The 51,013-nt window shown below is 68.6% G+C and carries 49 protein-coding genes (1 of these 49 cut by a window edge); 19 read left to right on the forward strand and 30 right to left on the reverse strand.

Annotated elements, in window-relative coordinates; all coding sequences use genetic code 11:
* Together AB0H56_RS15545 and AB0H56_RS15550 are read right to left on the reverse strand one after the other, a co-directional pair.
* A protein-coding gene (locus AB0H56_RS15545) for a hypothetical protein (protein ID WP_357162777.1) crosses the window boundary here: on the reverse strand, positions 1–710 show its 5' portion. It extends 187 nt beyond the left edge of the window; the window shows 710 of its 897 coding nt (coding positions 1–710); its start codon is at positions 708–710; its stop codon lies off the left edge, out of view.
* On the reverse strand, positions 707–1,579 hold the full coding sequence (locus AB0H56_RS15550) for a 3-hydroxyacyl-CoA dehydrogenase family protein (protein WP_357162779.1): 873 nt from the start codon (positions 1,577–1,579) through the stop codon (positions 707–709). The genes AB0H56_RS15545 and AB0H56_RS15550 overlap by 4 nt, the downstream gene beginning before the upstream one ends.
* A 208-nt stretch (positions 1,580–1,787) precedes the next feature.
* Here AB0H56_RS15550 and AB0H56_RS15555 point away from each other — a divergent pair, with 208 nt between their 5' ends.
* The 6 genes from AB0H56_RS15555 to AB0H56_RS15580 all read left to right on the forward strand — a co-directional run bounded on the left by AB0H56_RS15555 (position 1,788) and on the right by AB0H56_RS15580 (position 7,335).
* Entirely contained in the window at positions 1,788–3,143 is a 1,356-nt protein-coding gene (locus tag AB0H56_RS15555; RefSeq protein ID WP_357162782.1) for a hypothetical protein, read from the forward strand.
* A 104-nt stretch (positions 3,144–3,247) separates the two neighbouring features.
* Positions 3,248–4,039 (forward strand): TIGR03084 family metal-binding protein, encoded by a 792-nt coding sequence (locus tag AB0H56_RS15560; RefSeq protein WP_280218491.1) that lies wholly within the window; start codon positions 3,248–3,250, stop codon positions 4,037–4,039.
* A 333-nt stretch (positions 4,040–4,372) separates the two neighbouring features.
* Positions 4,373–5,059, forward strand: a complete 687-nt coding sequence (locus AB0H56_RS15565) for a hypothetical protein (RefSeq protein WP_357162785.1) — start codon at positions 4,373–4,375, stop codon at positions 5,057–5,059.
* Positions 5,056–6,261 carry an L-2-hydroxyglutarate oxidase gene (gene lhgO, locus AB0H56_RS15570; protein WP_357162788.1) on the forward strand — a complete coding sequence of 402 codons (1,206 nt, stop codon included), beginning with the start codon at positions 5,056–5,058 and terminating at the stop codon, positions 6,259–6,261. Before AB0H56_RS15565 ends, lhgO begins: the two co-directional genes overlap by 4 nt.
* A 68-nt stretch (positions 6,262–6,329) precedes the next feature.
* Entirely contained in the window at positions 6,330–6,803 is a 474-nt protein-coding gene (locus AB0H56_RS15575) for an SRPBCC family protein (protein WP_357162791.1), read from the forward strand.
* Between the two features lie 10 nt (positions 6,804–6,813).
* Positions 6,814–7,335 (forward strand): ribonuclease H, encoded by a 522-nt coding sequence (locus AB0H56_RS15580; RefSeq protein WP_357162794.1) that lies wholly within the window; start codon positions 6,814–6,816, stop codon positions 7,333–7,335.
* A gap of 84 nt (positions 7,336–7,419) precedes the next feature.
* Here AB0H56_RS15580 and AB0H56_RS15585 read toward each other — a convergent pair whose 3' ends face one another.
* From AB0H56_RS15585 to AB0H56_RS15625, 9 genes are all read right to left on the reverse strand, one after another.
* On the reverse strand, positions 7,420–8,187 hold the full coding sequence (locus AB0H56_RS15585; protein WP_357162796.1) for a hypothetical protein: 768 nt from the start codon (positions 8,185–8,187) through the stop codon (positions 7,420–7,422).
* A 132-nt stretch (positions 8,188–8,319) separates the two neighbouring features.
* Complete coding sequence (locus tag AB0H56_RS15590; protein ID WP_357162798.1) at positions 8,320–9,498, reverse strand: MlaD family protein; 1,179 nt, start codon at positions 9,496–9,498, stop codon at positions 8,320–8,322.
* On the reverse strand, positions 9,495–10,586 hold the full coding sequence (locus tag AB0H56_RS15595) for an MCE family protein (protein WP_357162801.1): 1,092 nt from the start codon (positions 10,584–10,586) through the stop codon (positions 9,495–9,497). The genes AB0H56_RS15590 and AB0H56_RS15595 overlap by 4 nt, the downstream gene beginning before the upstream one ends.
* Before the next feature lie 8 nt (positions 10,587–10,594).
* The gene (locus AB0H56_RS15600) at positions 10,595–11,707 is read right to left on the reverse strand and encodes an MlaD family protein (RefSeq protein WP_232995892.1); all 1,113 of its coding nucleotides are present in this window, start codon (positions 11,705–11,707) and stop codon (positions 10,595–10,597) included.
* A complete protein-coding gene (locus AB0H56_RS15605) occupies positions 11,704–12,699 on the reverse strand; it encodes an MCE family protein (RefSeq protein ID WP_357162804.1) in 996 nt (331 codons plus the stop codon). Before AB0H56_RS15605 ends, AB0H56_RS15600 begins: the two co-directional genes overlap by 4 nt.
* The gene (locus tag AB0H56_RS15610; RefSeq protein WP_357162806.1) at positions 12,696–13,721 is read right to left on the reverse strand and encodes an MCE family protein; all 1,026 of its coding nucleotides are present in this window, start codon (positions 13,719–13,721) and stop codon (positions 12,696–12,698) included. Before AB0H56_RS15610 ends, AB0H56_RS15605 begins: the two co-directional genes overlap by 4 nt.
* Positions 13,718–15,196: an MCE family protein gene (locus AB0H56_RS15615; RefSeq protein ID WP_357162809.1), complete on the reverse strand. Its 1,479-nt coding sequence runs from the start codon at positions 15,194–15,196 to the stop codon at positions 13,718–13,720. Before AB0H56_RS15615 ends, AB0H56_RS15610 begins: the two co-directional genes overlap by 4 nt.
* Before the next feature lie 40 nt (positions 15,197–15,236).
* A complete protein-coding gene (locus AB0H56_RS15620) occupies positions 15,237–16,100 on the reverse strand; it encodes an ABC transporter permease (RefSeq protein ID WP_280217244.1) in 864 nt (287 codons plus the stop codon).
* 3 nt (positions 16,101–16,103) lie between these two features.
* Entirely contained in the window at positions 16,104–16,958 is an 855-nt protein-coding gene (locus AB0H56_RS15625; RefSeq protein WP_110037904.1) for an ABC transporter permease, read from the reverse strand.
* A 458-nt stretch (positions 16,959–17,416) separates the two neighbouring features.
* Here AB0H56_RS15625 and AB0H56_RS15630 point away from each other — a divergent pair, with 458 nt between their 5' ends.
* Entirely contained in the window at positions 17,417–18,091 is a 675-nt protein-coding gene (locus AB0H56_RS15630; RefSeq protein WP_357162813.1) for a serine protease, read from the forward strand.
* On the opposite strand, the gene AB0H56_RS15635 is transcribed toward AB0H56_RS15630, so the two are convergent.
* Together AB0H56_RS15635 and AB0H56_RS15640 are read right to left on the reverse strand one after the other, a co-directional pair.
* Positions 18,048–19,658, reverse strand: coding sequence for an MFS transporter (locus AB0H56_RS15635; protein WP_357162816.1), 1,611 nt, complete (start codon positions 19,656–19,658; stop codon positions 18,048–18,050). The genes AB0H56_RS15630 and AB0H56_RS15635 overlap by 44 nt on opposite strands.
* A gap of 29 nt (positions 19,659–19,687) precedes the next feature.
* A complete protein-coding gene (locus AB0H56_RS15640; RefSeq protein WP_357162820.1) occupies positions 19,688–20,305 on the reverse strand; it encodes a hypothetical protein in 618 nt (205 codons plus the stop codon).
* Between the two features lie 188 nt (positions 20,306–20,493).
* On the opposite strand from AB0H56_RS15640, the gene AB0H56_RS15645 reads away from it, so the two are divergent.
* Entirely contained in the window at positions 20,494–21,678 is a 1,185-nt protein-coding gene (locus AB0H56_RS15645) for a serine hydrolase domain-containing protein (RefSeq protein WP_357162927.1), read from the forward strand.
* A 66-nt stretch (positions 21,679–21,744) separates the two neighbouring features.
* The gene (locus tag AB0H56_RS15650; protein WP_357162823.1) at positions 21,745–23,124 is read left to right on the forward strand and encodes a cytochrome P450; all 1,380 of its coding nucleotides are present in this window, start codon (positions 21,745–21,747) and stop codon (positions 23,122–23,124) included.
* A gap of 26 nt (positions 23,125–23,150) precedes the next feature.
* Here AB0H56_RS15650 and AB0H56_RS15655 read toward each other — a convergent pair whose 3' ends face one another.
* A complete protein-coding gene (locus tag AB0H56_RS15655) occupies positions 23,151–23,855 on the reverse strand; it encodes a TetR family transcriptional regulator (protein WP_357162826.1) in 705 nt (234 codons plus the stop codon).
* 76 nt (positions 23,856–23,931) lie between these two features.
* Between AB0H56_RS15655 and AB0H56_RS15660 the strand changes: the two genes are divergently transcribed.
* The 6 genes from AB0H56_RS15660 (at position 23,932) to ugpC (ending at position 30,406) form a co-directional block, all read left to right on the forward strand.
* Entirely contained in the window at positions 23,932–24,825 is an 894-nt protein-coding gene (locus AB0H56_RS15660; RefSeq protein ID WP_357162829.1) for an alpha/beta hydrolase, read from the forward strand.
* A 304-nt stretch (positions 24,826–25,129) separates the two neighbouring features.
* Complete coding sequence (locus AB0H56_RS15665) at positions 25,130–26,014, forward strand: L,D-transpeptidase (RefSeq protein WP_357162832.1); 885 nt, start codon at positions 25,130–25,132, stop codon at positions 26,012–26,014.
* 144 nt (positions 26,015–26,158) lie between these two features.
* Entirely contained in the window at positions 26,159–27,088 is a 930-nt protein-coding gene (locus AB0H56_RS15670) for a sugar ABC transporter permease (RefSeq protein ID WP_357162930.1), read from the forward strand.
* Positions 27,085–27,951 carry a carbohydrate ABC transporter permease gene (locus AB0H56_RS15675; protein WP_357162835.1) on the forward strand — a complete coding sequence of 289 codons (867 nt, stop codon included), beginning with the start codon at positions 27,085–27,087 and terminating at the stop codon, positions 27,949–27,951. The genes AB0H56_RS15670 and AB0H56_RS15675 overlap by 4 nt, the downstream gene beginning before the upstream one ends.
* 19 nt (positions 27,952–27,970) lie before the next feature.
* On the forward strand, positions 27,971–29,299 hold the full coding sequence (locus AB0H56_RS15680) for an ABC transporter substrate-binding protein (protein WP_110037914.1): 1,329 nt from the start codon (positions 27,971–27,973) through the stop codon (positions 29,297–29,299).
* A gap of 30 nt (positions 29,300–29,329) precedes the next feature.
* Entirely contained in the window at positions 29,330–30,406 is a 1,077-nt protein-coding gene (ugpC, locus tag AB0H56_RS15685) for a sn-glycerol-3-phosphate ABC transporter ATP-binding protein UgpC (RefSeq protein ID WP_357162838.1), read from the forward strand.
* On the opposite strand, the gene AB0H56_RS15690 is transcribed toward ugpC, so the two are convergent.
* From AB0H56_RS15690 to AB0H56_RS15720, 7 genes are all read right to left on the reverse strand, one after another.
* On the reverse strand, positions 30,407–31,600 hold the full coding sequence (locus AB0H56_RS15690; RefSeq protein ID WP_357162841.1) for a Fic family protein: 1,194 nt from the start codon (positions 31,598–31,600) through the stop codon (positions 30,407–30,409).
* Positions 31,601–31,694: 94 nt separating this feature from the next.
* Positions 31,695–32,447 (reverse strand): MBL fold metallo-hydrolase, encoded by a 753-nt coding sequence (locus AB0H56_RS15695; RefSeq protein WP_357162844.1) that lies wholly within the window; start codon positions 32,445–32,447, stop codon positions 31,695–31,697.
* Between the two features lie 41 nt (positions 32,448–32,488).
* Positions 32,489–33,061 (reverse strand): Uma2 family endonuclease, encoded by a 573-nt coding sequence (locus tag AB0H56_RS15700; protein ID WP_357162847.1) that lies wholly within the window; start codon positions 33,059–33,061, stop codon positions 32,489–32,491.
* A gap of 67 nt (positions 33,062–33,128) precedes the next feature.
* Positions 33,129–35,144 (reverse strand): M13 family metallopeptidase, encoded by a 2,016-nt coding sequence (locus tag AB0H56_RS15705; protein WP_357162850.1) that lies wholly within the window; start codon positions 35,142–35,144, stop codon positions 33,129–33,131.
* A 48-nt stretch (positions 35,145–35,192) separates the two neighbouring features.
* Complete coding sequence (locus AB0H56_RS15710; RefSeq protein ID WP_357162852.1) at positions 35,193–36,335, reverse strand: serine hydrolase domain-containing protein; 1,143 nt, start codon at positions 36,333–36,335, stop codon at positions 35,193–35,195.
* A gap of 145 nt (positions 36,336–36,480) precedes the next feature.
* Positions 36,481–36,846: a DUF397 domain-containing protein gene (locus AB0H56_RS15715; protein ID WP_357162855.1), complete on the reverse strand. Its 366-nt coding sequence runs from the start codon at positions 36,844–36,846 to the stop codon at positions 36,481–36,483.
* A gap of 10 nt (positions 36,847–36,856) precedes the next feature.
* Positions 36,857–37,708, reverse strand: coding sequence for a helix-turn-helix transcriptional regulator (locus AB0H56_RS15720; protein WP_357162858.1), 852 nt, complete (start codon positions 37,706–37,708; stop codon positions 36,857–36,859).
* A 127-nt stretch (positions 37,709–37,835) separates the two neighbouring features.
* Here AB0H56_RS15720 and AB0H56_RS15725 point away from each other — a divergent pair, with 127 nt between their 5' ends.
* Positions 37,836–38,363 (forward strand): hypothetical protein, encoded by a 528-nt coding sequence (locus AB0H56_RS15725; RefSeq protein WP_232995912.1) that lies wholly within the window; start codon positions 37,836–37,838, stop codon positions 38,361–38,363.
* Here the strand turns inward: AB0H56_RS15725 and AB0H56_RS15730 are convergent, their stop codons facing one another.
* Positions 38,364–39,122 carry a pirin family protein gene (locus AB0H56_RS15730; protein WP_357162861.1) on the reverse strand — a complete coding sequence of 253 codons (759 nt, stop codon included), beginning with the start codon at positions 39,120–39,122 and terminating at the stop codon, positions 38,364–38,366.
* Positions 39,123–39,288: 166 nt separating this feature from the next.
* On the opposite strand from AB0H56_RS15730, the gene AB0H56_RS15735 reads away from it, so the two are divergent.
* Positions 39,289–40,542, forward strand: a complete 1,254-nt coding sequence (locus tag AB0H56_RS15735) for an MFS transporter (RefSeq protein WP_357162933.1) — start codon at positions 39,289–39,291, stop codon at positions 40,540–40,542.
* Positions 40,543–40,591: 49 nt separating this feature from the next.
* Positions 40,592–42,115: a DUF4185 domain-containing protein gene (locus tag AB0H56_RS15740; RefSeq protein ID WP_357162864.1), complete on the forward strand. Its 1,524-nt coding sequence runs from the start codon at positions 40,592–40,594 to the stop codon at positions 42,113–42,115.
* Between the two features lies 1 nt (position 42,116).
* Here the strand turns inward: AB0H56_RS15740 and AB0H56_RS15745 are convergent, their stop codons facing one another.
* The 7 genes from AB0H56_RS15745 to AB0H56_RS15775 form a co-directional block, all read right to left on the reverse strand.
* Positions 42,117–42,974: a biotin-dependent carboxyltransferase family protein gene (locus tag AB0H56_RS15745; protein WP_357162867.1), complete on the reverse strand. Its 858-nt coding sequence runs from the start codon at positions 42,972–42,974 to the stop codon at positions 42,117–42,119.
* A gap of 54 nt (positions 42,975–43,028) precedes the next feature.
* Entirely contained in the window at positions 43,029–43,715 is a 687-nt protein-coding gene (locus tag AB0H56_RS15750) for an allophanate hydrolase subunit 1 (protein WP_357162870.1), read from the reverse strand.
* A 14-nt stretch (positions 43,716–43,729) separates the two neighbouring features.
* Positions 43,730–44,485, reverse strand: a complete 756-nt coding sequence (locus AB0H56_RS15755) for a 5-oxoprolinase subunit PxpA (protein ID WP_357162872.1) — start codon at positions 44,483–44,485, stop codon at positions 43,730–43,732.
* Positions 44,486–44,574: 89 nt separating this feature from the next.
* Positions 44,575–45,774, reverse strand: a complete 1,200-nt coding sequence (locus AB0H56_RS15760) for an ATP-binding cassette domain-containing protein (protein ID WP_357162875.1) — start codon at positions 45,772–45,774, stop codon at positions 44,575–44,577.
* Positions 45,775–46,078: 304 nt separating this feature from the next.
* Positions 46,079–46,912, reverse strand: coding sequence for an ABC transporter permease (locus AB0H56_RS15765; protein ID WP_357162877.1), 834 nt, complete (start codon positions 46,910–46,912; stop codon positions 46,079–46,081).
* A 295-nt stretch (positions 46,913–47,207) separates the two neighbouring features.
* Positions 47,208–47,951 (reverse strand): molybdate ABC transporter substrate-binding protein, encoded by a 744-nt coding sequence (gene modA / locus AB0H56_RS15770; protein WP_357162880.1) that lies wholly within the window; start codon positions 47,949–47,951, stop codon positions 47,208–47,210.
* Entirely contained in the window at positions 47,948–48,346 is a 399-nt protein-coding gene (locus AB0H56_RS15775) for a TOBE domain-containing protein (RefSeq protein ID WP_357162883.1), read from the reverse strand. The genes modA and AB0H56_RS15775 overlap by 4 nt, the downstream gene beginning before the upstream one ends.
* Before the next feature lie 98 nt (positions 48,347–48,444).
* On the opposite strand from AB0H56_RS15775, the gene AB0H56_RS15780 reads away from it, so the two are divergent.
* Positions 48,445–49,299, forward strand: a complete 855-nt coding sequence (locus AB0H56_RS15780; RefSeq protein ID WP_357162886.1) for a hypothetical protein — start codon at positions 48,445–48,447, stop codon at positions 49,297–49,299.
* Here AB0H56_RS15780 and AB0H56_RS15785 read toward each other — a convergent pair whose 3' ends face one another.
* Entirely contained in the window at positions 49,300–50,763 is a 1,464-nt protein-coding gene (locus AB0H56_RS15785) for a CCA tRNA nucleotidyltransferase (protein WP_357162889.1), read from the reverse strand.
* Positions 50,764–51,013 lie beyond the last annotated feature (250 nt).

Here is a 51,013-nt window from a genome sequence, read left to right on the forward strand (position 1 = left end):
TCTGGCCGCACGGTGGCCGCGTAGAGCGCGTTGCCGTGCGGGCTGGCGCCGCGGTCGGTCCAGACCAGGTGACTCGCGCCGTGCAGTTCGAGGTCGATCGGCTCCGGGAGGTCCTGCCAGAGCAGCTCGAGATCGGTCCGGTCCGCGGGGCCCGCGCCGGTGGGCGGGTCGATCGGGGCGCGGAAGATCCGGCCCTCGCCCGCCTTGGCCGCGCCCTTCTGCGTCCAGTAGACCAGGCGGCGATCCATGTCCAGGCAGATCCCGACGCACCAGTTCCGCGGCACCCGCGCGTCCGCCTCGCCCTGGCCGGTGACCACGATCGGGCGCAGATCACCGCCGTCGAGATCGCAGCTGAGCACCGCCATGCCCTCGCGGTCGCACCAGTACAGCCTGCCCGCTTCGAAGTCGGCGGTGAGCTGCTTGCCGGTGGTGAATGCGCCGACCGGCACGATCCTGGTGCGATTGCCGCCGTCGAGATCGACCCGCTCGATCGAACCGTTGCGGGTGAAGAACTCCGGTTCCGTGCCCGGCGCGGCGCCGGGATCGGGCCTGCCCATATTGGTCCAGTAGATGTGGCCGCGCAGCTGGTCGACGACCACGCCGTCGGGGAACTCGTCCAGACCTTCGACGATGGTGCGCAGCGCACCCGTGCCCAGCGATACCGCGTGCATCGCACGGGCTTTCAGGTCCAATGCCAGCAGTTCGGTCATCGGCTCGGCTTCGGGTAGTCGTCGTAGAAGCCGACGCCCGTCTTCACGCCGAGCTTGCCCGCGTCCACATAGCGGTGCAGGAGTTCGCGCGGACCCGCGGGCAGATGCGGGTTCTCCTTCGCGTAGTGGTCCTCGATGTCGAGAACCACGTCGAGGCCGACCTGGTCCATCATCCGGAACGGCCCGGCCTTGGTGCCGAAATTGCGCGCGAACATCTCGTCGACGTCCTCCGGCACCGAGACGCCTTCATAGACGACCTCGAGCGCCTCCCGTTTGATCGCCGCCCAGATGCGATTGAAGATGAAGCCGGTGCTCTCCTTGCGCACCAGGAACGGATGCAATCCGTAGTCCGGGAAGGTCTTCAGGACGAAATCCAGAATCTCGGGCGAGGTCACGCCGTCGGACATCACATCGAGCACGGTCGAACCGGGCGGCATGTAGAAATGCGTATTGAGCATCCGGTCGGCCGTGGCCAGTCCCTCGGTGAACAACCGGCTCGCGTACGACGACGAATTCGAGGCCAGGATCGCGTCGGCGTCGGCATCGCCCTCGAGCTGGGCGAAGATCTTCTTCTTCAGCTCCAGCACCTCCGGCACGGCCTCGACCACCAGCCAGGCGCCCGCCACCGCCGTGGCCTGATCCGGCACGTACTCGACGGTGCCCGGCGAACCACCCGGCACCTTCGCGGCCACCTCGGGCAACTGGTCCTCGACGAAGGCGACCGCGGCGGCGCCCTGTTCGGCCCCCGGATCGGTGATGCGAACGAGCCCGCCCCTGGTGGCGAACATCAGGGCGATCCGTCTGCCGAGGGTGCCCGCCCCGACGACGGCGACCGGACGATCGAGATGATTGCGCGGAACACTGCTCACGACGACTCCCTCTGCGTGCGACGGCGGCAAGAACGGGTGACGCGGATTTTCGGTTCGATCAGCACTCCCACCCTATCGCCGCGGCGGGCGCGCGACCGCCCGCGACAGACGCTCGATCCGTTGACACCCCGTCGCGACCGGTCAGAATGTGATTGCCTTATCCTCACGTTCTTCACGTTTTCGCGCGTCAGCACTAGGGGGCTCCTCGATGACCACACTGGCCTCCGGACTCTTCATCGACTGGGAAGAGCTGACGGGACAGTCGAAATTCGTCGTCGAGCTGATCAGTTTCCCGATCTTCGCCGCGCTGGCCGGCTGGCTCACCAACTGGACCGGCGTGCTCATGCTGTTCTGGCCGATCCAGTTCAAGGGCTTCCGCGTGCCGGGGCTGCACGTGCTCTACCCCTACCTGCCGCGCCGGGTGCAGGTGTTGCCCACCTTCTCCGGTGACGGACGTCAGCTCGGCTTCCAGGGCTTCATTCCGGCCCGCTCCGAGAAGATGGCCAGCATCTGCGTGGACAAGGCGCTGATGCGCATCGGCAGCCCCCGCGACTTCATCCACGAACTCGACCTGGACGGGATCGGCGACTATCTCGCCGAACGGGCGCGCGATCAGGTGCAGCCCATCGTCGACGAGATCATGTACCGGGAGAATCCCGACCTGTGGCGTTCGCTGCCCCGGCCGGTGAAGCAGGCCGTGTACCAGCGCGTCGACCGGCAGTTGCCCGCGCTGTGCAGGCGCGCGTTCACCAGTCTCGGCGACAACATCGACCAGCTGCTCGATGTGAAGAACTTCGTCATCCGGTACCTGGAGAAGAATCCGTCGATCCTCAAGGACCTGACCACCACCATCGCGGCGCCGGAGCTGAAGTTCATGGTCCGGATCGGCCTGCTCGGCGCGCCGTTCGGCCTCGCGCTGGCGCTGTACCTGCACGTGCACCCGCAGATCCCGTACTGGGGCCTGGTGCCCGCGTGGGTGATCGTGTTGCTCGCCTCGGCGGCGATCGGCGTGGCCGTGAACGTGATCGCGATCAAGATGGTGTTCGAGCCGGGCGATCCGCAGCCGCGCTACAAGTACCTGTGGCGCCAGGCGCTGCTGGCCAAGCGGCAGCCGCAGGCGGCGACCGACCTCGCCCACATCCTGGCCTACCAGGTGCTGACCGTGGAGAACCTGTCGAACGAGCTGCTCGCGGGCCCGAACGGGGACAAGACCAAGCAGCTCATCGAGCGGGTGGTGGCCGAGGAGATCCGCGAGCAGCTCGGGCCGACGGCCTTCATGGTCCGCGCCGCGATCGGGCGCAAGGGCTACGACAACCTGGCCCTCGCGGGCGCGGGCGCCGGGCTGAGCCTGGCGCCGGGCATGGTCGACGACGAGAAGTTCGTGCTCGAGCAGGCGAAGAAGATCGATGCCTTCGCCGGCCGCAAGCTGCAGAAACTGACGCCGGGCGAGTTCATGGAGATGTTCTACGCCTCGGTGGAACAGGACGCGTGGCTGCTCTACCTGCACGGCGGCGTGCTCGGCCTCGGCGTCGGCGCGATCCACCTGATCACCTTCGGCTGGTAGCCCACGAATAACAAGCACGCGTGCTTGCATTTTTCTCGGCCCGCTGAGATTCTTGGTGGCGAGGCGCGCCGGACCTGGTCGCGCCATGATCGGCAAGGGAACAGATGGCTGACCTCGCACCGCTGCTCGACGACTTCGCCGCCGAATGCGCGGACCTGGAACACCTCGTCGCACCGCTGACCGCCGAGCAGTGGCGCACGGCCACCCCGGCGCCCGGCTGGGACATCACCACCCAGATCGCCCACCTGACCTGGACCGACGAGGTGTCGGTGATCGCCGCCACCGACGGCGAGACCTTCACGAAACTGCTCACCGAGGCCGCGCCGAAGATGTTCACCTTCGTCGACGAGGCCGCCGAGGAAGTCGCCAAGACCCCGCCCGCCGAGCTGCTCGAGCGCTGGCGGACCGGCCGTGCCGCACTGATCGCCGCGCTGGCCGCCGTGCCCGCGGGCACCAAGCTGCCCTGGTTCGGCCCGCCGATGAGCCCGGCCTCGATGATCTCGGCGCGCATCATGGAGACCTGGGCGCACGGCCAAGACGTGGCCGACGCGCTCGGCGTGGACCGCACGCCCACCGCGCGGCTGCGCACCGTCGCCCACATCAGCGTCCGCACCAGGAACTTCGCCTACACCGTGCACGGGGAATCCGGGCCGAGCGAGGAATTCCGGGTGGAACTGACCGCACCCGACGGCAGTCTGTGGACCTGGGGCCCGGAGGACGCGAAGCAGCGCGTCACCGGTCCGGCTCTCGACTTCTGCCTGGTCGCCACCCAGCGCCGCCACCGCGACGACACCGCCCTGCGCACCGAGGGACCCGATGCCGAGCACTGGCTGAGCATCGCCCAGGCCTTCGCGGGTCCGCCCGGCTCCGGCCGCGAAGCGGGCCAGTTCGCCTGACGACGGAGGTACAGGCGAGCGCCAGTCTCTGAGCGCCATTCGTGCCGACTGCCCCGGACTTCGTTGGCCGGGGGGTGGACCTCCGTGGCAGTCGCGAATGACGCTCGCCTGCCTCCATGGGTTACCCATCGGGTGATGTGAGAAACAACCGCGGCCGCGGGGAAGCCTGCTGACCAGGCTCTATAGGTCGCCTGTCCAGGTGTGTGCCTGATCACATCGACGGAGAGTGCTAACTCTAGCTAGCACCCCGTACCGTGGAAATCAACGCGTGGCTTTCAACGATGCGGGCCCCGTCCCACGGGTACACCCACAGGCACAGGAAGGACCCGCATCATGACCGCACATCGACCTGCGCAGATCGCGCGTCTGTCCGCCACCGTCGCCGCAGGCGCGGCCAGTCTCTGCCTGACCGTCGCCGCGGGCGCCTACATCGTCAACAACATGCCCGACCTCCCCGCCGCACCCACTCGCGAACACGCCGAACCCGGCTCGGCGCCGGCGCCGGGACGGCATCAGCCCGCGCTCGCCGAGGGCGGATCACCGCGGTTCAGCAGCGAATTCGTCCAGCTGGCGGTGTTCACCGAGCGGGCCGCCGCCGCGCCGGTCCAGACCCCGGTGGCGACCCAGCGCTCCACCACCGCCGCGGCGCCGAATGATTCGACCCTGGCCGGGCGGTTGCGCATCGGCACCACCTACGTCGGCGCACAGGTCGCGCCCGCGCGCACCGATACGATCTCGTTCACCGTGGACACCAACGTGGTGACCATCGCGTCGAAATACCTTGGCGTGACCGCCGATCCGGCGGGGGTCACCGCGCTGCGCACCGAACTCGACACGCGCCGCGGCGAATTGATGTTCGTCCTGTCCGACCCGGCGCTCGGCAGCCACACGCTGCGGGTCGAACGGGTCCAGAAGCCGGGCACCGTGCCCGCCGACCAGCCGACGACCGCCGTGGCGGAACCGGCGGACGAGCAGGCCGGGGCACTGGCCGACGAGGCGCCGACTACCGTCGGCGTGTGAGTTCTGGCGGCACCGGCGACGGTGTGTACGACTTCTGCGTGCTCGGCGGCGGCATCGTCGGCGTGGCGACCGCGCATCGGCTGCTGACGAAGTTCCCCGGCGCGAGCCTGGCGCTGGTCGAGAAGGAAGCGGCCCTCGGCGCGCATCAGACCGGGCACAACAGCGGCGTCATCCACTCCGGAATCTATTACCCGCCCGATAGTCTCAAGGCCCGCCTGTGCCGGGCCGGCGCGGCCTGGACCAAGGAGTTCGCCGCCGCCAACGACATTCCGTTCCGCGAATGCGGAAAACTGCTGGTGGCCACCGACTCCGCCGAGCTGGCGCGGATGCGCGAGCTGTACGAGCGCTCGATCACCAACGGTGTCGATGTGGCAGCGATCGATGCCGCCGAGCTGGTGCGGCGTGAACCCGCGATCACCGGCGTCGGCGCGCTGTTCGTACCCGCCACCGGCATCATCGACTACACGAAAGTCGCGGCGGCGCTGGCCGAGCAGGTCGTCGCCATGGGCGGACGGGTACTGCTCGACACCCCGATCGAGGCGATCGGCGAAACCGACGCGGCCGTCACGATTTCCGGCCCGACGACCTCGATCACCGCGCGCACGCTCGTGGTCTGCGCCGGCCTGCAGGCCGACCGGATGGCGCGCGCGGCCGGAATTCGCACCGACTTCCGCATCGTCCCGTTCCGCGGCGAGTACTACCGGCTGCCCGCCGCACGGGCCGACCTGGTGCGCACCCTCATCTACCCGGTGCCCGATCCGGCGCTACCGTTCCTCGGTGTGCATCTGAGCCCGACCATCGACGGTGAGCTGACCGTCGGGCCGAACGCGGTGCTCGGCCTCGCGCGCGAGGGCTACGCCAAGGGCAGCGTCACCGCGCGCGACGCCGTCGACGTGCTGAGTTTCCGCGGCTTCCACCGGGTGGCGCGCGCCCATGTCCGCACCGGGGCGCGCGAGCTGCGCAATTCGCTGTTCAAGCGTGGCTACCTGGCCGAATGCCGCAAGTACTGCCCGGAACTCACCGTCGCCGATCTGCTGCCGCATCGGGCCGGGATCCGCGCCCAGGCGGTCCTGCGCGACGGCACCCTGGTGCACGATTTCCTGATCGAGCGCACACCGCGGTCGATCCACGTGCTCAACGCGCCGTCACCGGCCGCCACCTCGGCCATGCCCATCGCGGAATACCTCGTCGACCAGCTCTGACCCGGAAACCGGCAAATAAAGAGGATAGTTGTAGTACTTTTGTGCCCATCCGTGATCAGGGAGGGCCGATGGTCCACATCAGGTATGCGTGCGACGTCGGCGCACCCGTCGACGTCGCCTTCGCCTACGCCGAGAACTTCCGGTTCGTTCCGCACTGGATGTCCGGGGTCAGCGCCATCGAACCCGTCGGTGATCCCGATCGCGGCCTCGGCGCCGCGTTCGCGATGAAAGTCCGCCTCCTCGGGGCGATTCCGGTCCGATCCACCTGTGAGATCACCGAATACCGGCGTAACGCGGTGATCGGGTATACCCTGCGTGGGCGGGTATACGGAACCGTGACCCTGCGGTTCGACCCGCTCGGCTACGAACGGTCGGTGCTGACCTCCGAAGCCGACTATCCACCACCACGCGGTGTGTTCGGCCGCCTGTGCCACGGCCTCGTCGACGCGGTCGCGAGATCGGCACTGCGCCGGACGGAGTCGCGGTTGCGAAGGGAGATAGAGGCATTCCACGGTACCGATCTTGTCGGCCGCATCGCCTAGGGTGGCGGTCATGATCATCGTGAGCACCGACGGGTCCTGCCTGCGTAATCCCGGTGGTGCCATCGGCTGGGCCTGGGTGAACCACCAGGGACCGGCCGCCAGCGGGGGAGCGGTCACCGGAACCAACCAGATCGCCGAGCTACGCGCGGTACTGGAAGCCATCCTCGCCCATCCCGGCGCCGAGCCGATGCTCATCGAGAGCGACTCCCTCTACGCCATCAAGTGCGCGTCCGAGTGGATCACCAGCTGGCGGCGCAACGGCTGGCGCACCTCCACCGGCGGCGCCGTGAAGAACGTGGAGATCATCAAGCAGATCGACCGCGCCATCACCACCCGCGAGGGCCCGGTGCGCTTCCGCTGGGTGCGCGGGCACGTGGGCAACTACTTCAACGAACAGGCCGACACCCTGGCCGGCGCGGCCGCGCGCGAAGCCGCCGCCCGCCCGCCCACGGCGCCGGAACCCCCCAGACCGCGGACCTCAGGGAAGCCGGTCGAACCGGCCGCACCGTCGGCAACACTCACCCTGTTCTGACGGGCAGGCACGACCGGGACGGTCCGCACGAAAAACGCCTCCGGCGGGCAGCGCGCAGCTACCGCCGGAGGCGTTTCGGATCGATCAGTTACCGGGCGCCGGAGCGGGGGCCGGAGCCTCCTGCGTCGGGGCCTGCTGGCCGGGCACCGGGGCGCCGCCGCCCGCCTGGCCCTGGCTGCCGTTCTTGAGCAGCGGCGAATCCAGCTTGCTGACCAGCCACTTGTCGCCGGACTTCTCGAGAGTCATCTCGATCGCGAACATCATCCGGTCGGGCTCGGTCTGGGTGAAGTTGGTCCGGTACTGGGTCATGGTGACCATCGACTTCACGTCCTCGGTGCTGCCCGAGACGTAGGCGCACTGCACGTCCTCACCACGGGACTTCACCTGCGCCTGCACCATCGCGCCCTTGAGCGCGTCGCTGGCGTCGCTGAACTCCTTGAGGTAGTCGCCGGTTGCGCCCGCCTTCATCTGCTCGATGTAGCCGTCGAGGTTCTGCGAGTAGTCGTAGTTGGCGAGGATGTTGCCGTAGTCGCAGGCCGCCTTGGTCGACTCCGCGATGGCGTCGAGCTTGTCGGCCTTGTCGTTGCTCTGCAGGAAGAACACCACGGCCGCGGTGGCCGCGCCGAGCGCGACCACACCGGCGACACCAGCGGCGATCCAGCCCGTCGAGCTCGATTTTCCGGTCGGCTCGGCCGCAGGAGCCGCCGCCTCGGACACGGTGGCCGCCTTCACGGTCGCCGCGTCGTCCTCCGGAGTCGCCGCCGCGCCCTTGACGGTCGGGGCGGACTTGGCAAGGTCGGGCTTGTCCGCCGTGGCATCGTCCTTCTTGCTCTCGGCGTCGTCGCTGGTCATCGAATCAATCCTGCTCTTTCCCGGCACACGTATCGCACCGATTTCCTTCGTGGGCCCGTGAGCCGGGCCACACGCTCTTCTCGTGCGAGTATGCCCGGTCCGGTGCGCGAGCGACCGGACCGGGGCAACAACTCACTTCACCGGCAGCGGCGTCCGCTCGTTCGGATCGACACCCGGCGGCATCTGCGCGCCGTTGTTCGGCACATTCGGCCGCGGCGCGTTCGCCGAACCACGGATCTGCTGGTCGGCTGGCGGGTTCACGCAGTAGTTCCACTTCGGAATGGTGCCGTCCTGGACCTCTTCGTTGCGGCGGTACTCCGTCGCGTAGTAGCAGGTCGGGCGGGGCCAGATATCGATGATGGTGTGGAACTCGCCGTCGTGGGCCGGGGCGCTGATCGACCCGAGGCCCAGCGCCAGCGACGGGAACAGCAGCCGCAGCGCGGGCGTGCGCAGCTGCGCCGCCTTGGTGATGGCGACGAAGTTCGCCGCCAGGCTGCTGATCGGATCGGCCGTCTTGTCCAGGACCGCCCCCAGCGCCTCGAACTGCGCCGGCGCGTTGTCCAGGACGCCCTGCAACTCGGCGTTGGCGTTGTTGAACTGGGTGAACAGCGTGCCCGAATTGCTGGTCAGGGTCTGCAGATCCGGCTGCGCGTGCGAGGTGGTCTCGGCGATCACCCGCAGGTTCGCGATGAGGTTCACCGTCTGCGGGAGCAGGTTGTCCAGTCCGGCCACGACCAGGCTGACGCCGTTTATGAGACCGCGCAGCTGATCGGGACCGCTACCGAGCGCGGTGTCGAGCTCGGTCAGGATGGTCTTGAACTGCTGCGGATTCACCTGCGAGATCAGCGCGCTCGTGTCGTCGAGCACCGCCCACACCGGGACCGGCGTCTTGATCTGGTCCGGGTTGTACTCGATCACCGCGCCGTCACCGAGGAACGGGCCGACATCGGACTTCGGGCGGAAGTCGATGTACTGCTCGCCCGCGGCCGAGAGCGCCGCCACCTGGATCATGGTGTCGACCGGGATCTTGTAGCTCTTGTCGATCTGGGCCTTGGCCGCGATCGCCTGACCCTGGTTGATCAGCTCGACCGAGGTGACCTTGCCGATCCGGTGTCCGCGCAGGGTCACGTCGTTGCCCGGCTGCAGTCCGCCGGAGCGGTCCAGGTTCACCGTCACGGCGTACTCGGAGCGCAACGGGTTCACCCGCATCACGTTCACCAGCAGGTAGGTGGCGCCGACGATCAGCACCAGCACCAGCGCGGTGTTCGCCAGCACGATCTTACTGCTGAAGAACTTCTTCGCCTTGCTCATCGGTGGCCTCCCACCCGGCCCTGAACGATCTGCAGCACCTGGATGAAGGTGCCGACGAAATCGTTCACATCCTTGAGGTCCGGGAACTTGCTGTTCTCCGGGGATGTCAGCAGCCCGATGTCGAGGTTGGTCAGCGTCGCGTACGGCGCGAGCGACTTGCCCTTGAAGGTCTGGTTGGCGCCGGGGCGGATCGCGTGCAGCTGATCCATGACGTAACCGAAGTCGTCGCCGGTCGCGGCGAGCGCGTTCATCAGGTTGTCGAGATTGGTGAGCAGCTCGGAGAGCTGATCGCCGGTGGTGTTGGAGTAGTCGCCGAGCGCGGCACTGGCGGTGGACACCTTGGTGAGCAGATCGCCGATGGCCCTGTTGTTCTCGGCGATCGCGCCGATGGCCTGCGGCAGGGTGTCGGCGACCTGGCCGAGCTGGGTCTTGTTGTTCTCGACCGTGTTGGCCAGGGTGTTGAACTCGCTGAGCACCGTGTCGATGCGATCGCTGTTGTTGTTCAGCTCCCCGATGACGCCGGTCATTTCCATGATCAGGTGCGACAGGTTGCCGCCCTGGCCGTTGAGGATCGAGCCGAGCTCGGTGCCGAGGCGGCTCAGACTCGCCACGCCGCCACCGTTGAACAGCATCGAGACCGAGATCAGCAGCTCTTCCACCGTCGCGCCGGCGGAGGTGAACTCACGGGTGAGGGTGTCGCCGTCCTGCAGCGAGGCGCCGCCGCTCGTATCGTTCTTCGGCTTCGACAGCGCGATGAACACGTCACCGAGCGGCGTCGCCTGCCGCAGCTCGGCCGTGCTGCCCTTGGGCAGCACGATGTCCTTGCTGATCTGCATGACGATATTGGCCTGGAAGTTCTTGGTCGAGATGCCGGAGACCACCCCGACATCGGAACCACCGATCTTCACCTTCGCCTGATCGGGCAGGTTCAGCGCGTTGTCGAACTCCGCGTTGAGCGTGTAGGTGTCGCCCTCGGCGCCCGGCTTGGGCAGCGGCAGGTCCTCCACGGTGAATCCACAGCCGGAGGTGATCGCCACCGTGGCCACCGCGGCCGCGGCAACGACCGCGCGGCGGGCTTTCATCGTCATTCGTCGCGTCATTTCGTCAGTCCAAGGAGTGCGGCGGTCAGACCGTAATCGGGGCCGAAGTCCTGCATGTTCCCGGAGCGGCAGCCATCGGACTTCATCTGCACGCGTTCACAGAACACGCTCACGATCTCGCCGGAGAGCGCGGTGCCGATGAGGCCGTGCAGCCGGACGAACCTGCCCTCCTTGTCGATCGCGCCGTCGATGTTCTGCATCAGCAGCGGCACGATGTCGACGATCTCGACCATCGCGCCGGAGTTGGCCCGCAGCTGGTTGCTGACGTTGGTCAGCCCCGTGAGCGAGGCGGACAGCTCGTCGGCGTGCTCACCGAAGGTGGTCGAGGTGTTGGCCAGGAACTGGTTGAGCTGGTCCAGCGTGGCCTGCAGGCCGGGCGCCTGCTCGGCGAGCAGTCCCGACATGGCGGTCACCCGGTTGCTGAAGTCGCGCACCGACTGGTCGTTGTCTGCCAGCATCGTCGTCAGCTCGTTGAGCTTGATGATGATGTTGGAGATCGCGTCCTTGTTGTCGACGCCGACCTTGAGTGCCGCCGACAGCGCGTCGAGGGTCTCGCGGATCTTCTGGCCGTTGCCGTTGAGCACCGGGTACAGCACCCGGCCCGAGAGCGGGCCGAGGCCCTCCTGACCCTCTTCGGGCTTGAGCGAGGCGGAGAACTGGTCGATGGTCTTGATCATCGTGTCCAGCTCGACCGGGGTCCTGGTGCTGGCCTTGGTCAGGTGCTGGCCCGACTCCATCTCCTCGCCGCCGGTGTAGGGCGGGGTGATCTCGATGTGCCGGTCGGTGACGATCGAGGGCGAGACGATCGCGGCGATCGCCTCCTTGGGGATCTTCACGCCCGCGTCGATGGTCATGTGGACCTCGACGAAGGTGCCCTTGGGGACGATCTTGTCGACCTTGCCCACCGCCAGGCCGAGGACCATGACCTCGTTGCCCTCGTACATGCCCGCGATGTTCTCGAAGTCCGCGGTGATCTTGGTCGTGCGGCCGAGCGCGTCGTTCACCGAGCCGGGCATCAGCGAGCAGCTGCCCAGCGCCAGCGCCGTGGCGCCGATCATCAGGTACCGGCCCAGCGCCTTGCCACTGCGGAATGTCGAAGTCAGTTTCATCCTGCGCACCCCTGAATCACCTGAACGAAGCACAGCCAGTTGTCGGGGAAGATCCATGGCAGTGAGACGTCACCGTAATTGCCGTTGCCGAGCGCGTTGTTGAAGTAGCGCGCGGTGGGCTGACCGATCTGCAGCAGCCGGTCGAGGTTCTCCTTGTTCTTCTGCAGACCCTCGGCCATCGTGTTGAGCTGGCCGATGGTGCCGCCGAACTGGCCGCCGTTCTCGGCGCCGATCTCCTCCAGCTGACGGGTCAGCGTGGCGATGTTGTCGAGCAGCTGCCGCAGCAGGTTCTGCCGCTCCATCACCCGGTTGGCGATGGCCTCGCCCTGGGTGATCACCAGCAGGATCGAGTTGCGGTTGTCGGCCAGCAGCTGGGTGACCCGGTTCAGGTCCTTGAGCAGGCTGTCGACCTCGCCCTTGCGCCGGTCGACGACCTTGGCCAGCGCGCCGACGCTGTCGAGCGCCTGGGCGACCAGCTGCGGGGAATCGCCGAGCTCACCGTTGATGGTGTTGAGCGAGGCGGCCAGCTTCTTGGTGTCGAGTTCCTCGAACTTCGGCGTACCGACCTGCACGACATCGGCGATGTCGTAGGGCACGTCGGTGTTCGTGCGCGGGATCGTGTCGTCCTTCAGGCCCGAGCCGTCGCCCGGCTTCAGGTCGACGTACCGAGCGCCGAGCAGGGTGGCCATCTTGATCGAGGCGTGCGCGTCGGGCCCGAACTTCAGCGAGTTGTCGACATCGAGGGTGACCACCACGTGATCGCCCTCGATCTTCGCGCCGGTGACGGTGCCGACCTGCACGCCCGAGACCGCGACCTTGTCGCCGGTCTTGATGCCTGCGGCCTGCACGAACTCGGCCTCGATGGACTGCCTGCCGATCCCGATGAACTGGTAGATCGTCGAGCCGACCAGCAGCACGATGATCACCAGCGAGCCGATGACACCGAGCCAGAAGTTCCGGTTGCCGAGGAAGCTCCTCTTCAGCTTGCTCATCGGCACACCGCCGAGTGCGAGTTGCCACCGATCTGGCTGAACAGGCCGCGCGGGAACAGCACGCCGTAGAGTGAGACGTCGAGGCCGCACAGGTAGGCGTTGGCGTGCGTGCCCTCGGAGGTCATCCGGCCGAGGTCGGCGAGCATCGATGGCATGTCGATCGCGGCCTGGTCGAGCTTGGCGCCGTTGGCCAGCAGCAGGTTCAGCGCCGCGGTGGACGAGTTCTGCGCGGCGGCCAGCTGGGGCTGGATCTTGCCGACCATGCCGACCAGCGAGGTGGTGGCGTCGGCCAGGATGACCGTCGAGTTCTGCAGCGACTGTCCCTGTTCGTAGAGCCCGCCGATCAGCGCCCGGGTCTGGGTAACCAGGGTCTCCAATTCATCCCCTCGCTTGGCCAACCCGGCCATCACGCCGGACAGGTTGGTGATCACGTCGGACAGAATCGCGTCCCGACGCTGGAAATCGGTGGCGAGCTGGGCCGCCTGCACGATGAAGGACGACAGCGAGACGCCGTCACCCTGCAGCGCCTGGATCAGCGTCTCCGACATCGCGTTGACCTGTGCGGGCTCCAGCGCCTGGAACAGCGGCTGGAATCCGTTGAGCAGCGCCGAGATGTCGAACGACGGTTCGGTGCGCTCGAGCGGGATCGTCGATCCGCTCTCGAGTGCCTGCGGGCTGGCCGCCTCACCCGGGGTCAGCGCGACGTAGCGCTGGCCGATCAGGTTCTGGTAGCGGACCAGCGCCTTGGTGTCGTCGAAGACCGTCTGGTCGCTCTGCACGATGAACGAGACCTTGGCGTCGTTCTTGCCGTCGAGCTCGATCTTCTCGACCTTGCCGACACGAACGCCCGCCATGCGGACATCGTCGCCGGGCCGCAGGCCGAGGACGTCGGTGAAGATCGCGGTGTACTTGCGGGTGTCTCCGTCGACCGTGCGGGCGAGCGTGTTCCACACGACCACGATGACCAGCATCGAGACGAGCGCGAAGATACTGAACCCGATCAGTGGCTTACGGATGCTCATGCGCCACCCCCGTTTTCGGACACTTGCAGGGTTCCGCCCTTCAAAATCGGACCGAGCAGCAGGAATTCGGATGCCGTCGGCTTACGCCCCAGCAGTTGCGTCATGGCCGCTTCGCCCTGGTAGGAGATCGGCTTGCCGGACGGGGCCGAGGCGGGCTCCACCGGTGCGGGCGCCGGAGCCGGGGCCGCCGCGGGGGCCGGCGCTCCGCCGAGAATGCCGGGCAGGCCCGGGATCTGGATGGGCGGAACGAGACCCTCGAGCGGGGTACCGGCGAACGGCTTGACCTCGGTGCCGTTGGCCGTCTGCATCGGCGCGATGCCCGGCGTGGTGAGGCCGGGGATCGCGGGCATGCCCGGGATCGCCACCAGCGGCGGCAGTCCGGCGGCCGAGTCCAGCGCGCGCGGACGCACGCTCTCCGGCATCGGCGGGATGCTCACCTCGGCGGGCGCGGTGAAGCAGCTCGGGCCGAGCAGGTCACCGTAGCGCGGGCATTCGGCGACGGTGTTCGGCTTGTACGGCGTGAACGTCAGACCCGCGTTCCACACCATCTGCTTGCCGCTCGGGCCGCCGTGGAAGGTCGTGTTCAGCTGGGCCAGCGAGGGACCGAACACGTCGAAGGTCTTCGTGATCGAGGCCGGATCGTCGGCGACGGCGCCGAGGGTGGCGTTCATGCCGGTGGTGACTTCCTTGCCGACATCCGGGTTCGACGCGAACAGGTCGTTGACCCGGTCGGTGGTGGCGCTGGCACCGGCGAGCAGCGCGATCAGCTGATCACGCTTGGTCGCGATGGTGTTCGCGGTCTGCACCGAGCTGCCGAGCACGTTGAGCAGTTCCGGCGCCGACTGGTTGAGCGCGTGCGCCGAGGCCGAGAAGTTGTCGAGCATGCCGCCCAGGTTCGGGCCGGCATCGGCGACCGTGGTCAGCCAGTGGTCCAGGCGCTGGATGGTCGAGCCGGGGACGCGGCCGCTGCCGTCGAGCGCCTGGGTGAGGGTGCCGAGAACCCGGCCCAGCTGCACCGGGTCGACCTCGTTGAGGATGTCGCGCACCGTGGTGAGCGTGTCCTGCAGCGCGATCGTGCCCTGGCTGCGGTCCTCGGGAATCTGCGAACCCTCGTGCAGGTACTGGTCGGAGGCACCGTTGAAGACCAGTTCGACCGAGGTGACGGCGAACAGGTTGCTCGGCACCACGCGGGCGGTGACGTTGCTCGGGATGTCGCCGGCGAACTCGGGCTTGAGCTCGATGTTCACCTTCTGGGTGGCGCCCTTGTCGACGATCTCGACGTCCTTGACCGCGCCGACGAGCACACCGCGGAACTTCACGTCGGCGTCGGACGGGAGGCCGTCACCGGTGGTCGAGAGGTTGGCGGCCACGTTCACCTTGGGCACGAAATAGCCCTGGTACCTGGCCATCAGGAAGCCGAGGATCACCGCGAAGACGATGAGACCGCAGACTCCGGCCACGTACAGCTGTTTCATCGTGGGTCCGCGCCCACTGGGATCGATGATCATCGCGCGCCTACCCCGAGATCCTGATTCCGGGGTTGACGCCCCAGATCGCCAATGTCATGAACAGGTCGGCGAACACGACCAGGATGATGCACATCTTGATCGCGCGGCCCGCCGCGACGCCGACGCCCTCGGGACCACCCGAGGCGAAGAAGCCGTAGTAGCACTGGATGAACGTCGTGATCATGACGAACACGACCGCCTTGAGCAGCGAGTACAGCACGTCGGTCGGTACCAGGAATTGGTAGAAGTAGTGCGAATAGGTACCCGCCGCCGTGCCGCCGATCAACTGGACGGTGATCGAACAGGACACGTACGCCATCACCAGGCCGATGCAGTACAGCGGCACGATGGCCATGACCGCGGCCATCATCCGGGTGCTGACCAGGTAGGGCAGCGGGCGGATGGCGATGGAGTCGAGCGCGTCGATCTCCTCGGAGATGCGCATGGCGCCCAGCTGTGCGGTGAATCGACAGCCCGCCTGTGCCGCGAACGCCAGTGCCGCGAGCAGCGGGCCGAGTTCGCGGGTGGTGGCGAAGGCCGAGATGGCGCCGGTGATCGGGCTCAGGCCGAGCAGGTTCAGCGAGGTGTGGCCCTGGATGGCCACCGTCATGCCGCCGAAGGCGCTGATGATCAGGATGACGCCGATGGTGCCGCCACCGACGACGATGTTGCCGTTGCCCCAGGTGACGTCGGAGAGCAGACGCCAGATCTCCTTCGGATACTGCTTGAACGCCAACGGAATCGAGCCGACGGACCGCAGGAAGAAGAAGACCTGGTGGCCGAGGCGGGCCAGCATGTCGATGGGCGCCTTGCTGGCGGCCTGGAGTTGCCGTAGCGGGCGCAGCAGGGGAGGTACATATGTTGATGACATGGCTCAGACCACCTGTGGGGGGAAGACGGCGGCGTAGATCTGCGTGATCGCCACGTTGACACCGAGCAGCATGACCATCGAGCTGACGACCGCCGAGTTCACCGCGTTGGCGACACCACCGGGGCCGCCGCGCGCGTTCAGGCCGGAGTCGCACGCGATGATCGAGGCGATGAGACCGAAGATCACCGACTTGAGCAGCGCCACCGCGAGATCGCGGGTGACCGCGAACGAGGCGAAGGTGCTCATGTAGGAGCCGGGCGTGCCCGCCTGGGCGAAGATGTTGAACATGTAGCCGGTGATGAAGCCGACGAAGACCACGAAGCCGCACAGCAGGAAGCTGACGAGCATCGCCGCGCCGAGCCGGGGGGCAACCAGCCTGCGCAACGGGTCGACGCCCATCACCTTCATCGCGTCGATCTCTTCGCGGATGGTGCGGGAGCCGAGGTCGGCGCAGACGGCCGAGCCGACCGCGCCCGCGATCATGATCGAGGTGACCAGCGGCGCGCCCTGCTGGATGATGCCGAGGCCGTTGGCCGCGCCGATGAACGAGGTCGCGCCGACCTGGCCTGCCACCGCGCCGACCTGAATCGAGACGATGACGGCGATCGGAATGGCGACGAGGAGGGTCGGGGCCGCGGCCACGCTGGCCATGAACGCGCACTGGCGGACGAACTCGTCGAAGGGAAAGCGCCTGCGGAAGATCGCGACGATCAACTCCGTGACCGCTTCGATACCCATCGTGATCTGTCGACCGAAGGTCTCGAGTGACTTCTTCGGATGGTCGTCCCAAAGGCCCTTGGTCCAGTCGACAGCTTCGCTGACGCGTGAACGGGCGGGCGGACTCTTGGTCGACTGCACTGCTTTTACCCCTCTCGACGCCAGGTCATCAACACCCCGACGACTTGTTTGCTTGACGCACCTTACTACGGAGTAGCGCAGAACACACCACCGACATGTGAGCGCTGTCATAGAGAGAGGTCACTGTCCGGAAACAGCAATGCGTCCTGCCACGTCGGACCATACAGCCCACAATTGTGGTGGTACGGCAGTTACGTCAGATGTCGTTTTCCGGGGCCTTTGCAGCATTGGCGGCGGCGCCGAATAAATATTGCGGAAAACTGTCATTCATAACGAGACCCCCGGGTGAATACCCCGACATGTCACAGGTTCGCATAAAACTGGACAATTGATCACTTGAATTCATAGAAGACCGCTATCGCCGAACGCCCCTGGTGGCGGGGCGCGCCCGGGACGGAATACAGGCACGATAGGCAGACCGAATTGATATCGTGCGGACTTCCGACGTCTGGAGGGACATGTTCACCACACTCGCCAAGGTGGCCAACGCTGCCTTCGCCGTCGCCCTCGGTGCCGCGCTCCTCGGCACCGGCGCGGGCACTTCGCAGGCACAGCCCGGCCCGCCGGTGATCGGCGGCGGCTCCGGGATCGTCATCGACAACACCTTCGAATGCACCGTCACCACCGTCGGCCACGACGGTGCCGGACGCCTCGTCGGCCTGACCGCCGGCCACTGCGGCGACGCGGGCGCGTCCGTCTCCGCCGAGGTCGACCGTGGTTTCGGCGAGATCGGCCGGTTCGTCTACAGCAACCACGAACTCGACTACGCGGTCATCGAGTTCACGCCGGGGCGGATCATCCCGGTCAACCGGATCGGCAATGTCAGCATCACCGGCGTCGGCGGGCCCGCCCAGTTCCCGACGATCGTCTGCAAGGAGGGCCGCACCACCGGCAACACCTGCGGCATCACCTGGGGCGATGTGTTCCAGACCAACACCGAGACCTGGTCGCAGATGTGCGTGGTCGAAGGTGATTCCGGCGCACCGGTCGTCGTCGGCTCGACCCTGGTCGGCATGGTGAACGCCTACCTGGCCGTGGCCTGTTTCGGACCCGAGGTCGGCACCAACATGAACTCGATCATGGACGACATCAACGCCCGCGGCGGCGTGGGAGCCGGCTACCGGCCTGTGTAGATGGCGGCTGGCGCCGTGGGTTCCGGCCCCCGAATGTCTCGCGTCCGAGGGGCGATACTGCGGCTTCGCCGTTACGTATCGCCCCTCGGACGCGAGACGGGCCGCGAACGTAGTGTCGGCCGGAGGTGGTCGGCGCCAGCGCGGGGCCATCCGAACCCGCGCAGTGCGGGACACAGTCGACCCGCTCCGGCGCGGGCGTCTGACGCGGGACCCGAAGCAGCACACCGGCGATGACGGCGCCGACGAGCAGCAGCACCGCACACCAGCGCATCGCGGTATCGAAGCCGGCGGCGAATTCCACCGGGTCGCCGAAATCGCCGGACAACCCCGCCAGGCCGGGAAGCGCCGCGACAGCGAGCAATTGGGCCGTCCTGGCCACCGCGTTGTTCACCCCCGACGCGATCCCCGCGTCGGCGACGGGCACCGCCGCCAGCACCGCGCCGGTCAGCGGGGCGACCATGACCGCCAAGCCGAGGCCGAAGATCAGCACGCCGGGCAGCACATCGGTGAGGTAGTTCGCCTCGGCGCCGACCAGCTGCAACGCGAACACACCGACCGCGGCCAGCAGCGGGCCCGCGGTCATCGGCAGGCGCGGGCCGTGCCGCTGCGCCCAGCGTCCGGCGGGCGCCGAGAGCACCAGCATCAGCAGCGTCACCGGCAGGCTGGCCGCGCCCGACGCCATCGGTGAATACCCCGCGACCAGCTGCAACTGCAGCACCAGCAGGAAGAAGACGCCGCCGAGCGCGGCGTAGACGAACAGGGTCACCAGGTTCGCGGCGCTGAACACCCGCGAGCCGAACAGCGACGGCGGCACCAGCGGATTCGGGCTGCGCAGTTCGACGAGCACGAACCCGGCCAGGCCGAGGACACCGACGCCGATCAGCACCGGATAACCGTCGATGAGGCCGAGGGTGAGCGCGCCGAGCGCGCAGGCGACGATCACCGCGCCCGGCACGTCGATCCGCGCCGGCGCCGCCGGATCACGGCTCTCCGGCACCCACCGCACCGCGATCACCGCGACGACCAGCGCCAACGGCACGTTCAGCAGGAAGATCGCGCGCCAGCCGACCAGGTCGATCAGCCCGCCGCCGAGCAGCGGACCCAGTGCGCCTGCCACCCCGCCGAGCCCCGACCACAGCCCGATCGCACTGCCCTGATCGCGCTCGTCGAGCGAGGCCGAGATCAGCGCCAGACTGCCGGGGGTGAGCAGTGCGCCTGCGACGCCCTGCAGCAATCGCGCGACCACCAGCATCTCGATGTTCACCGACACCGCGCACAGCAACGAGGTGAGCGCGAATCCCACGATCCCCCAGACGAACACGCGCCGCCGCCCGAGCCGGTCGCCGAGCGAGCCGCCGAGCAGGATGAACGAGGCGAGGGTGAGGGTGTAGCCGTTGACGGTCCACTGCAGGCCGGCGACATCGGTGTGCAGCGATTCGCCGATGCGCGGCAGCGCGACCGAGACGACGGTGGCGTCCAGCGACGCCATCGACGAGCCGAGGATGGTTGCGAGCAGAATCCACCGCCCGGTGGCTGACTTCAGCCGGACCGTCCTGTTCGGGGGCACCCGTCCAAACTAGCCCTTCGGCAGGGCTGTCACAGACTCTCCACGCAGACCACGACGCGGCGCTCTTCGTACTTGAAGCCCGAATCCGCGGCGTCGGGGCAGGAGTCGACACTGTCGGTGTCGGTCTTGATGGTGATGACCTTGACCGGCTCCGAGCCCGGCTCACTGCACTCGATGCGCTTGGGCTCGTCGCCGCCGACGTCCATGCAGCCGCCAACCACCCAGTCGATGTCCAGGCACAGGGCGCCGGTCTCGATGCCGTTGAGGGTCTCGGCGTAGTAGTTGTCGCGATCGCTCACGCAGCCGGTGCTGGTCTTGGCCTTGCCGATGACCTTGTAGTTCGACGAGCGGCTGCCGCAGGACGCCTTCTCGATCGTCGCGTCGGTGACGGTGCCGCCGAGCGAGACGCAATCGCCGATGTTGGCCTGGAAGTCGGTGTCGCCACCCTTGCTCGAGGTCGGCGCGGGTTTGCTCGTCGTCGGCTTGCCCGGTTTCGTGGTCGGGCTGCCGGTGCTGGTCGCGGGGACCACGTCGATCGCGGGTTGTGCGTGGCCGTCGATGGTGCCACCGCACCCGGTCGCGACGAACGCGGTCACCGTGATGGCGACAGCGCCGACGATCCGGCCGATGGGCAGGTCTGCAAACACCTACTGTGAATACACCACCGGAGCCACCCGCGTCGACTCGATCCCGCCGGGCGGGCGCCGGATACCCTTGGTCTTCGGCCTCCCGGCCGAACCTGCATCAGGAGGTGAACCCGATGGTGGCAGCAACGGCGGGAGATTTCGGGCCCCGGACCCGGCGCGGTGACGAGCCGCTCGCGGCCCCGCGGCAGATGCTCGTCGATCCGCGGTTCATCCGGCTGGCCGACCATTTCTTCGGCCTCTTCCCGCAACCACACCGCGGTGGCGGCGCGCTGGCGATCTACCTGGACGGCAAGCCGGTGGTCGACGTCTGGGCAGGCTGGGCGGCCAAGGATCAGCGCTGGAACGGCGAGCACGTCGCGCTCACCTTCTCCACCGGCAAAGGCGTCGCGGCCACGGTCGTGCACCGGCTGGCCGAGCGTGGGCTCATCGACTACGAGGCGCCGGTCGCGCGGTACTGGCCCGAGTTCGCCGCGCACGGCAAGCACGACATCACCGTGCGCGATGTGCTCTCGCACCGGGCCGGGTTGCACCGGGTGCGCGGGCTGGTACCCGGCCGCGAGGGCATCCTCGACTACGACGCGGTGATCACCGCGCTGGCCGAGAGCCCGGCCGATCCACGCCGGATCAGGTCCTCCGGCTATCACGCGATCACCTTCGGCTGGCTGGTCGCCGAGATCGTGCAGCGCGTCACGGGCGAGCCGTTCACCGAGGTCCTGCGCCGAGAAGTGGCCGAGCCCTTGGGAACCGAGGAATTCTGGTTCCAGGTCCCGTCGGCGCAGCGGTACCGGATCGCCAAGATCTTCCCGCATCTCGCGCCGCCGGGGATCCGCTGGAACACCGCGTCCTCGGTGCTGTCCTGGGTGCGGCCGGTGCGCGGGCTGGCCGAGGCCGGGATGCCGGAGAGTTTCGACGAACTGGTGCGAGACCCGCGGGTGCACGACGCGGTGATGCCCGGCTGGAACGGGGTGTTCTCGGCGCGGGCGCTGGCGCGGATGTACGGCGCTCTCGCCAACGACGGCGTGGTGTACACCGGCGACGACGAGCCGGTGCGGTTCCTGCGCCCGGAGACGATCGCGACCGTCAACCGGACCCAGCAGACCGACAGCCGCGACTACGTCCTCGGCCTGCCGCTGCGCTTCACCCTCGGCTATCACCGCCCCGTCCTGATGACCAAGCAGCAGCCACGACACGCGTTCGGGCACTACGGGATCGGTGGCTCGGGCGCCTACGCCGATCCGGATCTGCGGATGTCGATCGCGTTCGTCACCAATCGGCTCGGCAACGCGGTCACCGCGCTGGGCGACGCGCGGCTGGCGAAACTGTCGGCGATCGCGCAGGGCACCGTCCGCAGGCTGCGCGCGAACGAGCGGTAGCCCACATCGAACCGGTGGGCCCGGCGGACCGTAGTGCTTGGCATGAGCGGACGGAGGAGGCGGAGGGTGACCACGCAGCGGACGGGCACCACGCGTCCACCGCGCTGGTCGCTGCCGCACGGCCTGGCCGCGGCCTGGGATCTGGACGGCTACCTGCGGCGGCGTGCCCGCCACGGCGATCCGTTCGCGGTGGGCTTCCCCGGATTTCCCCCGGTGCTGTTCACCGGTACGGCCGAGGGCGCGCGCGAACTGTTCCGTATTCCTGTGTCGCTGGTGCGGCCACCGGACCCGAATCCGATCGAGCCGATGGTGGGCGCGGCGTCGCTGATCCTCAGCACGGGGGCACGGCACCGGACCGACCGCACCTTGCTGGCGCCCGCGCTGCACGGAGCGCGCACGAAGGAGCTGGCGGGGGTGATCCGCGAGGCGACCCTGGCCGAGATCGAAAGCGGTTCCGGCGCAACGGGTCCGTGGCGGGTCGGTGCCACGATCGACGCCTTGACCGCGGCGCGGTCGATCACCCAGCGCGTCATCCTGGCCACCGCCTTCGGCCCTACCGCGCGTGACACACCGGACGCGACCCGCGTACGGAGCGAGCGCGCGGCCGAATACGCCGCGGCCATCGGCGATTTCCTCACCTCGTTCACCACGCCGCTGCTCGCGGCGCCGGTATTGCGCCGCGGCCCAGCGGGATTCGGGCCGTGGGGCAGATTCGTCGCCGCCCGCGCCCGGCTCGATCGGTTGATCCAGCGCGACATCGATCGACGGCGCGGCGACGGCCCCGGCGACGGCGGCCTGCTCGACCTGCTCCTGACCACCCGCTACGACGACGGCGGCACCCTCACCGACACCGAGCTGCGCGAACAGCTGCGCACCCTGCTCGTCGCAGGCCACGAGACCACGGCAACGACCCTGACCTGGGCGCTCTACCACCTCCACCGCGAGCCTGGGCTGCTCGACAGGCTCACCGCCGAACTCGCGGACGCCCCCGACGATCCCGCGGAACAGGCCGCCTCGCCCCTGCTCGCCGCCCTCTGCCAGGAGACCCTGCGCCTGCACCCACCGGTGCCCATGGTGCTGCGCACCCTCACCGAACCGTGGCGCTGGCGCGGGGTCGACCTCGCCGCCGGGCAGACCATCGGGCTCGCGGTCGGCGTCCTGCACAGTCAGCCGTCGACGTGGCCCGCGCCGCGCCTGTTCCATCCCGACCGGTTCCTCGATCGCAAGACCACACCGTCCGACTACGCGCCGTTCGGCGGCGGCCACCGTCGCTGCGTCGGCGCCACCCTCGCCGAGCACGAGCTCCGCATCGTCCTGGCCACCCTGCTGACCACGACCCGGCTCAGGCTCGACCCCGCACTCGCGCTCGGCAGACGACCGCGAGCCGTACCCCGCAATCTCGCGACGGCACCCGGTCGCCCCATCCGCTTCGTCCGGACCGCCTAGCGTCTCATAATCAAATTCTCATCAATTCAGGTTTTGAGACAGCGATAGACCGTCGCGCGGGACACCCCGAACCTCGCGGCGATCTCCGCGGCGTCGACGCCATCGGCGTGGAGCGCCCTCACTTCGTCGACGCGGTCGGCGCCGAGTTTCGTGGGCCGCCCGCCCGCTCGTCCGCGCGCCCGGCCCGGTGCCGCCGCGACGACCGGCGCGCCGAGCAGCACCCTGGCCCCGTCGAGGATCAGCTCGCGCAGTGTCGCGGCGGGCACGTCGCGGAACAGGACCACCGGATCCGCCAGTCCCGCCACCACCTGAGACGCCCTGACCCGCGCCTCGAGGCCCGCCCCCGGGCCTGCGACCAGCTCGTTGGCGAGCGCGATCGCGGCGCGGAACCGGTCCGCGATCGGCGCCTGGACCAGCAGCGTCATGTCTTTCACCAGCATGGTGAGGGTGTGCCGGTGGCGCAGGTGCACATCGACGTACCCCTCGATGGCCCGCCACCGCACCCCCTCGGGATCGCCGCCCGTCTCGGCCGCGGCGAGTACCGCCTCCAGCTCGTCGAGCAGCGGCACCGTGAGCCGCTGGAGGATCGCCTCCTTCGACTCGAAGTGGTAGTAGAGCGCCGCCTTCGTGATGCCGACCTCGTCGGCGATGGCCTGCATGGCCGTGGCGCGATAGCCGCGCGCCGAGAAGAGCGCGCCTGCGGCGGACAGGATCCGCTCCGATGTCGTCACAATGTACTTACCTCGGGTCAGTCGATGGGGTAGTCTGCCGACCAAGGGTCAGTCTATTGCCTCGGAGATGGTCGCCATGGGAAGCACGGTCGAGTTCGATGTCGCGGGCACCCGGTGCGCCGGTCGCCTCTGGTTGCCCGCCGGCGCTGATGCGGTGCCGTGCGTGATGTTCTGCCACGGGTTCAGCGGAACCATGGACCGGCTGTTCGACTACGCCGAGCGCTTCGCGGCGGCGGGGTTCGCGGCACTCGCCTTCGACTACCGCGGTTTCGGCGCGAGTGCCGGCGAGCCACGACAGGTTCCCACGATCGGTGGCCAGCTCGACGACCTGCGCGCCGCCGTCGCGTTCGCCCGCGCACACGCCCGCGTAGACGCGGAACGCGTTGTGCTGTGGGGCAATTCGCTCGGCGGCGCGCACGTGGTGACGGTCGCCGCCGATGATCCGCGGATCGCGGCCGTGGTGGCGCAGATCCCGTTCAACGGTTTCCCGAAGAAGGTGGCCGGCCGCTCCACCGCCGACACCCTGCGACTGCTGGCGGCGATCGTGGACGATGCCGCGCGCGGCGCGCTCGGGCTGCGGCCGCGCTACATCCCGATGGTCGGCGCACCCGGCACCACGGCCGTCACCACCACCGACGAGGCCGAAAAACACATCAGCACCCTGACCGGCGACGGGCAGACCAGCTGGCGCAACACCGTCGCCCCGCGCGCGCTGCTCACGATGATGACCCGCTACCGCCCGGCCGAGTCCGCGGCCCGCGTGCGCTGCCCGCTCCTGGTCTGCGCCGCCGCCGACGACCGCGAGACGCCGCCGGAGACCAGCCGTGCACTGGCCGAGCGCGCGCCCGACGGCGAGTTGCGGGTCTACCCGGGCACGCACTTCAGCTTCTACACCGACCCGTCGCTGCGCGAGCGCGTCGTCGCCGACCAGATCGCGTTCGCCCGCGCCGCGACGGCGTCACGTCCGTAGCGAGCCACTTCACAAAGACCGAGTGATTTCGATCACTTGACGTTTGAAGCTCACACGGATGTGCTTCCACCGGCCCCGAGATCACTCCCGTCGACTCGCCGCCGTGAGCGTGGCGTTTGACGAAAGCCCGTGGATCACAGCGCGTTATGTGATCCAGGGCACAGAGTTGCGAAGCCGTTATCGCCACGCAACGCCGCTGGCACGTTGTCACCCCGGCCAGGTAGGAATGGACGGTCAGGGTCGGGGAGTAGTAACGCGTCAATCACGAAGATCTCGTGGCGCCTCGTGCGGCACGGGAGATGGAATGGACGAGAAACCTATGCACTACGAGGCACATACGCAGCGATCGCGTCGGCTTCGCCGGGGCCTGCTGCTGTCGGCGGCCATCGCGACGACCGGCGCCCTGCTGGTGATTCCCGCGCAGGCCGAGCCGACCCTCCCGGGCTCCGGTTCCAGCCAGCCCGCGGTGGACGCGCCCGCCACCCAGGCGCCGTTCGCGCCGCCGAACATCAACATCGCCGACGGCGAGACCGTCGGCGTCGCGCAGCCGATCATCATCACCTTCAAGGAGCCGGTCGCCGACCGCGCGGCCGCGGAGAAGGCCATCAAGGTCACCTCCACCAACCCCGCGCCCGGCCACTTCTACTGGACCGGTGAGAAGCAGGTGCGCTGGAAGCCGAACGAGTTCTGGCCCGCCAACACCGACGTCACCGTCGCGGCGGGCGGCACCACCAGCTCGTTCCACATCGGTGACGCGTTCGTCGCCTACGTGGACGACAACACCAAGACCATCACCGTGACGGTCAACGGCGAGACGGTGCGCGAGATGCCCACCTCGCTCGGCAAGCCGGGCTACGAGACCCCCAACGGCACCTACATCGTGGGCGAGCGCCTCGAGAAGATGACCATGGACTCCTCCACCTACGGCGTCCCGGTCACCGATCCCGAGGGCTACAAGCTCGAGGTCGAGTACGCCACCCGCCTGTCCAACAGCGGCATCTTCGTGCACGCCGCGCCGTGGTCGGTCGGCCAGCAGGGCTACTCCAACGCCAGCCACGGCTGCCTGAACGTGAGCACCGAGAACGCCAAGTGGTTCCTCGAGAACGCCAAGCGCGGCGACGCGGTGATCGTCTCCAACACCCAGGGCCCTACCCTGAGTTCCGGTGACGGACTGGGCGACTGGAACTGATCCGCTGAACAAAAGCCGAACAATACGATCAATCGCGATCGTGTTGTTCGGCTTTTTGCTGTACTCGGTCCTGTGCGCCCGATGTTCAGAAGATCGGCGGGCAGGGTTAACCAACGGTTCGCCATGCGCCGTAAAACTGCCGCGGTGCGAAGCAGTCCAGAGCGGGTACTCCCCGCACCACGAGGCCGCGGGCTGAAAAGCCGCCCGTGGCAGGACTATGCGCTGTTCCTGGTCCTGGTCGTGCCGAACCTGGTGCTGCTGACGCTGTTCGTTTACCGGCCGCTGGCCGACAACATCCGGCTGTCGTTCACCGACTGGAACATCGCCGATCCCGTCGCCACCGGAGTGGGTTTCGACAACTACGTCGAGTGGTGGCAGCGCGACGACTCCTGGAAGGTCGTCTCCAACACGGTGATCTTCACCGTCGCAGCGGTCGCGGTGAGCATGGCGCTCGGTCTCGCGCTGGCCCTGCTGCTCGACCGAAAACTCTTCGGGCGCAATGTTGTTCGCTCCGCCATTTTCGCGCCGTTCGTGATCTCCGGCGCGGCCATCGGCGTGGCCTTTCAATTCATCTTCGACCCGAGTTTCGGACTGGTACAGGACGTCCTGCACCGGCTCGGCGTGGAACGGGTGCCGGACTTCTACCAGGACCCGCACTGGGCCCTGTTCATGGTGACGATCACTTACATCTGGAAGAACCTCGGCTATACCTTCGTCATCTATCTGGCCGCGCTGCAGGGTGTGCGCGCGGAGTTGATGGAGGCCGCCGAAATGGACGGCGCGAGCCGCTGGACGACTTTCACGAAAGTGCTTCTCCCACAATTACGTCCGACTACCTTCTTTCTGTCGATCACCGTGTTGCTGAATTCGCTGCAGGTCTTCGACATCATCAATGTGATGACCCGCGGCGGACCGCTGGGCAACGGCACCACCACCATGGTGTTCCAGGTCTACGAGGAGTCGTTCCGCAATTTCCGGGCCGGCTACGGCGCCACCGTCGCGACCATCATGTTCCTGGTGCTGCTGGTGGTCACGCTGATCCAGGTGCGCGTGATGGATCGGAACGAGCGATGAAACATATAGGCCCACAGACACTCTCGTACCGCAGGCGGGAACGCGCGATCACCGCGCTCGGCTACGCCGCGATGGTGTGCGTGCTGATCCTGATCGGGGTGCCGCTGTTCTGGATCCTGATCACCTCGGTCAAGGACCGGCCCGACATCTACACCCAGCCCGCGGTGTACTGGCCGCGCACCTGGCATCCGGAGAACTACGGCGAGGCCACCACCACGGTGCCGTTCTGGACCTTCCTGCGCAATTCGCTGATCGTCACCGGCGTCGTGTCGGCGGTGAAGTTCGTGCTCGGCGTGTTCAGCGCGTACGGGCTGGTGTTCCTGCGATTTCCCGGCAAGAACATCGTGTTCCTGGTGATCATCGCGGCGCTGATGGTGCCCAACCAGATCACCGTCATCTCCAACTACGCGCTGATCGCGCAGCTGGTCTGGCGCAACACCTTCCAGGGCATCATCATTCCGCTGTGCGGGGTCGCCTTCGGCACCTTCCTGATGCGCAACCACTTCCTGTCGCTGCCCGCTGAGGTCATCGAGGCGGCGCGGATGGACGGCGCGAACTGGTGGCGGCTGCTGACCAGGGTGGTCCTGCCGATGTCGGGACCGACGATGGTCGCGTTCGCGGTCGTCACGCTCGTCAACGAGTGGAACGAATACCTGTGGCCGTTCCTGATGGCCGACTCGGCCGAGGTCGCCACCCTGCCGGTGGGCCTCACGCTGCTGCAGAACACCGAGAACCCCTCGGTCACCAACTGGGGTCCGGTGATGGCGGGCACCGTGCTCACGATGCTGCCGATCCTCATCGTGTTCCTGGCCCTGCAACGTCACATGATCAAAGGCCTCACCTCCGGTGCGGTCAAGGGTTGATTCTCGAACGGAGATCCACGTGTCCACAACACGATTCCCGGCGCTGAGCCGTCGCGGCTTCCTCGGTCTCACCGGCGCCGCCGCCGCGGGTCTGGCACTGACCGCCTGCGCGGGCACCGGCGGCGGGTCCGGGTCCGGCGGCGACGCCAAGACCATCACCTTCTGGTCGAACCACCCCGGCACGTCCAAGGAACTCGAGCTGGAGCTGATCAACCGCTTCACCGCGAAGTACCCCGACCTGACGGTCAACCTGGTCGACGCCGGCAAGAACTACGAGGAGGTGGCGCAGAAATTCAACGCCGCGCTCACCGGCGGCGACCTGCCCGATGTCGTCGTGCTCTCCGACGTCTGGTGGTTCAACTACGCGCTGACCAAGGCGATCGAACCGCTCGATGGGCTCTTCGGCGCGGCGGGCGTGCAGCTCGACGACTACGTCGACTCGCTCGCGGCCGACTACCTCTTCGACGGCAAGCACTACGCCCTGCCCTACGCCCGCTCGACCCCGCTGTTCTACTACAACAAGGACGTGTGGGCGAAAGCCGGTCTGCCCGACCGTGGTCCGAATTCCTGGCAGGAATTCGACGAGTGGGGTCCGAAGCTGCAGTCGGTGGTCGGCGCCGACAAGTTCGCGCACGCCTGGGGCGATGCCAAGAACTACCTGGGCTGGACCTTCCAGGGCCCGAACTGGACCTTCGGTGGCGCCTACTCCGACAAGTGGCAGCTGAAGTTCACCGATCCCGGTTCGATCGCCGCGGCCACCTACCTGCGCGACTCGATCAATGTGAAGAAGTACGCGGCGATCCGCCCGCAGATCGCGGTCGACTTCGGCACCGGCGTCGCGGCCTCGACCATCGCCTCCACCGGTGACCTCAAGGGCATCAAGAAGAACGCCGACGGCAAGTTCGAGCTGGGCACCGCGTTCCTGCCGCATCCGAACGGCCCCGGTGTCACCACCGGCGGCGCTGGCCTTGCCATCCCGTCGCGGATCTCGGATGAGCGCAAGGCCAACGCGCTCAAGTTCATCGAGTTCGTCACCAACGCGGCCAACACCGCGTACTTCTCGCAGAACACCGGGTACATGCCGGTGCGCAAGTCGGCGGTCAACGATCCGTCCGAGGTGGACTTCCTGGCGAAGAACCCGAACTCGAAGGTCGCCATCGACCAGCTGGCGGTGACCAAGTCGCAGGACTACGCGCGGGTGTTCGTGCCCGGCGCCGATCAGATCATCGGCACCGGCTACGAACAGATCGGCCTCCAGAACGCCGATCCCGCGACCGTTCTGGCGAAGGTCGCCGCCGACGTGCAGGCGATCATCGACCGGCAGATCACGCCCAAGCTGCCGAAGTAGTTCTGCCCCACCCCTCCAGGAGAATTCGCCATGGCGACAGTGCAGTTCGACGGTGTGACGCACCGTTATCCCGGCGCCGACAGCCCCGCTGTCGACGCGCTCGACCTGGATATCGCCGACGGCGAGTTCCTGGTGCTGGTCGGGCCGTCGGGCTGTGGCAAGTCGACCAGTCTGCGCATGCTGGCGGGGCTGGAATCGGTGGAGGCCGGGACGATCCGGATCGGTGACCGCGACGTCACCGGCCTCCCACCGCGCGCCCGCGACGTGGCGATGGTGTTCCAGAGCTACGCGCTCTACCCGAACATGACCGTCGCCGAGAACATGGGCTTCGCCCTGCGCAACGCGGGAATGAACAAGTCCGACACCCTCGTCCGGGTGCGCGAGGCCGCGGCGATGCTCGAGCTCGAGCCGCTGCTCGACCGCAAGCCCGCCAAGCTCTCCGGTGGTCAGCGTCAGCGCGTCGCGATGGGCAGGGCGATCGTGCGCCGCCCGCAGGTGTTCTGCATGGACGAGCCGCTGTCGAACCTGGACGCCAAACTCCGGGTGAGCACCCGCTCCCAGATCGCCGCGCTGCAGCAGCGGCTCGGCACCACCACGGTCTACGTCACCCACGACCAGGTCGAGGCGATGACGATGGGGCACCGCGTGGCCGTCCTGCGCGACGGCACGCTCCAGCAGATCGCCTCGCCCCGCGAGCTCTACGACAACCCGGTCAACACCTTCGTCGCCGGTTTCATCGGCTCACCCGGCATGAACCTGCTCGAGGCGCCCGTCGCCGACGGCGCGGCCGTGCTGGACGGCCTGCGAATCCCGCTGCCGCGCACCGTCACCGGCAAGCGCGTCGTCCTCGGCATCCGCCCCGAATCCTGGGAGGTCACCACCGATCCCCATGGCATCACCGTCGTCGCCGAACTCCTCGAGGAACTCGGCGCCGAATCCTTCGTCTACACCCACGGCGCAGGCACCGACTGGTCCACCCGCTCCGGCAAGATCGTCATCCGCGTCGACCGCCGCTTCCACACCACCCTCGGCGAAACCCTCCACCTACGCCCCAAGCCCGAAGAGATCTTCTACTTCGACGCCGATTCCGACGAACGCCTCCGCTGATCAGCCCATCGCCTCGGCACTGCGTCGGCCGATCGCGGCGCTGAGCGCGTCGAGTTCGGCCAGGATGTCGGTGGCCGCCCAGACACGGTTGCGCTTGGACTCCGACAGCACATCGAGGACACCGGCCTCGGTCAGGCGGTCCAGTGCCCGGTACGTGCTCGCCTCGGTGGTGCCGGTCAGCCGGTGCGCGATGTCGATGTTGAGGATCGGGTTGTCGAGGAGGTTCGCCAGCAGGGTCTCGTCCGACGACCCCGACCTCGGACGTGCGATCTCCCGCCAGCGCTGCGGCAGTTCGGCCAGCACGCGGGCCGAATCCATCGCCGCGACACTCGAATGCACGGCGGCGTGCGCCACGTACTCGACGAATTCGTCGGCCGCGCCGGCGCGGTAGCCGGTCAGCTGGTCGAAGTATCGAGCGGTGTTCGCCAGCATCACCGACGCCATCGGGACGGTGACACGACTGGTCAGCCCGCGGTACCGCAGGATGGCGCTGATCAGGGCGCGCCCGATTCGGCCGTTGCCGTCGACGAAGGGGTGGATCGACTCGAACTGCGCGTGCGCGATCGCGGCCTGAGCGAGGACCGGGAGGTTGCGACGGCTCGCGAAGGTCAGCAAGTCGTCCATCAGACCTGCCACGAACTCGGGTGGCGGTGGGACGTACATCGAGTCGATCGGGGTGTAGTCGCTGCCGCCGATCCAGTTCTGGACATCACGAAACCGGCCGGAGTCCCTGGCTGCGTAATAGGCGGGCTTCATCAGTAACCGGTGTGCGGTCAGCAGATCGTCCACCGTCGTGGCACCACCGCCGGCCGCCGTGACCAACGCGGTCAAAGCCTGCACCGCCGCGAGCTGCGAGCGCGCCTCGTCGCTGGCCTTGGCGCCGCCGATGGCCTTGCCGAATGCCCGCCAGCCGGCATCTATGTGCTCGATCTTCGAGGAGGCGACGGATTCACTGCGCAGCAGGAAATCACCGAGGGGTGCAAGGTACTGGCCGTGGCCGGCTTCGAGCCTGGCCACCGCGATCACCGCGTCCTCGTGGGCGCGCGCGACCTTCCCGGTGGGGTCGTAGTCCAGGTCGGCTATTCGTGGCGGAATCGTCACGGCGATCTGTTCGAGCGTCCGGTCGGCCCGCGACCCCTGCCGGTGGCGGGGCTGCCATGGCAATTTTTCGATTCGGTGCGCGGGCCACGGCATGGTCAGAATCGCCCGAAAAGTACAGTAGGCACACTCTTACTATACTTTAAATAGCAGAAACGCGACTACGAGGCCGCCTACTCATGGATCCAGCTCAGTCGCGCTGGCTGGGGGCGATCTCCCTGGCTCGGGTGACGGCAGCGGCGATGCCGTTGTGCCAGGTGGGGCCGTGGCCGGGGAGGACGATGTCGGCGGGGGTGGATTCGAGGGTGGTGTAGCTCGCGATGGTGGCTGGGGTGTCGTGGTTGAAGAAGTTGGGGAGGGGTTGGGGGCCTTGGATTTTCGAGGTGGGGTGGGCGGTGACCAGGGCGTCGCCGGTGGCGATGGCGCCTGCCTCGGGAAGGTGGAAGGCCGAGTGGCCGGAGGTGTGGCCGGGGCAGGGGATCGGGACGGGGTGGCCGGGGAGGTCGAGGGCGCCGTCGGTGGGGAAGGGCTGGATGTGGGGGACGGTGTTCTTGCGCAGGCCGCCCGCGGCGGTGATGCGGGCGGCCCAGGCGATGGTGTCGCGGTCGGTGAGGCGTTTGATCACGTCGAGGGGCGTCGCGGACTCGTGGCACTCGCCGCGGGCATGGGCCACCTCGATCGCGCTGGTGTAGGCCGGAATTCCGTAATGGCGGTGCAGGTGGTTCAGAGCACCGACATGGTCCAGGTGCGCGTGGGTCAGCAGGATCGCGGTGATGTCCTCGGGGCGATGGCCGATGCCGCGGATCGCCTCCTCGATCTTCGCCGCGTCGCCGTACCAGCCCGCATCGATCAGGGTGAGATCCCGCCCGTCCCGCAAGAGGTACACATTGACGTGGGTGCCACCGATCACGAAGACGTCATCGGCCACTTGCTGACAGGACATCACAACTCCATCGCCTCCGGCCGTTCGAGCAGCTGTACGGATCAAACCCTGCGAGCGCCGGTCAACGCATCCAGATCGATGGTCAACGGGAACGGCGCCGACAGTGCCACCGAGCCCGTTGCCCGTGGCGTGATGCGGTACTCGCCCTGGTCGAGGGTGTAAACGGTGAGACCGACCGAAGTCGGATCAAGGATATCGATCACCCAGTAGTGCGCGATCGAATTCGCCGCGTATTCACCAGCTTTGACCGCGTAGTCACGCACCGCGGATTCGCCGGAAGTGGCGATCTCGATCGCCACCTCGATCTGATCGGCGCGCACCCGCTGCTGATCACCCACCGCGCTGTCGGCGACCACGACATCCGGCACAGGGCGAGGTGAACGGCCGATCAATTCGGCCTCCAGCTCCGCGAAGGCTTCATAACCGACCGGCAGTTGGCTGTCGAGCTGGATGAGCAGACGCTTGATCGCCCGGCTGTGCGGCGCCGCTGGTCGCGCGTTCACGAGCAGGAAACCATCCTCGATCTCGTAACGGTGGGACGTGTCGATCGGCAAAGCGTCGAACTCGTCGGCTGTGATCGGCCGCCCACGCGGTGCCGATGCTGTGTCAGCCATCACCTACCACCTCTGCTTCTCACCGCCCGGCGATGCTCGAGAGTTCATCATTCGCACCCCACGGTGGCTACCAGATCGTCACGCGCTCCTCGGGGGCGAGGTACAGCTTGTCTTCCGGGGCCACGTCGAAGGCTTCGTAGAAGCTGTCGATGTTGCGGACCACGGCGTTGCAGCGGAACTCCGGCGGGGAGTGCGGGTCGACGGCGAGGCGGCGGATGGCCTCCTCGGGGCGGGCCTTGGTGCGCCAGACCTGGGCCCAGCCGTAGAACACGCGCTGCAGGCCGGTGAGACCGTCGATCACCGGCGGTTCGGCGCCGTCGAGCGAGATCTTGTACGCGGCCAGGGCGATCGACAGGCCGCCGAGGTCACCGATGTTCTCGCCGATGGTGAACTCACCGTTGACCTTGTGCTCGTCGGCCAGGTCGGCGGGGGAGAGCACGCTGTACTGATCGATGAGCGCCTTGGTGCGCTTGGCGAACTCGGCGCGGTCGTCGTCGGTCCACCAGTCCTTCATGTTGCCGTCGCCGTCGTACTTGGCGCCCTGGTCGTCGAAACCGTGGCCGATCTCGTGGCCGATCACCGCGCCGATACCGCCGTAGTTGGCGGCGTCGTCGGCGTTCATGTCGAAGAACGGCGGCTGCAGGATCGCGGCGGGGAAGACGATCTCGTTCATGCCCGGGTTGTAGTAGGCGTTCACGGTCTGCGGGGTCATGAACCATTCGCCCCGGTCCACCTCGCCGCCCAGCTTGCCCAGGTCGCGGTCGTGGTCGGCGGCGTAGCCGCGGCGGTAGTTGCCGACCAGGTCGGCCCGGTCGATCTCGACCGCGGAGTAGTCGCGCCAGGTGTCGGGGTAGCCGATCTTGGGGGTGAACTTCGCCAGCTTGGTCAGCGCGGCCGCTCTGGTGTCCTGGCCCATCCACTCGAGCTCGGCGATGTTGCGCCGGTAGGCCTCCTGCAGGTTCGCGACCAGCTCCACCATCCGTGCCTTGGCCTGCGGCGGGAAGTGCTTGGCCACATACAGTTTGCCCACGGCCTCGCCCAGCAGGTCCTGCACCAGCGAGACGCCGCGCTTCCAGCGTTCCCGGTTCTCCTGCGCGCCGGTGAGGGTGCGCCCGTAGAAGTCGAAGTTCTCCTCGACGATCTCGTCGGTGAGGAACGCGGCCCTGGCGTGCAGCACCTGCCAGCGCGCCCAGTCCTGCCAATCCGCCTGCGGCACAGCGGCCCACGCCTGCGCGAAGGCGCGCACGTAGTCGGGCTGACGGACCACCAGCTCGGCGAACAGTTCCGCGCCTGCCCGGTCGAGACCGGTGGAGACGGCGTCGACCCAGGCGGCCCAATCGAATTCGGGGTTGCGCGCGGCGAGTTCGGCGAAGGTGACGAGGTTGTAGCTCTTCTCGGCGTCGCGGCGGCGCACCACGTCCCAGTGGCCAGCGGCGAGGGTGCGCTCCAGCTCGAACACGCGGCGGGCGGCGTCCTCGGGGTCGGCGGGCAGCAGCCCCGCCAGTGCCGGATCGGCGGCGGCGATGGTGAACATCTTCGCGATGTGCGCCTGGTAGGCCGTGCGGATCTCGGCGAACTCGTCGGACCGGTAGTACGACTCGTCCGGCAGACCGATGCCGGACTGGGTGGCGTGCACCAGGTAGCGGGTGGAGTCCTTGTCGTCGGTGTCGACGTAGTAGCCGAGCGCACCGCGCACGCCGGTGCGCTGCAGGCGTCCCAGCAGGGCGGCGAACGCGCGCTGGTCGGCCACCTCGGCGATTTCGCGCAGCTCGCCGGCGATCGGGGTGAACCCGGCCGCGGCCACCGCCTCGGTGTCCATGAAGCTCGAGTACAGGTCGCCGATCTTACGGGCGTCGGCGTCGTCGGAGGTGCCCGCCGCGCTCTCGGTGATGATCGCCTGCACGTCGAGCTCGGCCTGGTCGTAGAGCGTGCGGAAGGCGCCGTCGACCGCGCGGTCGGCCGGGATCTCGTACTCGGCCAGCCACTGACCGTTGACATGCGCGAACAGATCGTCCTGCACCCGCACATCCTGATCACGGAAGGACAGGTCGATACCGGAGGGAGCGCTCAGATCGGAAGTCACGCGCTCCAGTATGCAGAATTCGCGGCGGCCGGTGGGGTCGGTGAGCCGTCACGAGCCTCCCGGGCACAGCGCGTGGTCGATCAGGGCGGCCGCCGCCCGCTCCTGTTCGAGGATGTGTTCCGGGGTGTCGCCGAGCGCCTCGGACATCGACACCACGGCGCTGCGGGCGCCGTCCGCGCTCACCCCGTTGAGGGTGATGTACCCGCCGTCCCCGCCCTCGTGGCCGAAGTAGGTTCCACCGCAGCTCAGGGGCCGTTCGAGCAGGCCGAGCCCGTAGCGGCCGCCCGGCCACATCGGCTCGACCTCGGCGCTCACCGGAACACCCCGCTTCATCTCGGCCAGTTGCGCCGGGGCGAGCAGCCTGCCGTCGAGCAGCGCGCGGAAGAACTCGTTCTGGTCCCGGGTGGTCGTCACCCACGACAGCGCGTGGCCCATCGGGACCTGCTCGGTGACATCGATCTCGGCCCTGGGACCGAAGAACTCATAGGCCCGCGCGTGCGGTGCCGGCAGCGTGGGGGAGGTCCCCGTCCAGCGGGTGTGGTCGAGGCCGAGCGGGCCCACGACGCGCTCGGCGATCGCCTGATGACCCGGGCCGCCGGTGGCGCGTTCGATGACCATGTCGAGCAGGAGGTAGCCGGTGTTCGAATACGCCCAGGCGCCACCGGGTGCCGAGGCGGGTGGGTTCGCCAGTGCGCGCGCCACCAGGTCCGCGGAGCTGTGCAGGTCGTCGCGCTGGTCCAGGTACTCCGCCGGGGTGGTGTAGCCGGGGAGGTCGTCGCGCAGACCGCTGGTGTGCTGGAGCAGGTGGCGGATCGTGATGGCCTTGTCGCGCAGGGTTTCCGGCAGCCAGCGGGCCACCGGGTCATCGAGGGACAGCGTGCCCTCGGCGGCCAGTTGCAGCACGACGACGGCGACCATGGTCTTGACCGTGCTCGCCATCCGGAAGTAGCCGTCGGCGGAGACCGGGGCGCCGGTGGTCAGGTCGGCGGTGCCCGCGGTGGCCACCGCCTGGCTGCCGTCGGGCGCGACGACGCGCGCCTGGACCCCGCTCACCCCGAGGGCATGGACGGCGGCGACGTCGTCGCGCAACCGCTGGTCGACGGAAATCGCCTCCGGCCCAGCGCATCCGGCGACGGTGAGCACAGCGGCCCCGAGCGCGGCCACGCGCCACCGCCACGATGTCGAAGTCATCCCCGAACACTATTTCCGGGCCGGCCCGGCCACATCCGGCACAACCCTGGGATACACCCGGACAATTCACCCGGAAACGGCGCGCTCCCGGGTGAATTGGATCAGACGGCGACCTGCTGGCAACCCCGTTTCGGTGCGGTGGCGACTAGGCGCAGACGAATTCGTCATCGCGAACGCCCGCGACGAAAGCCTCCCACTCGCCGGCGGTGAAGCGGAGCAGGACGTCGTCGTGGCGCAGCGTCGCCGACCCGTCGACGGAGACGTGGGCGACCAGTTCCGGATGGCGGCGGGAGCTCAGCAGGCAGTGTAAGAACGCGGTCCACACCTCGGCGTCGACGGTGATGATCGGCTCCTCGGAACCGATGTTCATCGGATTGCGACGGAATTTGCTGTCACGTATCTGAACGATGTCGCCATCGAATCGAACCTCGACACATTGATTGCCGTTGTTCGAACGCGACGAAGTGAACCAGCCGTGATCGGCCGGGCGGCGACGAGCGGTGGTGGACATACCTTGAATCCTACACGCTCGCATACTCCCTGATCAGAGCAAGAGAATCGGCACGGGACAGCGAGCGGTCCCTGGCGCGGACGTACGCGAAGCCCAGATCGCGGACCTGCTCGGCATCGTCGACCGGACCACCGAACACCGCGCTCTCGGCCCACGCGAAGGTCGGTAGCTGATCGCTTGCGAAGTCGAGCAGATGGAAGCTGGAACCGCCGAGAACCGCCCCCTCTGGCGCGCTGAACGGGATCACCCGGACGTCGACGGTGTCGAGCTCGCTCATCAGGTCCACGAGGTGGCGCAGCTGCCCGCGCAGCACCTCGGCCCCACCGGTCTGCTGACGCAGCGTCGCCTCGCCGAGCACCGCGGTGAGCTCGAGCGGATCGGGCCCGCGCAACCGCTGCTGTCTACGCATCCTGATCGAGACCAGCTGGTCGACCTGCACCGGTCGGATCATCACATCGGCGCTGATCAGGGCACGTGCGTAGGCCTCGGTCTGGAGCAGCCCCGGCACGATCAGGCTGTCGTAACTGCGAATGCTCTGGGCGCCGGCCTCCATGCCGTACAGGCGTTGCAGCTCCGGGCCGATCAGCGTCCCCGCGGTGGACCACCAGCCGCGCTGTTTGCTCGCCTCCAGCAGCGCGAGCAGTTCCGCGCGCTCCTCGGCGTTCACGTCGAGCACGTCGAGCACCGGTTCGATGGTGGTGCGCGTGAGCACGCGCCGCCCCTTCTCCACATGGGACCAGTTGGCGGGCGTGAAGCCGACCCGCCGGGCGAAGCCGGCCGAGTCGAAGCCACGCTGCTCGCGAAGTTCACGCAGTCGTAGCACGAGTTCCCAGCGCGCCGCGGTCGGCGAAAGGGGTGCCATGGGCGAATATGGTACGCCGTCGACACACCCGTTAGTGACTATTGTCAGTGCGGTTGTGTGGCATTAGGCTGTAGATCGAGCGAACACACAGCTACATCGAGTCAGCGTCGACAGAGACGAGGTCGTGATGAGCACGTCGCGCACGGAAGACAAGGGCGGGTATACCGCGGCCGAGGAATACTCGGCCACCCAGGATGCGCTCTCGCGCTGTCGTCACTACCGCAAGCACAACGGCCTCTACGGCATCGTCGACGCCTCGATGGGGCGGATCATGCTCGAGATCGGCGCGGTCGGCGCCGTGGTCATGCCGTCGACCCTCGGCGAACGGGTGCGCGGCCTGCTCACCGGACGCGGGCTGCGCTGCGGCCCGATCATCGCCCACCCCCGCTCCGGCCGCTGGACCTTCCTCACCGGCCCCACCGACAACTCCTACCTCGACACCGTGCTGTTCGCCGACCTGTTCCGGGTGTGCGCCTCGGTGGCCCTGCCCGGCAGCGAGATCGTGCTGCCCTCCCCGGCCGACGAACGCACCGGCTACCGCACCTGGATGCAGGAACCCGACGGCGACTACCGGCCGGATTTCGCCCAGATCGTCGCCGCCACCCGCACCAACGCGCGCACGGCGCTGCTCCAGCGCGAACCGGGCTCGGCCTGACTACTGCCCGCCGAGCCGGGCGTGCATCTCCCAGATCAGGACCTCGGCATCGCCGTGCGGGCGCAGTCGCTGGCCGCCCGAGCGGGTCAGGCGCACGGCGTCGCCCTGCGACAGCGTGCCGAGACCTTCCATGTCGATCTCGCCCCGCGCCACGAAGACGTGCAGGTAGGGGGCATCGGGCAGGGTGACGCCCTGGCCGTCGGCCCGCATCCGGGCGACGTGCATGGCCGCATGCGAGGAATTGATGGCGATGGCGGTGCGATCGCGATAGCGGGGTAGGCCGGAGGCGACCGTCACCAGGTCACCGCGGGCGAGCTCGTCATCGATCTCGAGCTGCTGATAGCCGGGGTCGACACCGGGCTCGTCGGGCACCACCCACATCTGGACGAAATGCACCGGCTCGTCGTGCTCGGGCAGTGCGCCGTCCAGGCGCCAGGAATCGTTCTTCTCCGAATGCAGGATCCCGGTGCCCGCGCTCATCCGCTGCGCCAGTCCCGGATAGATGACGCCGCTGTGGCCGAGCGAATCCTGGTGCACCAGGCTGCCGCCGAGCACCCAGGTGACGATCTCCATGTCGCGGTGCGGATGGGTGTCGAAGCCCTCGCCGGGCAGCACCACGTCCTCGTTGTTCACCAGCAGCAGGCCGTGGTGGGTGTTGTCGGGGTCGTAGTGCTCCCCGAAGGAGAACGAATGTTTGGAATCGAGCCACGAGATCCGGGTCTTCATCCGGTCACCGCCGCGATGGAGTTCGATGGTCATGACGTTCCTCCTGCTCGCACCCGTACCGCCGCCCCAATTCTGGCACCACTATTCTCGCGTGGTGTCGACTCATCGCCCAGACGGCTCCACACCGGCGGATGAGTCACCGGTCTCGCTGCGTCATCTGATCCGCGAGAGCCGCGGCGTGGTGCGCCGCAATCCGCAGATGCCGCGACTGGCGCTGCTTCGGCTGGCGGCCCAGTTCGGTGACGGGATGTTCCAGGCCGCGCTGTCGGGCGCCATCCTGTTCAACCCCGAGCGCGAGACCGATCCACTGGCCATCGCCGCCGGGTTCGCGGTACTGCTGCTGCCGTATTCGATTCTCGGGCCGTACGCGGGCGCGCTGCTCGACCGCTGGGATCGGCGCAATGTCCTGCTGACCGCCAGCGTGGCGCGCGCCGTGCTGATCGCGCTGGCCGCGATCGGGCTGTTCTCCGGTATCAGCGAGACACCGCTGCTGATACTGGCGCTGGCCACCGTCGGCATCAGCCGGTTCGTGCTCGCGGGCGTGTCGGCGGCGCTGCCGCGGGTGCTCGAACAGCGGTGGCTGGTGCCGATGAACTCGGTCCTCGCGACGGTGGCCTCGGTCTGTGCCGGGGTCGGCGCCACCGCGTCGGTCGCGGTGATCGCGCTGCTCGGCGCGGGAGACTCGGCCTCGGCCGTCGCCGTGGCGCTCAGCGGCATCGGATCGATCGTCGGCGCTGTGCTCGCCCTCGGATTCCGGCCCGGGGTGCTCGGGCCCGAAAGTGGTTCGGCGACTTCGGAGAGCACCGTGCACGCCATCGCGACCGGTCTACGCACCGGAGCCGTCGCGGTGTGGCGGTCGGCGCAGGTGACCACGGCGATGATCGGCATCGGCGCGCACCGCGTCGTGTTCGGGATGAACACGCTGATCATGGTGCTGGTGCTGCGCCAGCCCAGCGTCGACATGAGCGGTGGCCTGGTCGGCTTCGGTGTCGCGATCGGGTTCGCCGCGGCGGGCATGCTGCTCGCCGCGATTCTCGCGCCGGTGCTGATCCCGCGCCTCGGCAGGCCGCGCACCGTCCTTCTCGGGCTCGTCACCGCGGTCGTCGTCCAGCTGACGCTGGTGACCCCGATCGCGCTGGCCACCGGCGCGGCCGTGGACAACGCGCACCGGCTGCTGCTCGCGGGCGCGTTCGGGCTCGGCCTCGCCGGTCAGACGATCAAGCTCACCGGTGACGCCAGCATGCAGATCGACATCGACGACGATCAGCGCGGCCAGGTGTTCGCCCTGCAGGACACCGTGTTCAACATGACCTTCGTGCTGGCGATCGCGGCCGCCGCGCTGGTGGTTCCCGCCGACGGGCGCTCCCTCGGCGTGGTGCTCGCGGGTGCGGGCGTGTACGCGCTCGGCATCGTCGCCATCGCGCTCAACGCCCGCCGGATCAGCACCGCCTGACTGGTCGAATGCACTGTGACGGCGCCCGATTCCGGTAAGTTCTCACAGCATGCGCCCCACGCTGGTACCGCACTCGACCGCACTCGGTGCGTTCCTCGCGGTGCTGCTCGCGGTGCCCGCACAGGCCACGCCGTACCCCTGGGCGCCTCCGCCCGTGAACATCTGCGGCGAAACGGGATTCGACCCGCTGGCGCGCGAACCCGACCCGGCGGCCCCGCCCGCGCCACCGGTGCCTGCCCTGCCGCCGACCATCGACATCCCGATCCCGGTGCCGCAGCTCACGCCGGTGCCGCTGCCCGATCCGCCGCACGACAACACGCGCGTCGCCCAGGTGCCGCTGCCGTCGGATCCCTGCCGGAATCCGTGCCCCGAGGTCAGGGACACGCCCGAGCCCGAGGACGAACCGGTCGAATCCGAAGGCACGTCGACGGGTTCGGCGATCGCGTTGCCGCGGATCCAGATCCGGCCCGAATTCGAGCCCATCCCGATCCCCGTGCCCGGCGGCGAGGGCGATCCGCCGCAGGAGGCACCCGAACCCGTGGTGCGGCCCGTGGAACCGGGACCGCTGCGGCCCGCGGTGGCGCGGCCGGTGGTGGAGTCGGTGCGGCTCGTCGAACAGGTCACCGGGCACGGTTCGAGCAACCGCACCGACATGCGCTGGCAGGTCGACGGCACCGACCTCGGCCTGTTCTGGGAGACCGAACCCGGCAAGGTCGCCATGGTCTTCGGCGACACCTTCGGCGAGGGCTGGGTCTACGGCGGCGCGGGTGGCGACACGGCCGACTGGCGCTCCAACGTGCTGGCCTACAGCACCGACAGGAACCTCGACGACGGCATCGTCATCGACTCGATGGTGCAGGACAGTCCGTGCCACGCGGCCGAACTGCTGGGCAGCCGCAAGATCAGGAACTGGGAGACCACCACCATCCCCACCTCGGGATTCGCGTTGGGGCGCAGGCAGTTCCTGAGCTACATGTCGGTGAACCACTGGTCGAAGGTGCCCGGCATGTGGCTGACCAACTACGGCGGGCTGGCCTACTCCGACGACGGCGGCCAGACCTGGACCAAGGATCAGCACGCCCGCTGGGAGAACATGTTCGGCGTCGGCCGGTTCCAGGTGGCGGCGATGGTGCCGCACGGCGAGTACGTCTACATGTTCGGCACGCCCAACGGGCGGATCGGCGTGATCGGCCTGGCCAGGGTGCGCAAGGAGGACGTGCTCAACAAGACGGCCTATCAGTACTGGGTCGATGGCAACTGGGCGCCCGCCGCGGAGAATTCGGCCACGCCGCTCGTCCTCGGCATGGCCAGCGAACTGTCGGTGCGCTTCGACGCCGAGAGCGAGCAGTGGCAGATGGTCTACCTCGACTCGGCCGCCGGGCAGATCGTGCTGCGCACCGCGGGGCACCCGCAGGGCCGCTGGACCGAGGCGGCGCCGCTGGTCTCCACCGCCGACTATCCGCGCGCCTACGGCGGGTTCATCCACCCCTGGTCGACCGCGCGTGACCTGTACTTCACGATGTCGGCGTGGGACAGCTACAACGTGTACCTGATGCACGCGCGGCTGCGCTGACTCACTCCACCGACACGAACCGCAGCCGCTCACCCGGCCTGGCCTGCGCCACCCGGTCGACATCCGCGTCGACGACGACGGCGATCACCGGATAGCCGCCGGTGATCGGGTGATCGGCGAGGAAGACGACCGGCTGACCACTCGGCGGCACCTGCACCGACCCGAGCGCGACACCCTCCGCGGGCAGTTCCCGGGTGATCGACCGGACCAGCGGGGCGCCCTCGGCACGATCGAGGCGGGCGCCGATCCGGTCGGTGTCGGGGGAGACCGACCAGGAACCCCGGAACAATTCGGCCGGATCGGCGAACCATTCGGCGCGCGGACCCGGCATCGCCCGCACCGTGAGCAGCTCCGGCGGCACGGGCACCGGCGCGAACTCCACCGTCGGCAGGGTGCGCGGGGACGGGCCGACAGGCAGTTGGCTGCCCGTCCGCAGCGGTTCGGGGCCGATGCCGGACATGGTGTCGCGGCTGCGCGAGCCGAGCACCATCGGCACGTCGATGCCGCCGCGCACGGCCACATAGCTGCGCAGGCCGACGGTCGCGTAGCCGAGGCGAAGGACCTGGCCCTCGGCCAGTTCGAGGACGCTGGCATGGCCGACCGGGGTGCCGTCGACGGTGGCCGGGGCGGCCGCGCCGGTGACGGCGACCGTGAGATGACCGTCGGCGCGCAGGGCGAGTCCACCGAGCAGCACCTCGATCGCGGCCAGCTCCTCCGGGTTGCCGACGAGGCGATTGGCCAACCGCAACGAGGCGCGATCGGCGGCGCCCGCCTGACCGACGCCGGAATCGAACCAGCCCGGCCTGCCGAGGTCCTGCACCGTCGCGAGCGGCCCCACCCGCTCGATGAAGATCAGCACGCGATCACTCCCCGATTCGCTGTCGAGGCGGCGCATCGTTGAGCAGCCCTGGTGTTATTCCGCTGTCGCCGTGTCGACGAACCGTACCGCCGTCCCCGCCCGTACCAGCGCGGGTGGATCGCGGTCCACCGCCCACATCCGCAGATCCGTGCTGCCGATCAGCTGCCAGCCGCCCGGCGTGCCCCGCGGATACACCGCCGAATAGCCGCCCGCGAGCGCGACGGCGCCCGGCGGAATGGCGGTGCGCGCCTGCGCGCGGCGCGGGACGGTGAGTCTGCCGTCGGGCGAGGTCAGGTAGCCGAAGCCGGGCGCGAAGCCGACGAAGGCGCACCGCCAGAGGGTGCCCGTATGCTGGGCGATCACCTCCGCGGTCGACAGGTCGAGCACGCGCGCGACCTCGGGCAGGTCGGCGCCGTCGTAGCGGACCGGAATCTCCACCACCTCGTCGGGCGACTCGTCCGCGGGCACTGTTCCACGGGAAACATCCGGCGAATCCGCCTGTGGCTGTTCCTGATCCAGCCGATCGAGCAGGGCGACGAGCTCGCGCCGCACCTGGCTCCCGTAACTCACCGAATGCATGGTGACCAGCACCGTTTCGGCCGCGGGCAGCACATCCTGCACGCCGGCGATGGCGTGCACCCGCAGTGCCGAGGCCAGTCGCTGCACGGGGCGTGGATCGTCGAGGGTGATGAGCACGGCACGGTCACCCGCCGGACGGATCCGCGTGCTCCAGTCGGTCATCTGGCCTCCCACCCTCAGCCGAACGGCTCCACCGGTGTCCCGGCCTCGTCGAGCGCCCGCCGGATGCGGCGGGCCATCTCCACGGCGGCAGGGGAATCGCCGTGGACGCACACGCTGGCCACGGACACGGCGACCGTACCGGGACCGTCTACGGTACGCGCGGCCCCCGACACCGCAAGGGCTACCGCCTGCGCCACCGCGTCGTCGGGCGCCAGCACCGCACCGGCTACTCCGCGCGGCGCCAACGTGCCCGCGGCGGTGTAGGCGCGGTCGGCGAAACCCTCGCCGACGAAGCGCACGCCCACCCGGCCCGCGGCCCGTTCCAGCTCGGTCCCGGCCGGGCCGAGCAGAGCCAGCCCCGGTTCGGCCTCGGCCACCGCGGCCAGCACCGCGTCGGCGAGCAGGCGATCGCGCGCCGCCGCGTGATAGAGCGCGCCATGGGGCTTGACGTAGCGCACCCGGTCGCCCGCCGCGCGCGCGAAGGCCGCGAGCGCGCCGATCTGGTAGAGCACCTCGTCGCGCAGGTCGGCCGGGGCGATCGCGATGTCGCGGCGGCCGAAGCCGACCAGATCCCGGTAGCCCACGTGCGCGCCGATCCGCACGCCCTTCGCGACGGCGAGCTCACAGGTCCTGCGCATGATGGACGGGTCACCGGCGTGGAAACCGCAGGCGATGTTGGCGCTGGTGACGATGTCGAGCATCGCGGCGTCGTCGCCCATCCGCCACGGGCCGAAGCCCTCGCCCAGATCACTGTTCAGGTCCAGCGGCATCCGATGCCCTCCGTCGCTCCCAGGTGGATGTGCCCCGGTGATTCGAGCATGAACGATTCCGTTCGTGTCGTCATCACCGGGGCAGCGTTTCAACAGGCGTATACCCGCACCTCGGTGGCTTTGACCACGAAATACACCGTGGCGCCCGGCGTGAGGCCGAGGTGCGCGACAGCGGCCGGGGTGAGGTCGGCGTCGAGCGATCCGGCCGGGCCGAGTGCGCCGCGGATCCGGACGATACCGCCGTGATCGGAGATGTCGGCGATCTCGACGGCGAAGACATTGCGGGGGCTGCCATCGGGTCGGGAGGTGAACACGGCCACCGACGCGGGGGAGAAGACCGCGGCCGCGCTGTCGCCGGGACAGAAGTCACCGACCGAGCAGCCGTCGACGCGGAGTCCGGCGGCGTCGACCGTGCCGAACGCGGACGCCGCGCGCCGGGCGGGCAGGCCGGTGGCGCCTTCCGCTGGCTCGACATCGGCGGGTTGATACTCGATCGCGGTGCCGCGCAGGAGGTTCAGGCCCGCCACGCGTGCCGCGAACGGGCTGCGTGGATGGGACATCACGTCGGCGACCGGGCCCGCGTCGACGATGCGGCCCGCCTCGAGGATGACGAGGCGGTCGGCGAGGGTGATGGCGTCGATGATGTCGTGGGTGACCAGGACCGCGCAGCGGGGGTGGGCGCGGCCGGGCTCGTCGCGCAGGACACGGCGCAGGAGGGAGCGCATGGCGGGGGCGACGTCGACGTCGAGGGCCGACATGGGTTCGTCGAGTAGCAGCAGGTCGGGGTCGACGGCGAGGGCGCGGGCCAGTGCGACGCGCTGCGCCTGCCCGCCCGACAGCTCGCCGGGGTGTCGACCGGCGAGGTCGACGGCGTCCACCGCGACGAGCCATTCGTCGGCGATCGACTGTGCCGCAGGCTTTCTCGCGCCGCGACTGCGCGGTCCGAAGGCGACGTTGTCGCGCACGCTGAGATGCGGAAACAGCAGCGGATCCTGCGCCAGTAGCGAGATCCCCCGCCGATGCGCCGGTACCGCGACACCGTTCGCCGCGTCGCTGAGCGTGCGCTGCCCGAGCCGCACCCATCCTTCGTCGGGCGCGACCAGCCCCGCGATCACCTGCAACAGGCTGGACTTCCCCGCCCCGTTCGGACCGAGCACCGCGAGCACTTCCCCCGGACCCACCTCGATCCCCACATCGAGTCCACGCCCGCCGATCCGCACGGACACCGCCAACCCGCCGCGCGTGCCACCGCCGCTCGCGCCGCCGTCAGCCGACCCGCCCCTGATCATCGCGGCATCAGCCGTACCGCCCCGGAGGCCGGCGTCTTCCCGCGGTGGCTGCGGGTCACCCCGACCGGGTTCGACACGAAAGGCGACGTTCCGTCATTCTCCGTGCCGTCAGGGACGCCGCCAGCACGCGCCGCGCCGTCCCCCGTCGCAGAACTGCGCACCCCGTCGACCGGAGCCGGTCGATGGCGAGGAACACGGTCGCGCAGCACGCGAGTAGCAAAGTCCCGCCCGGTGCCGTCCAGCGCTGTACCGCCCTGACGCACACCGTCGCGAGGTGCGCCTTCGAGTGACGAGTTGCCCTGAGTCATCGCACCGTATCCGGCTCTGCTCGTCGGGGCGTCGGGCTGCGCAGTTGGGTGCCGGGAATCGGGCTGGTCCGCCGGTAGGCCAGCAGGACGATGACGATCGCGATGACGATCAGGACGACCGAGAGCGCGATGGCCGCGTCCGCGTCGGCTTCACGCTGGAGGTAGATCTCGAGGGGGAGGGTGCGGGTGCGGCCCTGGAGGCTGCCCGCGAAGGTCAGGGTGGCGCCGAATTCGCCGAGGGCGCGGGCGAAGGCGAGCACGGCGCCGGAGATCAGCGCTGGTCGCAGCAGTGGCAACGTGATCCGCCACCAGACGGTGCTCGGTCCCGCACCGAGAGTCGCGGCGATCTGCTCGTAGCGACTCCCCGCCGTCCGCAGCGCGCCCTCGAGCGTGAGCACCAGAAACGGCAGGGCGACAAAGGTTTGCGCCAGCACGACAGCGGTAGTGCTGAACGCGATCCGAATCCCCGCCGCCTCCAGATGCTCGCCGAGCAACCCCTGCCGACCGAAGGTGTACAGCAGCGCGATACCACCGACGACCGGCGGCAAGACCAAGGGCAACAACACCAGTGCGCGCAGCACCGGCATCCCACGCCACCGCGCCCGTGCCAGCACCGCCGCCATCGGCACGCCGAACACCAAGCACAGCGCGGTACTCGCGGTCGCGGTCCGAAGACTCAACCACAGTGCGTCCTTGGACTCCTCGGTACTGATCAGCTCGACGAACCGCCCCCACTCCACCCCCGCCGCCAGCGCCACCAGCGGCAACACCACCAACGCGAACCCCACCACCGCAGGCCCGAGCACCCACCGCGGCACTCCGCCGGTCATCCGCGACCACCCCACCCGCGCACAGCAACAGGATGGGCCACGCCCCACAGCCACAGCGGCCGCGCGACCCCAACCACCCCGCCTACCAGCGGCAACACCACCGCCGGCGCGAGCACCCGCCGCCGCAGCCCGGCGATCATCCGCGACCACCCCGCCCGCACAGCGACGGAATGAGCGGCGCCCCAGAGCATCTCACCGCGGCGCTGGGTCGCGAAGCCAGGCACCCGGCGCCTGTCCGACACCGCAGCCCTGAACAGCGGGTAGCGCGCAGGAACCGTCGGCGTGGGTATCCGGCTCATGGCGCGCCGAACCCCGCCGCTGTCAGTGCGGCTCGGCCGCGGGGGCCGGTGACGAATTCGGTGAACTTCGCCGCCGCCGGCTGCGTCGAATCTGCCACGACCGCGATCGGATACGTGTTGACGGCGGCCGCGGCCTGGGGGATGGCGACGGTGGTGACCTTCGGGCCGGCGGCCGTGGCGTCGGTGACGTAGACCAGGCCCGCGTCGGCCTGGCCGGAGGTGACCTTGGTGAGCACGTCGGCGACGGAGGATTCCTCACTCGCCGGGCGCAATTCCGTGCCCGCGGCCTGGGCGACCTTCTGGGTCGCGCGGCCGCACGGCACCTGCGGGGCGCAGACCACGACGGTCGCGTCGGCGAGGTCGTCGATTCCGGTGATGCCCTTGGGATTTCCCGGTGCCGTCACCAGCGTGAGCACGTTGGTGGCGAACGTGGCAGGCGCTGCGGTGATCCGGCCGCCCTGCACCACCTTGTCCATGGTCGGCTGGTCGGCGGCCGCGAACACATCGGCGGGCGCGCCGGCGAGCAGCTGGGCGGCGAGATCCGCGGATCCGGCGAACGAGAACCGCACGTCGACACCGGGGTTCGCGGCCTCGAACTCCGGCTCCAGACCGGTGAAGACATTCTTCAGCGAGGCCGCGGCGAAGACGGTGAGCGTGTCCTCGGACGCGGAATCACCACTGCCGCAGGCACTCACCGTCAGCAGGACCAGCGTGGCACCGAGCGCGACCCGGCCGATCATCCGGCGGCCTGCTCGACCACGACCGTCGTCGCCTTGACGCTGGCCAGCGCCACACTGCCCGGTTCCAGCCCGAGCTCGCGCACCGATTCGCTGCTCATGAGCGAGACCACCGTGAAAGGACCGCATTGCATCTCCACCTGTGCCATCACCGTGTCGGCCACCACGCGGGTGACCAGCCCGGGAAACCGATTACGTGCCGAACTGGCACTGCCGACCGACGTGTGCGGCGGTCGCGCCTGCTCCACCGCCAGCGCCGCGAGCTCGCGCCCCTCGATCACCAGGCGGCCCGCGGAATCCTTGCTCGCGGCCAATGTGCCCGCGTCGATCCACCGCCGCACGGTGTCGTCGCTGACGCCGAGCAGATCGGCCGCTTCCTTGATACGCAGTGTCGCCACCGGATCAGAATAGTTCCGCAGATTCGGAGAGAACAAGAAAACAACTCCGCACATTCGGAACTCTCCGGGCGTGATGCGCGCACAACACGCCGCGGAGCGTGGCCGCTGGACCCGCGGCCAAGTACGCTCAGATCATCATGGCCACGTATTTCGATCCGAAGTCCTGGTCACTGTCGGGCGCTGTCGATCTGGGCAAGCGCCTGCTCGACCCGTCATGGATCGACCAGTGGCTCGGCTTCACCACGTCCTGGGCCGATCCCGTCGCCGACCTGGGCTCCGGCACCGTCACCGCACTGATGCCCGACGTGTTGATGACCGTGCTCAGCGAGGGCATTCTCAGCCGGTTCGGCGGCCAGCGGGTGGACGCCACCCTGCTCGGGCACGAGCTCACCGCCACCCTCGACGTCTTCAAGGTGCGCCGCCGCGGCGCCCACTTCCAGAGCAAAACCGTGCTCTCGGACCTGGTCTGGGACTCGCACCCGTTCGACAACGTCACCGTGATCGCCCACGGTGTGCGCCTCATCCCCGGCGTGCCGACCAAGATCCGCGCGCAGCAGCTCGACGTCGAGGGCGTCATCGGGATCGACGCACTGGTCGCCTGGGTGGACGAGCAGAATCTCGACTGGCGGGTGAGTCTCGACGAACGCGGCCGCATCCTCGCCTCGCACCGGACCCGCAAGATGCGCGCCATCGTCGACGCGCAGGTCTACGACAACCTGCTCACCATCGACATCCGCAAGGCCAGCTGGCTCGGCATCCGATTGCCGCGGCGCGCGGTCCAGGCGCCGGCGCTGCTGCTGGACGACCTGCCGAACCGGGCGAGCATCACCTACGCGCACCGGCGCGGCGACAAGGTCCGCTTCCGGATCGAGCTCCCCGAGACGACCGGCTCCTTCGACCTGGCCCAGATCAGATCGGCGATCGTCGCGGGGACGACGCTGATCGTCTTCTGATCAGGACTGCCCGGCCCACCACTCGAGCAGCGCGGCCTCGGCTTCCTCGCGCGTCATCGGACCACGGTCGAGGCGCAGGTCCTTGAGGTATTTCCACGCCTTGCCCACCTGCGGCCCCGGCGGCAGTCCGAGCAGTTCCATGATCGCGTTGCCGTCCAGGTCCGGCCGCACCCGCGCCAGGTCCTCCTGCTCGCGCAGCTTGGCGATGCGCACCTCGAGCTCGTCGTAGGTGGCGCGCAACGCGGCGGCCCTGCGCTTGTTGCGGGTGGTGCAGTCGGCGCGGACCAGCTTGTGCAGGCGATCGAGCAGGTCGTCGGCGTCGGTGACGTAGCGGCGCACCGCCGAATCGGTCCACTGGCCCTTGCCGTAGCCGTGGAAGCGCAGGTGCAGGAACACCAGGCGGGCCACGTCCTCGGTGAACGCCTTCGGGTACTTCAGCGCGCGCATGCGCTTGCGCACCATCTTCGCGCCGACCACCTCGTGGTGGTGGAAGCTCACGCCGCCGCCCGGCTCGTTGCGCTTGGTGTCGGGCTTGCCGATGTCGTGCAGCAGCGCCGCCCAGCGCAGCACCAGGTCGGGGTCGCCCTCTTCCTGGTCGATCGCCTGCGACAGCACGGTCAGCGAGTGCTGGTAGACGTCCTTGTGCTGGTGGTGCTCGTCGATCTCGAGCTTCATCGCGGGCACCTCGGGCAGCACCCGCTGCGCCAGGCCGGTGTCGCACATGAGGTTGATGCCGTCGATCGGATGGTCGGCGCCGATCAGCTTGTCGAGTTCGGTGCGCACCCGTTCGGCGGTGATCCGGTCGATCTGCTCGGCCATCTCCACGATCGCCGCCCGCACCCGCGGCGCGACGTCGAAACCGAGCTGGGCGACGAAGCGGGCGGCGCGCAGCATGCGCAGCGGGTCGTCGTCGAACGAATCCTGGGGCGCGGCAGGGGTATCGAGCACGCCGGCCAGCAGGGCGTCGAGTCCGTTGAGCGGGTCGACGAATTCCTGCGAGCCGTCGGCGGCGATCTTCACCGCCATCGCGTTCACGGTGAAATCACGGCGGACCAGATCGCCCTCGAGCGTGTCGCCGAAGGTGACCTCGGGATTGCGCGAGACCCGGTCGTAGGTGTCGGCACGGAAGGTGGTGATCTCGAGTTGCTGATCGTCCTTGGCCGCGCTGACGGTGCCGAAGGCGAGCCCGCCGGTGTCCCACAGCTGATCGGCCCAGCCCCGCATCAGCTCCTGCACCACCTCGGGCCTGGCGTCGGTGGTGAAGTCCAGATCGTTGCCGAGCCGCCCCAGAATCGCGTCGCGCACGCTGCCACCCACGAGATAGAGGGAATGGCCGCGCTCGGCGAACATCTTCCCCAGCGGGGTCAACACATCGGACAGCTGCCCCAATGTCACCGCCGCACCGGCCAGCAGTCGAGCACGACGATCCGCGACAGCATCAGGGGCGACATCAGGAGAAACCACGCACAGCAGCTTACTGACCACGTCGAATCAGTAATCCGCCCTCCCGGCCACTTGCGGAGAAGCGAGGCAGCCGCGACCACCACACGCTCAGCCCGTCCCACACAGAACACCCAGTCCGCCATGACCGCACTCCCAGCCCCGCACGACCCGACCTCGAGGAGGGTCCGCCGACGCAGTCGGCGGGTCGCGGCCGTCCCGCCGATCAGGCGCCGGTGCGTAGGCGACGAAGGAGCAAGCACCGGTGCCTGAT

This window comes from Nocardia sp. NPDC050717, assembly GCF_040654275.1.
GTDB lineage: Bacteria > Actinomycetota > Actinomycetes > Mycobacteriales > Mycobacteriaceae > Nocardia.

Excerpts from the sequence above, each read along its gene's own strand:
- AB0H56_RS15555 (WP_357162782.1), top strand. The coding sequence starts at position 1,788 with ATGACCACACTGGCCTCCGGACTCTTCATCGACTGGGAAGAGCTGACG.
- AB0H56_RS15560 (WP_280218491.1), top strand. The coding sequence starts at position 3,248 with ATGGCTGACCTCGCACCGCTGCTCGACGACTTCGCCGCCGAATGCGCG.
- AB0H56_RS15565 (WP_357162785.1), top strand. The coding sequence starts at position 4,373 with ATGACCGCACATCGACCTGCGCAGATCGCGCGTCTGTCCGCCACCGTC.
- AB0H56_RS15575 (WP_357162791.1), top strand. The coding sequence starts at position 6,330 with ATGGTCCACATCAGGTATGCGTGCGACGTCGGCGCACCCGTCGACGTC.
- AB0H56_RS15580 (WP_357162794.1), top strand. The coding sequence starts at position 6,814 with ATGATCATCGTGAGCACCGACGGGTCCTGCCTGCGTAATCCCGGTGGT.
- AB0H56_RS15585 (WP_357162796.1), bottom strand. The coding sequence starts at position 8,187 with ATGACCAGCGACGACGCCGAGAGCAAGAAGGACGATGCCACGGCGGAC.
- AB0H56_RS15590 (WP_357162798.1), bottom strand. The coding sequence starts at position 9,498 with ATGAGCAAGGCGAAGAAGTTCTTCAGCAGTAAGATCGTGCTGGCGAAC.
- AB0H56_RS15595 (WP_357162801.1), bottom strand. The coding sequence starts at position 10,586 with ATGACGATGAAAGCCCGCCGCGCGGTCGTTGCCGCGGCCGCGGTGGCC.
- AB0H56_RS15600 (WP_232995892.1), bottom strand. The coding sequence starts at position 11,707 with ATGAAACTGACTTCGACATTCCGCAGTGGCAAGGCGCTGGGCCGGTAC.
- AB0H56_RS15605 (WP_357162804.1), bottom strand. The coding sequence starts at position 12,699 with ATGAGCAAGCTGAAGAGGAGCTTCCTCGGCAACCGGAACTTCTGGCTC.
- AB0H56_RS15610 (WP_357162806.1), bottom strand. The coding sequence starts at position 13,721 with ATGAGCATCCGTAAGCCACTGATCGGGTTCAGTATCTTCGCGCTCGTC.
- AB0H56_RS15615 (WP_357162809.1), bottom strand. The coding sequence starts at position 15,196 with ATGAAACAGCTGTACGTGGCCGGAGTCTGCGGTCTCATCGTCTTCGCG.
- AB0H56_RS15620 (WP_280217244.1), bottom strand. The coding sequence starts at position 16,100 with ATGTCATCAACATATGTACCTCCCCTGCTGCGCCCGCTACGGCAACTC.
- AB0H56_RS15630 (WP_357162813.1), top strand. The coding sequence starts at position 17,417 with ATGTTCACCACACTCGCCAAGGTGGCCAACGCTGCCTTCGCCGTCGCC.
- AB0H56_RS15645 (WP_357162927.1), top strand. The coding sequence starts at position 20,494 with ATGCTCGTCGATCCGCGGTTCATCCGGCTGGCCGACCATTTCTTCGGC.
- AB0H56_RS15660 (WP_357162829.1), top strand. The coding sequence starts at position 23,932 with ATGGGAAGCACGGTCGAGTTCGATGTCGCGGGCACCCGGTGCGCCGGT.
- AB0H56_RS15665 (WP_357162832.1), top strand. The coding sequence starts at position 25,130 with ATGGACGAGAAACCTATGCACTACGAGGCACATACGCAGCGATCGCGT.
- AB0H56_RS15675 (WP_357162835.1), top strand. The coding sequence starts at position 27,085 with ATGAAACATATAGGCCCACAGACACTCTCGTACCGCAGGCGGGAACGC.
- ugpC (WP_357162838.1), top strand. The coding sequence starts at position 29,330 with ATGGCGACAGTGCAGTTCGACGGTGTGACGCACCGTTATCCCGGCGCC.
- AB0H56_RS15690 (WP_357162841.1), bottom strand. The coding sequence starts at position 31,600 with ATGCCGTGGCCCGCGCACCGAATCGAAAAATTGCCATGGCAGCCCCGC.
- AB0H56_RS15695 (WP_357162844.1), bottom strand. The coding sequence starts at position 32,447 with ATGTCCTGTCAGCAAGTGGCCGATGACGTCTTCGTGATCGGTGGCACC.
- AB0H56_RS15700 (WP_357162847.1), bottom strand. The coding sequence starts at position 33,061 with ATGGCTGACACAGCATCGGCACCGCGTGGGCGGCCGATCACAGCCGAC.
- AB0H56_RS15710 (WP_357162852.1), bottom strand. The coding sequence starts at position 36,335 with ATGACTTCGACATCGTGGCGGTGGCGCGTGGCCGCGCTCGGGGCCGCT.
- AB0H56_RS15715 (WP_357162855.1), bottom strand. The coding sequence starts at position 36,846 with ATGTCCACCACCGCTCGTCGCCGCCCGGCCGATCACGGCTGGTTCACT.
- AB0H56_RS15720 (WP_357162858.1), bottom strand. The coding sequence starts at position 37,708 with ATGGCACCCCTTTCGCCGACCGCGGCGCGCTGGGAACTCGTGCTACGA.
- AB0H56_RS15725 (WP_232995912.1), top strand. The coding sequence starts at position 37,836 with ATGAGCACGTCGCGCACGGAAGACAAGGGCGGGTATACCGCGGCCGAG.
- AB0H56_RS15730 (WP_357162861.1), bottom strand. The coding sequence starts at position 39,122 with ATGACCATCGAACTCCATCGCGGCGGTGACCGGATGAAGACCCGGATC.
- AB0H56_RS15735 (WP_357162933.1), top strand. The coding sequence starts at position 39,289 with ATGCCGCGACTGGCGCTGCTTCGGCTGGCGGCCCAGTTCGGTGACGGG.
- AB0H56_RS15740 (WP_357162864.1), top strand. The coding sequence starts at position 40,592 with ATGCGCCCCACGCTGGTACCGCACTCGACCGCACTCGGTGCGTTCCTC.
- AB0H56_RS15750 (WP_357162870.1), bottom strand. The coding sequence starts at position 43,715 with ATGACCGACTGGAGCACGCGGATCCGTCCGGCGGGTGACCGTGCCGTG.
- AB0H56_RS15755 (WP_357162872.1), bottom strand. The coding sequence starts at position 44,485 with ATGCCGCTGGACCTGAACAGTGATCTGGGCGAGGGCTTCGGCCCGTGG.
- AB0H56_RS15760 (WP_357162875.1), bottom strand. The coding sequence starts at position 45,774 with ATGATCAGGGGCGGGTCGGCTGACGGCGGCGCGAGCGGCGGTGGCACG.
- AB0H56_RS15765 (WP_357162877.1), bottom strand. The coding sequence starts at position 46,912 with ATGACCGGCGGAGTGCCGCGGTGGGTGCTCGGGCCTGCGGTGGTGGGG.
- modA (WP_357162880.1), bottom strand. The coding sequence starts at position 47,951 with ATGATCGGCCGGGTCGCGCTCGGTGCCACGCTGGTCCTGCTGACGGTG.